48 protein-coding genes, 1 tRNA gene, 1 rRNA gene, 1 other RNA gene and 1 pseudogene (1 of these 52 running past the window's edge) are annotated in these 57671 nt (G+C 39.4%); 32 read left to right on the top strand and 20 right to left on the bottom strand.

Annotated elements, in window-relative coordinates:
* Together CCE82_RS07320 and cntE are read left to right on the top strand one after the other, a co-directional pair.
* Nucleotides 1–707, top strand: the 3' portion of a protein-coding gene (locus CCE82_RS07320; protein WP_086428758.1) for an ABC transporter ATP-binding protein. 34 nt of this gene lie to the left of the window's left edge; the window shows 707 of its 741 coding nt (coding positions 35–741); its start codon lies off the left edge, out of view; the stop codon is at nucleotides 705–707.
* Between the two features lie 11 nt (nucleotides 708–718).
* The gene (cntE, locus tag CCE82_RS07315) at nucleotides 719–1909 is read left to right on the top strand and encodes a staphylopine family metallophore export MFS transporter CntE (RefSeq protein ID WP_086428757.1); all 1191 of its coding nucleotides are present in this window, start codon (nucleotides 719–721) and stop codon (nucleotides 1907–1909) included.
* Nucleotides 1910–2071: 162 nt separating this feature from the next.
* Here cntE and CCE82_RS07310 read toward each other — a convergent pair whose 3' ends face one another.
* Together CCE82_RS07310 and CCE82_RS07305 are read right to left on the bottom strand one after the other, a co-directional pair.
* Nucleotides 2072–2500: an antibiotic biosynthesis monooxygenase family protein gene (locus CCE82_RS07310; RefSeq protein WP_086428756.1), complete on the bottom strand. Its 429-nt coding sequence runs from the start codon at nucleotides 2498–2500 to the stop codon at nucleotides 2072–2074.
* A gap of 243 nt (nucleotides 2501–2743) precedes the next feature.
* Nucleotides 2744–3916, bottom strand: coding sequence for an MFS transporter (locus tag CCE82_RS07305; RefSeq protein ID WP_086428755.1), 1173 nt, complete (start codon nucleotides 3914–3916; stop codon nucleotides 2744–2746).
* Between the two features lie 326 nt (nucleotides 3917–4242).
* Between CCE82_RS07305 and CCE82_RS07300 the strand changes: the two genes are divergently transcribed.
* Nucleotides 4243–4803 (top strand): hypothetical protein, encoded by a 561-nt coding sequence (locus tag CCE82_RS07300; RefSeq protein ID WP_086428754.1) that lies wholly within the window; start codon nucleotides 4243–4245, stop codon nucleotides 4801–4803.
* A 118-nt stretch (nucleotides 4804–4921) separates the two neighbouring features.
* On the opposite strand, the gene CCE82_RS07295 is transcribed toward CCE82_RS07300, so the two are convergent.
* On the bottom strand, nucleotides 4922–5785 hold the full coding sequence (locus CCE82_RS07295) for an oxidoreductase (protein WP_086428753.1): 864 nt from the start codon (nucleotides 5783–5785) through the stop codon (nucleotides 4922–4924).
* A gap of 252 nt (nucleotides 5786–6037) precedes the next feature.
* Between CCE82_RS07295 and panB the strand changes: the two genes are divergently transcribed.
* The 4 genes from panB to CCE82_RS07275 all read left to right on the top strand — a co-directional run bounded on the left by panB (nucleotide 6038) and on the right by CCE82_RS07275 (nucleotide 8537).
* A complete protein-coding gene (panB, locus tag CCE82_RS07290; protein ID WP_086428864.1) occupies nucleotides 6038–6850 on the top strand; it encodes a 3-methyl-2-oxobutanoate hydroxymethyltransferase in 813 nt (270 codons plus the stop codon).
* Nucleotides 6847–7707: a pantoate--beta-alanine ligase gene (gene panC / locus CCE82_RS07285; RefSeq protein WP_086428752.1), complete on the top strand. Its 861-nt coding sequence runs from the start codon at nucleotides 6847–6849 to the stop codon at nucleotides 7705–7707. The genes panB and panC overlap by 4 nt, the downstream gene beginning before the upstream one ends.
* On the top strand, nucleotides 7704–8087 hold the full coding sequence (gene panD, locus CCE82_RS07280) for an aspartate 1-decarboxylase (protein WP_086428751.1): 384 nt from the start codon (nucleotides 7704–7706) through the stop codon (nucleotides 8085–8087). Before panC ends, panD begins: the two co-directional genes overlap by 4 nt.
* Before the next feature lie 267 nt (nucleotides 8088–8354).
* Nucleotides 8355–8537 carry a hypothetical protein gene (locus tag CCE82_RS07275; protein ID WP_086428750.1) on the top strand — a complete coding sequence of 61 codons (183 nt, stop codon included), beginning with the start codon at nucleotides 8355–8357 and terminating at the stop codon, nucleotides 8535–8537.
* 90 nt (nucleotides 8538–8627) lie between these two features.
* Here CCE82_RS07275 and CCE82_RS07270 read toward each other — a convergent pair whose 3' ends face one another.
* From CCE82_RS07270 to CCE82_RS07255, 4 genes are all read right to left on the bottom strand, one after another.
* Nucleotides 8628–8990: a hypothetical protein gene (locus CCE82_RS07270; protein WP_086428749.1), complete on the bottom strand. Its 363-nt coding sequence runs from the start codon at nucleotides 8988–8990 to the stop codon at nucleotides 8628–8630.
* A gap of 108 nt (nucleotides 8991–9098) precedes the next feature.
* Entirely contained in the window at nucleotides 9099–9803 is a 705-nt protein-coding gene (locus tag CCE82_RS07265; protein WP_086428748.1) for an exotoxin beta-grasp domain-containing protein, read from the bottom strand.
* A 199-nt stretch (nucleotides 9804–10002) separates the two neighbouring features.
* Complete coding sequence (locus tag CCE82_RS07260) at nucleotides 10003–11490, bottom strand: coagulase domain-containing protein (protein WP_086428747.1); 1488 nt, start codon at nucleotides 11488–11490, stop codon at nucleotides 10003–10005.
* 415 nt (nucleotides 11491–11905) lie between these two features.
* Complete coding sequence (locus tag CCE82_RS07255; protein WP_086428746.1) at nucleotides 11906–12757, bottom strand: NAD-dependent epimerase/dehydratase family protein; 852 nt, start codon at nucleotides 12755–12757, stop codon at nucleotides 11906–11908.
* 262 nt (nucleotides 12758–13019) lie between these two features.
* On the opposite strand from CCE82_RS07255, the gene ppdK reads away from it, so the two are divergent.
* Both ppdK and CCE82_RS07245 read left to right on the top strand, forming a co-directional pair.
* Nucleotides 13020–15644 carry a pyruvate, phosphate dikinase gene (gene ppdK / locus CCE82_RS07250; RefSeq protein ID WP_086428745.1) on the top strand — a complete coding sequence of 875 codons (2625 nt, stop codon included), beginning with the start codon at nucleotides 13020–13022 and terminating at the stop codon, nucleotides 15642–15644.
* Complete coding sequence (locus CCE82_RS07245; RefSeq protein WP_420822107.1) at nucleotides 15634–16461, top strand: pyruvate, water dikinase regulatory protein; 828 nt, start codon at nucleotides 15634–15636, stop codon at nucleotides 16459–16461. The genes ppdK and CCE82_RS07245 overlap by 11 nt, the downstream gene beginning before the upstream one ends.
* Nucleotides 16462–16711: 250 nt before the next feature.
* Here the strand turns inward: CCE82_RS07245 and CCE82_RS07240 are convergent.
* The 5 genes and pseudogenes from CCE82_RS07240 to CCE82_RS13350 form a co-directional block, all read right to left on the bottom strand.
* A pseudogene (locus tag CCE82_RS07240) lies at nucleotides 16712–16936 on the bottom strand (IS110 family transposase); the annotation flags it as partial.
* Between the two features lie 830 nt (nucleotides 16937–17766).
* Nucleotides 17767–18330, bottom strand: a complete 564-nt coding sequence (kdpC, locus tag CCE82_RS07230; RefSeq protein ID WP_086428742.1) for a potassium-transporting ATPase subunit KdpC — start codon at nucleotides 18328–18330, stop codon at nucleotides 17767–17769.
* 10 nt (nucleotides 18331–18340) lie between these two features.
* The gene (gene kdpB, locus CCE82_RS07225; RefSeq protein WP_086428741.1) at nucleotides 18341–20365 is read right to left on the bottom strand and encodes a potassium-transporting ATPase subunit KdpB; all 2025 of its coding nucleotides are present in this window, start codon (nucleotides 20363–20365) and stop codon (nucleotides 18341–18343) included.
* Nucleotides 20366–20380: 15 nt separating this feature from the next.
* A complete protein-coding gene (kdpA, locus tag CCE82_RS07220) occupies nucleotides 20381–22057 on the bottom strand; it encodes a potassium-transporting ATPase subunit KdpA (protein WP_086428740.1) in 1677 nt (558 codons plus the stop codon).
* Nucleotides 22058–22082: 25 nt separating this feature from the next.
* Nucleotides 22083–22163, bottom strand: coding sequence for a potassium-transporting ATPase subunit F (locus CCE82_RS13350; protein ID WP_086428739.1), 81 nt, complete (start codon nucleotides 22161–22163; stop codon nucleotides 22083–22085).
* A 167-nt stretch (nucleotides 22164–22330) separates the two neighbouring features.
* Between CCE82_RS13350 and CCE82_RS07210 the strand changes: the two genes are divergently transcribed.
* Both CCE82_RS07210 and CCE82_RS07205 read left to right on the top strand, forming a co-directional pair.
* Entirely contained in the window at nucleotides 22331–24949 is a 2619-nt protein-coding gene (locus tag CCE82_RS07210; protein WP_086428738.1) for a sensor histidine kinase, read from the top strand.
* A gap of 17 nt (nucleotides 24950–24966) precedes the next feature.
* Nucleotides 24967–25656, top strand: coding sequence for a response regulator transcription factor (locus CCE82_RS07205; RefSeq protein ID WP_086428737.1), 690 nt, complete (start codon nucleotides 24967–24969; stop codon nucleotides 25654–25656).
* A 635-nt stretch (nucleotides 25657–26291) separates the two neighbouring features.
* Here the strand turns inward: CCE82_RS07205 and CCE82_RS07200 are convergent.
* Nucleotides 26292–26480, bottom strand: coding sequence for a hypothetical protein (locus CCE82_RS07200; protein WP_086428736.1), 189 nt, complete (start codon nucleotides 26478–26480; stop codon nucleotides 26292–26294).
* 183 nt (nucleotides 26481–26663) lie between these two features.
* On the opposite strand from CCE82_RS07200, the gene CCE82_RS07195 reads away from it, so the two are divergent.
* Complete coding sequence (locus tag CCE82_RS07195) at nucleotides 26664–27992, top strand: sodium-dependent transporter (protein WP_086428735.1); 1329 nt, start codon at nucleotides 26664–26666, stop codon at nucleotides 27990–27992.
* 414 nt (nucleotides 27993–28406) lie between these two features.
* On the opposite strand, the gene CCE82_RS07190 is transcribed toward CCE82_RS07195, so the two are convergent.
* Nucleotides 28407–29732 carry a carboxylesterase family protein gene (locus tag CCE82_RS07190; RefSeq protein ID WP_086428734.1) on the bottom strand — a complete coding sequence of 442 codons (1326 nt, stop codon included), beginning with the start codon at nucleotides 29730–29732 and terminating at the stop codon, nucleotides 28407–28409.
* 228 nt (nucleotides 29733–29960) lie between these two features.
* Between CCE82_RS07190 and CCE82_RS07185 the strand changes: the two genes are divergently transcribed.
* From CCE82_RS07185 to CCE82_RS07165, 5 genes are all read left to right on the top strand, one after another.
* Entirely contained in the window at nucleotides 29961–30860 is a 900-nt protein-coding gene (locus CCE82_RS07185) for a PLP-dependent cysteine synthase family protein (protein WP_086428733.1), read from the top strand.
* A complete protein-coding gene (locus CCE82_RS07180) occupies nucleotides 30860–32002 on the top strand; it encodes a bifunctional cystathionine gamma-lyase/homocysteine desulfhydrase (protein WP_086428732.1) in 1143 nt (380 codons plus the stop codon). The genes CCE82_RS07185 and CCE82_RS07180 overlap by 1 nt, the downstream gene beginning before the upstream one ends.
* Nucleotides 32003–32526: 524 nt before the next feature.
* Entirely contained in the window at nucleotides 32527–32802 is a 276-nt protein-coding gene (locus CCE82_RS07175; RefSeq protein ID WP_240507186.1) for a hypothetical protein, read from the top strand.
* A 357-nt stretch (nucleotides 32803–33159) separates the two neighbouring features.
* A complete protein-coding gene (locus CCE82_RS07170) occupies nucleotides 33160–34188 on the top strand; it encodes a LysM peptidoglycan-binding domain-containing protein (RefSeq protein ID WP_086428731.1) in 1029 nt (342 codons plus the stop codon).
* A gap of 270 nt (nucleotides 34189–34458) precedes the next feature.
* Nucleotides 34459–35058, top strand: coding sequence for a TetR/AcrR family transcriptional regulator (locus CCE82_RS07165; RefSeq protein WP_086428730.1), 600 nt, complete (start codon nucleotides 34459–34461; stop codon nucleotides 35056–35058).
* Nucleotides 35059–35144: 86 nt separating this feature from the next.
* Here CCE82_RS07165 and CCE82_RS07160 read toward each other — a convergent pair whose 3' ends face one another.
* Entirely contained in the window at nucleotides 35145–35420 is a 276-nt protein-coding gene (locus CCE82_RS07160) for a hypothetical protein (RefSeq protein WP_086428729.1), read from the bottom strand.
* Between the two features lie 303 nt (nucleotides 35421–35723).
* On the opposite strand from CCE82_RS07160, the gene isaB reads away from it, so the two are divergent.
* Complete coding sequence (gene isaB, locus CCE82_RS07155) at nucleotides 35724–36239, top strand: immunodominant staphylococcal antigen IsaB family protein (RefSeq protein ID WP_086428728.1); 516 nt, start codon at nucleotides 35724–35726, stop codon at nucleotides 36237–36239.
* 95 nt (nucleotides 36240–36334) lie between these two features.
* On the opposite strand, the gene CCE82_RS07150 is transcribed toward isaB, so the two are convergent.
* The 5 genes from CCE82_RS07150 to gltC all read right to left on the bottom strand — a co-directional run bounded on the left by CCE82_RS07150 (nucleotide 36335) and on the right by gltC (nucleotide 41769).
* A complete protein-coding gene (locus CCE82_RS07150; protein ID WP_086428727.1) occupies nucleotides 36335–36595 on the bottom strand; it encodes a type II toxin-antitoxin system Phd/YefM family antitoxin in 261 nt (86 codons plus the stop codon).
* A 93-nt stretch (nucleotides 36596–36688) separates the two neighbouring features.
* Nucleotides 36689–38950, bottom strand: a complete 2262-nt coding sequence (locus tag CCE82_RS07145) for an ATP-binding cassette domain-containing protein (protein ID WP_086428726.1) — start codon at nucleotides 38948–38950, stop codon at nucleotides 36689–36691.
* 48 nt (nucleotides 38951–38998) lie between these two features.
* Nucleotides 38999–39772 carry a YibE/F family protein gene (locus CCE82_RS07140; RefSeq protein WP_086428725.1) on the bottom strand — a complete coding sequence of 258 codons (774 nt, stop codon included), beginning with the start codon at nucleotides 39770–39772 and terminating at the stop codon, nucleotides 38999–39001.
* Nucleotides 39769–40878: a YibE/F family protein gene (locus CCE82_RS07135; RefSeq protein ID WP_086428724.1), complete on the bottom strand. Its 1110-nt coding sequence runs from the start codon at nucleotides 40876–40878 to the stop codon at nucleotides 39769–39771. Before CCE82_RS07135 ends, CCE82_RS07140 begins: the two co-directional genes overlap by 4 nt.
* A gap of 12 nt (nucleotides 40879–40890) precedes the next feature.
* Complete coding sequence (gltC, locus tag CCE82_RS07130; protein ID WP_086428723.1) at nucleotides 40891–41769, bottom strand: glutamate biosynthesis transcriptional regulator GltC; 879 nt, start codon at nucleotides 41767–41769, stop codon at nucleotides 40891–40893.
* A 122-nt stretch (nucleotides 41770–41891) separates the two neighbouring features.
* Here gltC and gltB point away from each other — a divergent pair, with 122 nt between their 5' ends.
* From gltB to CCE82_RS07060, 14 genes are all read left to right on the top strand, one after another.
* Nucleotides 41892–46397, top strand: coding sequence for a glutamate synthase large subunit (gene gltB, locus CCE82_RS07125; protein WP_086428722.1), 4506 nt, complete (start codon nucleotides 41892–41894; stop codon nucleotides 46395–46397).
* A gap of 12 nt (nucleotides 46398–46409) precedes the next feature.
* Nucleotides 46410–47867, top strand: a complete 1458-nt coding sequence (locus CCE82_RS07120; RefSeq protein WP_086428721.1) for a glutamate synthase subunit beta — start codon at nucleotides 46410–46412, stop codon at nucleotides 47865–47867.
* 66 nt (nucleotides 47868–47933) lie between these two features.
* Nucleotides 47934–48026 (top strand) — tRNA-Ser (locus tag CCE82_RS07115).
* Nucleotides 48027–48359: 333 nt separating this feature from the next.
* Nucleotides 48360–48587 (top strand): type II toxin-antitoxin system RelB family antitoxin, encoded by a 228-nt coding sequence (gene relB / locus CCE82_RS07110; RefSeq protein WP_086428720.1) that lies wholly within the window; start codon nucleotides 48360–48362, stop codon nucleotides 48585–48587.
* A complete protein-coding gene (locus tag CCE82_RS07105; RefSeq protein ID WP_086428719.1) occupies nucleotides 48584–48856 on the top strand; it encodes a type II toxin-antitoxin system RelE family toxin in 273 nt (90 codons plus the stop codon). The genes relB and CCE82_RS07105 overlap by 4 nt, the downstream gene beginning before the upstream one ends.
* A gap of 300 nt (nucleotides 48857–49156) precedes the next feature.
* A complete protein-coding gene (treP, locus tag CCE82_RS07100) occupies nucleotides 49157–50593 on the top strand; it encodes a PTS system trehalose-specific EIIBC component (RefSeq protein ID WP_086428718.1) in 1437 nt (478 codons plus the stop codon).
* A 47-nt stretch (nucleotides 50594–50640) separates the two neighbouring features.
* Complete coding sequence (gene treC, locus CCE82_RS07095) at nucleotides 50641–52272, top strand: alpha,alpha-phosphotrehalase (RefSeq protein ID WP_086428717.1); 1632 nt, start codon at nucleotides 50641–50643, stop codon at nucleotides 52270–52272.
* Between the two features lie 22 nt (nucleotides 52273–52294).
* Complete coding sequence (gene treR, locus CCE82_RS07090) at nucleotides 52295–53029, top strand: trehalose operon repressor (protein ID WP_086428716.1); 735 nt, start codon at nucleotides 52295–52297, stop codon at nucleotides 53027–53029.
* Between the two features lie 85 nt (nucleotides 53030–53114).
* An RNA gene (gene ffs, locus CCE82_RS07085) (signal recognition particle sRNA large type) lies at nucleotides 53115–53384 on the top strand.
* Nucleotides 53385–53483: 99 nt separating this feature from the next.
* Complete coding sequence (locus CCE82_RS07080; protein ID WP_086428715.1) at nucleotides 53484–54017, top strand: GNAT family N-acetyltransferase; 534 nt, start codon at nucleotides 53484–53486, stop codon at nucleotides 54015–54017.
* Nucleotides 54018–54083: 66 nt separating this feature from the next.
* Nucleotides 54084–55784 carry a DNA polymerase III subunit gamma/tau gene (dnaX, locus tag CCE82_RS07075; protein WP_086428714.1) on the top strand — a complete coding sequence of 567 codons (1701 nt, stop codon included), beginning with the start codon at nucleotides 54084–54086 and terminating at the stop codon, nucleotides 55782–55784.
* Nucleotides 55785–55879: 95 nt separating this feature from the next.
* Nucleotides 55880–56200 carry a YbaB/EbfC family nucleoid-associated protein gene (locus tag CCE82_RS07070; protein ID WP_019166099.1) on the top strand — a complete coding sequence of 107 codons (321 nt, stop codon included), beginning with the start codon at nucleotides 55880–55882 and terminating at the stop codon, nucleotides 56198–56200.
* 1 nt (nucleotide 56201) lies between these two features.
* A complete protein-coding gene (recR, locus tag CCE82_RS07065) occupies nucleotides 56202–56798 on the top strand; it encodes a recombination mediator RecR (RefSeq protein WP_086428713.1) in 597 nt (198 codons plus the stop codon).
* 670 nt (nucleotides 56799–57468) lie between these two features.
* A 16S ribosomal RNA gene (locus CCE82_RS07060) occupies nucleotides 57469–57671 on the top strand; the annotation flags it as partial.

Raw genomic sequence — 57671 nt, 5'->3', positions numbered from 1 at the left:
GAAGTGGTGTGAGAAGGCAAAAACGACAAATTGTGAAACAGGTCAGTTTTCAATGCCAAAAAGGACAAAGTATTGCGATAATAGGAGAAAGCGGAAGTGGTAAGTCCACATTGGCGCGTATGATATTAGGCATCGAAAAGCCAGAAACAGGTACAGTGCTGTTGGATGGTCAACCTGTCTATCAACGTCACGTCCGTCTCGGCAAAATGAGCGTCGTATTTCAAGATTACAAGTCTTCATTGCATCCGTATTTTAATGTGCGACAAATTTTGAATGAAGCGCTCAGTCAATGCGATACACCAATTGACGATAAAGAGGCACACATGACGGCGTTGCTCGAACGTGTCGGTTTAAGTGCAGCCTTTTTAAACAAATACCCTCAAATGATGTCAGGGGGAGAAGCGCAACGTGTCGCCATTGCGAGAGCTGTCATCACGAATCCAGACTATATTGTATTAGATGAAGCGATTAGTGCGCTCGACATGTCGATTCAATCGCAAATTCTTGATTTATTAATTTCACTGAGAGACAAATACCAGCTCAGTTTGATTTTCATTACACATGATATTCAAGCAGCGGTCTATTTATGTGAAGATTTGATTATTTTTAATGACGGTCAAATTCAAGAACGCTTAAATAGACATCAGCTGAAAGACCTTCAAAATGACTATACGCGTGAACTTTTTGAAAAACAATTTATGAATTAGGAGGCTATGATATGAAAGGTGCACTCGCTTGGCCTTTTTTAAGATTGTACATCCTCGCACTTTTTTTCTTTAGTGCCAATGCTATTTTGAACGTCATGATTCCGTTACGCGGACATGATTTAGGTGCAACCAATGCGACAATCGGTATCGTCATGGGGGCATACATGTTGACTGCCATGCTTTTTCGTCCATGGGCAGGACAAGTGATCGCAAAAGTCGGTCCGATTAAAATATTAAGATGGATTTTAATCATTAACGGCTTTGCGCTCATTTTATATGGTTTTACAGGTTTAGAAGGTTATTTTGTAGCACGTGTGATGCAAGGGGTATGTACAGCCTTTTTCTCCATGTCGTTACAAATTGGCATTATAGATGCGTTACCTGAAGAAGATCGCTCACAAGGGATTTCCTTATACTCACTCTTTTCATACATACCGGGTATTATCGGTCCCATGATTGCAGTGGGCATATGGCAATTGGATAATTTGAGCTACTTCGCGTTGACGATGATCATTATTGCGATCACAACAGGTGTCGTTGGTTTTAGTGCAACACTTCACGGCCAAGATGATGCTGACACGGCGCCTGCTCAACCAGAAAAGATGCCATATGGTCCAATGACAGTGTTTTTACAACTGTTTAAAAATCCATTTTTATTGAAAGCAGGAACGATCATGCTCGTGGCTTCAATCGGATTTGGAGCAGTGGCGACATTTATCGTGCTGTACGTGAATACCTATCAAGTCGGTCATGCGAGTCTATTTCTAGCCGTACAAGCCGTTACAGTGGTGTTTGCACGTTTCTTTTTACGTCAATACATTCCTTCAGATGGACGATGGCACGTTCGATTTATGTTAGGTGTTCTCGGATTATTAACGGTCGCACTTTTCTTCATTGCAGTAGGGCCTTATGTTGGTGCGTGGATACTTTATATTAGCGCAGTCATGATTGGCCTAACACAAGCGATGGTTTATCCGACATTAACGTCATTTTTAAGCTTTAAATTACCGAAAGTTGGACGGAATATGTTACTCGGTCTCTTTATCGCAACGGCTGACTTAGGTGTCTCACTTGGGGCTGCATTAATGGGGCCTATAGCAGATATGGTGGGCTATGCGAATATGTATCTCATTTGTGCGATTTTGATGGCATTGATTACAGTCATGAGTATTGATAGAAGACCGCAGTTTATAGAAAAATAATGTAGAAATGATAAGTATCAAAAGTTTTTAGCCACATCAATTGATGCGCATTGATTATAGGAGAGGCTTGGGAAGCTTAATTTGTCCCTAGCCTCTTTTTTGATCACAGCATCGTTAAACAAGGGACGTGTTGTGGAAAAGCATCGGGTCTTTGGATGGGGATTATTGTGTATCGAATTTAATATTATAAGATAAAGCAGAATCCACGATATCTTTATCCAGTGCACCGTTCCATTGATTATGATAATTCAATGGTTGTTCAGAAGCTTGCCACACTTCAAAGCTTTGACGGTCATCCCACAATGAAATGACGACATAATGATTTTGCGGATCCAGGGGCCTCAAAACACGTAGCGATACGAAGCCATGTACATCATTCAAATAGGCTGTGCGACTGAGAAAACGTTCCTCAAATGTTTCACTTTGCGTAAGATCAACTTTAATGTAATTTAAGACACAAAAATGATGCGGTGTGAGGTCGCCCGTTGCTTCTATGGCAGTATATGTTTTAGCATCATTATTTTTATAAATGGTCACTGTCGTCCCATCTTCCTCAATTTGGTAAAGAAGATCTTTATGAGAGAGTATCATGCTTTATACCTCCTTATACTTATAAATAAATACCCGTTATTTCACATTTTAATTGCAGAAATTAAATTTATCGCAAATTATATATTACAATTTCTAAATTCAATGTAAAATTTTAAAACTGAATATTAAATTAAAACCGCCACATGTATGAATGTAGCGGTAAATAGGAATAAGATGAAAAAGTATGAAGCGATGACATGATATCGAAAAATTTTTGAATGTCATTGTGTTAAGGTTTAAATGTTAATTTAAATGAGGATTTGTTTGTTCTTTTCGTTCTACCGCAATACTCCACAATAGAAAGACAAGTCCCATTAATGTTAATAAAGGTGCAATTAAACTTAAACTTGCGATAGGGAGTGAGCTGACAACGAGACCGCCAATAAAAGCACCTAATGCGTTACCAATGTTAAAGGCGGATTGATTGAGCGTACTCGAAAGTGTCGGTGCGTCTTGGGAAATGAGCGTACTTTTGTATTGTAGTGATGGACTCATACTAAAGCCGATAAAACCGAAAAGAAAGACGCCGATGACCATTAAAATCGCATGGAATTGAATGAAGTATAGCAGTCCAAAATAAATTGCGAATATGATGAAAATGCGCATTAAAGCTTTATTTAAATTCCAGTCTGCAAGTTTGCCACCGACAATATTACCGATTGTGACCCCGATACCAAATACAATTAAGATAGATGAAATGAACTGTTCAGGAATATGAGTCACGTCGATGAGCACTGATGAAATATAAGTGAAGTAGGCGAATACACTACTAAAACCGAACAATGTCACACCGAGTGTTAACCAAAGTCTTTTTTCTTTTAAAATACGTAATTCATCTTTAATGGAAGCGGTACGTGTTTCTTTTTGCATCGGTACAAAGATCATAATGCCGATGAGCGCAATGACGCCAATCACAGCAATAATTAAAAAGGTCATATGCCAACCGAGTCTTTGCCCGATTAATGTACCGAATGGCACGCCGAGAATATTGCTCAGGCTGAGACCCATAAACATTAATGCCATCGCACTCGCACGATACTGGCTTGCGACCATACTTGCAGCTAAAATAGAGCCGATACCGAAAAATGAGCCATGCGCGAGCGATGTGACGATACGACTGAGCATGAGTGTCGTGTAATTTGGACTAAGACCGCCGAGAATGTTACCCAAAATAAAAATGCCCATCAGTAACATCAACAAGGCTTTACGGTTAAGACGGAAAGTAAGCATAACGACGATAGGGCCTCCGATTGCGACACCTAAAGCATAGCCTGTAATGAGTTGCCCCGCTTGGCTGACAGAAACGTGTAAATCTTTGGCGACGTTAGGAAGTAAGCCCATGATGACGAATTCAGTCATTCCAATCGCAAATGCCCCAATCGCTAACATCCAAATCGCAATAGGATATTTCTTCATAATGGATCCCTCCCGTTTTCATTTATTTTCATAACGGTGATTATACACACGCCACTTTTTCAATACAACCTTTTTGCAAGAAGTCTTAATATTAATACAAAATTCGGTGAGAAAAGAAATATGACAATGAGACAAACTAGGGAAGATGCATTTGAGGAAGCATGTATAAAAAAACTGTGAAAATAGCCAATATTGATAGTCCTTATAGGAGAAAGTGAAAAACTGTATCGATCTTTCAATACGAGGCACGGTACCGCGTTTAAGGACGTGAAATAAGTGGAAAAGAGCAAAGGTTACAACGATGAGGAAAAGAAAGGAGTATTGAGATGATCAATATCATTTCTGCAATCGGTTCAATTGGGACGTTTATTATGGCGTTATTCTATTTTATTTCCGTATCCGTGCAGTTATATCAGATGAAAATGAGCTTTTTGCCGGCGCTCGGCTTTAACCAAATTTTAATGACACGTGATGGAGAAAAGTTGAAAATTAGAAATACAGCATCATATGAGCAAGAAAATAATCGATGGGGTGACGATTATTTAAAATTATTTAACCTCGGTGCAGGCGCGGCTAAACAAATCAAGATAGAGGTGTACTTGGATGAGAAGGATGTGTTACAGCGCAAGTATGTAAGCATTTTACCGAGCAAAGAAAGCTATCTACTCCCTATTAACAAAGACGTCTTTAATGAGTTGGATCGCACCATTGAAAATAACGGCTATGAATCGAATCTTCAAATTAAAATTCAATACAAACATAACGTGAGCCGGAAACTACAGACGTTACATTTAAAGGGTAATATTGACAGCTTCAATCGTTATGACGAAAGTTCCGTTTATGAATTGCAATTTATTCAACCAGAAAATCTCAATACAAAAGAATAGTGTTACAAGGAAAGGACTGGGATGTTGTGTTTTTCCAGTCCTTCATTCAGTTTTAGATGGATGAGTCAAATTAAAATAATTAACAGAAACGACACAAAAACTTTTAACCTTGTATATTTTACGACAGCCTACTTTGATTTTGATAGGCGAGCAAGGTGTAAATGGTATCCAAATGCGGGGTATCTAATTGATGTGCTTTGGCGCGTCGATAAATATAACCTTGTATTGCTTCCACTTCTAAAGGCTGTTGATTCATCGTATCGTAATACATACTTGTCCCCATTTCGTCAGGATAACCTGAATAAATATCCATAATTGATGTAACGAAATCCTTCTCAAAATCTATGCCTTCTGCACGTGCCACTTTTTCACCTTCTATTAACAATTGTCGGCAAAGATCAGCCATACGCGCATCTTTAAGCACACGAGCAGTATCGCGACCGAGTGCAGTGACTGTGTTGATGCCAAGATTGACAATTAATTTATACCAAATCGCTTGTTGGATATGAGGTTCCAACACAAGCTCTAATGTTGTTGATGAAAATGCTTGTGCGAGTTGTTTTGTGACAGCATCAGATTGGAGATGTAATCGATAATCTCTGAAGTGCGTGACATGGTTATCTTTTTTCTGACCGCTCACATAAACGACGGCTTGATAGGCGCGATAATCTTGTAATTGCTCAAGCATACCATAGCCATTTTGTGCAAGAATGAGGGTGGTTTTGTCGTGTGTGAGTTCGGGTAGTTTGGAAATAACGCTTGCCAATTGATGTGTCTTCACGGCGATAAAAATTAAATCAAAGCGTTGTGTCGCCTCTTGGAGTGCATCTACGGTGAGTGTGCGCGTTGTCTGGTCAGCATAATCTTCAAATGTTAAAGTTTGATGACGACGTCCCAGTAGTGTGACTTCGTATTGATTGGATAAGGCAACCGCGATAGAAGTTCCCACTGCACCAGGGCCGATAACAGCAATTCGAGTCATTGGATATCACCTTTCTTCTATTTAATTTGTGCATTTTTGTTCCATATGTGAATATGCTTTAATTTATTATGTTTTAGAAAAGTTGTAAAGTATATAATGTGGAATGAATTAGAATTACAAATGATTCAGTGAAGTTTTGTTCAAAGACTATTCATAATCATGAGGACCATTCTATAAAAATCAAAAAAATCAATGGAAAATTAAGGTGACTTGATTTACTATTGATGTAATAAAAATTAAAGGGTGAAAGAATTGAAAACAATAAATAATATTCAACAGATGAAGCGTGATGGTGAAAAAATTTCCATGGTGACCGCTTATGATTACCCAAGTGCGAAACAAGTGGAAGAAGCAAATATCGATATGATTTTAGTGGGTGACTCACTAGGCATGACGGTATTAGGATATGAAAGCACAGTCGATGTGACACTTGAAGATATGTTGCATCATAGCCGTGCTGTCCGTCGTGGTGCCCCAAACACATTTGTTGTTGTCGATATGCCATTCGGTTCTGTGGGTGTTGATGCAAAGACAGATATTCAAAATGCGATTCGCCTTTATAGAGAAAGCCGCGGCAATGCGCTAAAGGTTGAAGGTGCACATTTAACAGACTTTATGACGCAAGCAACACAAATGGGGATACCGATTGTCGCACACCTCGGTTTGACACCTCAAAGTGTAGGCGTATTAGGATATAAAATGCAAGCGACAACGAAAGAAGCAGCACAACAACTGATTCAAGATGCACAAGCCGTTGAAAATGCAGGAGCTGTCGCATTAGTGCTTGAAGCGATTCCGAGTGATTTAGCAAAAGTGATTTCCGAAAAATTAACGATTCCAGTTATTGGTATCGGGGCAGGTAATGGTACAGATGGCCAAGTATTGGTTTATCACGACATGTTAAATTATGGTGTGGATCGTCATGCTAAATTTGTGAAACAGTACTGTGACCTATCGATTGGTATCGCAGCATTAGAAAAATATAATGAAGAAGTTAAAACAGGTGCTTTTCCATCAGAAGAGTACACATATAAAAAGCAAATTATGGATGAGGTAGACGCATGACACAACGTATAACATCGATTCAAGAAATGCAACAATTGATGCAACAATTTCATCGAGACGGCAAGACGATTGGTTTTGTGCCGACGATGGGGGCATTGCATGACGGTCATTTAACAATGATGCGTCAATCTATTCAAGAAAACGACATCACAGTCATTAGTGTTTTTGTCAATCCATTACAATTCGGTCCAAATGAAGATTTTGACGCTTACCCTCGTCAAATCGATGAAGATGAAGCTATGGTACAACAAATCGGTGTGGATTACGTATTTCATCCCTCAGTAGAAGAAATGTATCCAGGAGAAATCGGTATCCACGTGACAGTTGGACGTTTAGCGGAAGTATTGGAAGGTGCGCAACGTCCAGGCCATTTTGATGGTGTGGTGACTGTCGTGAACAAGTTATTTAACATTGTTCAACCCGATGTCGCATACTTTGGTAAAAAAGACGCGCAACAACTCGCAATAGTAGAACAAATGGTCCGTGATTTTAACCACCTCGTTAAAATTGTCGGTGTCGATATTGTGCGCGAATCAGATGGACTGGCAAAAAGCTCAAGAAATGTTTATCTAACACCTGAAGAGCGACAAGAAGCGGTGCATTTACGTAAAAGTTTAGAACTCGCGCAGTCGTTATATGATGCAGGTGAGCGTCAAAGTAGCGTCATTATTGATAAAGTGACACAATATTTAGAGGCCCATACGAGTGGTCAAGTTAAAGAAGTAGCAGTATATAGTTACCCTGAATTAAGAGAGCAAGTTCAAATAGAAGGACGTATTTTTATATCATTAGCAGTGAAGTTTACTCAAGCACGGTTAATCGATAATATTATTATTGGAGATGAAAAAGAGAAATGATGAGAACTATGATGAACGCTAAAATTCATCGCGCACGTGTAACAGAAGCAAATTTGAATTATGTTGGTAGTATTACGATTGATCAAGATATTTTAGATGCAGTCGATATTTTGCCGAATGAAAAAGTCGCGATTGTGAACAATAATAACGGTGCACGTTTAGAAACATATGTCATTGCTGGTGAACGTGGCAGTGGTAAAATTTGTTTAAACGGTGCAGCAGCGCGTCTTGTACAAGTCGGCGATGTGGTCATTATTATGACATATGCGCAATTGGATGAAACTGAGCTAAAATCTCATTCCCCTAAAGTAGCAGTCATGAATGAGCATAATGAAATTGTAGAAATGATTCATGAGAAAGAAGATACGGTAATTCTTTAATTTTTAACACATGCCGTACACTTTCACATGCGTATATATCAATATTGAATTTGTCGCATTGGTTCACACTGTTAAAGTATAGTTGACACTTTGGGAGTCGTGTGACCCATCGGCAAATCATAAATAAAAGCGTCTCCATATAAAAAGGAGGCGTTTTTTTGTAAAGATAGCCAAAGTCAACAGGTCGGTAGTGGCCGTTGTGAGTTATTAAAAATGTAATGGCTTGATACATAGTTAGAAATATCACTTAAAGTAAGAGGTGTGAGGATGTTCGTACATTTAAATAGCATTTTACTTGGAATCAGTTGTTTGATTGCGGTGTTGTTAAGTTCATTCATCATTAAAAGGGTGCATGTTCACATCGCAATCAAAGTGGTCATCGTTTCAGTTATGACTTTAATTCTATTCATCGCAATTTATGGTATTTTCTATTTATTGCTACTGAGATAACATCGGCTCATGAGAAGAACGCTTAACGCAATTTGTCAAAGCAGGACCATTGATAGGTTGCGTTTAGCCGTCAATGGCACATATGATGAGTTAGCGATTTTTTGATGAGCAACCCCACATGAAGAAATAACTGAGAGCAACCACAATAAAACTGATGATGCCTAACAATATGGAGTAAAAATCTGCTGTAAAAGGTTTGAAATAGCTAGCGGAATGATATGTGTTAATGAAAAGGTGAACGCATAAAAATGAAATAAGCATACCGATAGCTCTACTGATGACCAGCATATAACTATTTTTCAAGCTATGTTTAAAAATAGGGTAGCTGATCAGTATAGAAATAATGATGTAGGGGATGTAACCGAGCCATGAATGTAAGTGATAGTCTATGTAAAGCGCTATAAATTCTACAGGAGCGAGTGAAATCAATGCATATAAAATTTTAGATTTCATGAAGTATGCACCTCTAATTTGTTTATATAATTTAATTTATATCTTATTTTGACATAAAAAAGAGGCAACCGCATCTGATTACCTCTTTATATATATTTAATAGAACTTTTATAGATCTATAGTAATTTTTTGAATGTTTTTCACATCCACCGTGTCGCTCATACGGTGCTCTTGTAATTTTTTATCTAACTCTAAAGTCATGATGTCTTTTTCTTCGTTGCCTATTTTGATGACAATTTTGCCGCCTTTTGAGTCGTTTTGGTATAATCCATAATTTTTGATAAGCAATTTACGAAGTTTAAAGTCTAATTCTTTTAAAGAAACCTCTTCTTTGTTAATAGAAAGTTCATTTGTGTGAATACTTGAAGTTACCCAATCATTTTTTCTATTAATTACGATATCAGGATTTTTCACATTGTCGTAGTATGAACCTGTATTCGTTTTAGTGATGCCACCAATTGATTTCGTTTCGGCACTTTTATCTGTTCCCTCCGGCACTACAAAAAGATCTAAATTAAGATAATCTTTATTTTTATCATTATATGTAGATGCGTCTTTTCCTAATAATGAAATGAGTACAGAGTTACCTTGATTTGTTATTACCCTAAGTTTTTTATCTCCCTCTACATAACCAGAAACGTTGTGATACTCAAAAGGGGTTTGAGAGTAATAACTTTTTAATTCACTAGCTTTAGGATTGATGATTTGTATGCCATCTGTATTAGCGAATGCTGCCGCCTGACTTTGTAGACCCACGCCTGTTGTTAAAATCCCTACTGCCAAACTAACTTTTAGAATTGTTGATTGCTTCATGATGTTTCTTCTCCTTAATATGATGTCATCTAAAGTGTGTCGTATAAGACTTTTTAATTATATAGAGATACTAGGAATTTTAATATTAACTATGTTTTAAATGATTATTAACTTATGCTTTGAAAATTTAATAAGTAAAACCCTCATTTTAGTTTTGACACTTAAAATAAGGGTTTACTTGATCATTTGATATTATATTTTATTGACCATTGTAGGCTTTATTGATCATTTTGTTAAAGCGTTTTTGGTGGGCGTCACTTAATGTGTTCACTTTTTGTTGAGCCGCAATGCGGTCTTGGTAACGATGCGTATCAACATATTGGTTCACTAATGACTCAGCTTCTCTAACATGGTTACGTCGAATGGCACGTTTTTCTCTTTCTGTGTAACCAGATGTGTCACTTTGACTGAAACCATACAAATATCCTGATTTTTCGAAAGTTGTCGATTCATCAATATCAATGACATGGCTTTCTGTGATCGTTTCAGTTTCAACAGATGCTTGCTGAGGTGCCTCTGATGGTTGATCTTGTTGTAAAGCAGGTGTCGCGACTTGTTCAGATGTTTTTGACGTGTTTTCTGCTGGTGCTGTTACTGTTTCAGGTGCTTGTTCGCTATTAACAGTTGCTGAAGGTTGAGCGTTACGACCTTGAGGTACTTCAAATGTTGTTTCTTCCGTCATTTGAGGTGCAGTCGTCATTGGTGTATGTACTGTTGTTTCAGTATAAACCGGTTGTTGTGGTTTTACAGTTTGTGGTTCTTCAATTTCTAAACTATTGACTGATGGTTGCGCAACTTCTTGATGACTAGATTGAGATTGTGCCTCAGTAGCTTTTTGTTTTTGAGCTCTCGGATGTCTTAAATTCTCGTTTTCTTTAGCCTTTTTAGCATCATCTCTAAGTTGATTTTTTACTGAATCGTCTTTCTCATTTTCTGCGCTTAATACAGGAATTTCGATAGGGCGAGCTAAATCAATTTCTTCAAAGAATTCATCAATAATCGTTTCTAAGTCTTCCACTTTTCTGTCTAACATACGTTGATTAACTGCCTGTTTTTCTTTACGTTCTTTTTTTGTATATCCGATACTCATATCGAGTTTGTTGTATAAATTGTTTCTAGCATCAACATTGTCAGTAAATGTTTGTCCTAACATTAAAATTTGGTTTTCTAAGTCATTTAATTGTTGCTCTGCACGGTCTTGATCTCGATGATTAAATGTTTTTAAATCAGGGTGTTTCTTATTCAGTTCAGCAATTTCTTTTTCGAAATCTTCTTTATTTTTTACTAATTCGTTATAAACTGCTATATATCTTTGATACGTTAAACCTAGCGCCTTATTTGAAATAGGTTGCTTCTTTTGTTCTTTTGTTTTTTCCTCTTGTAAAAATTGATTCATGGCGTCCATTTCAGCCATAAAACGTTGCTTATATTTCTTTACTGTTTTGGCATATTCAGGCTCATCATATTTTTCATAACCACCAATTGTTAAGTAATATATTAAATCTTCTAAGTTATCTTTATATTGTTTTGTTGTAATTGATGGTGTATTATTTTCCTCCATAATCGATAAAGCTTTAGACTTATAAGGATTTTCTTCTCCAGTAACTATGGCAGATGCTTCTCCTCCGACTAAAAAGTGTGAAGCGAGAACGGCACTCGCAGATAAAACAAGCAATTTCTTTTTCATTAATTAATCTCCCTTAATATGAATATATTTATAGTCACAAATTATTTTTTAATCTCCCAATTAATTAATTTGCGAGCTTTGATAATATAACAGTTTGAAAATAAGAGAAATTAAATCGGAATTAATTAATCTTAAACCATTCTTAAGACATTTAATAATTGATTAAGAAATAATGTGCAAAACTTTATATTGCATAATCTAATGCTTGTATTGATTCGCTTTAATTCTTAACTAAATGTTTCGCTATTCAATTTAATGAGATGTCAAAGTTGTGGCTAACCGACTAAAATGTTGTCATATTTTGTTTTAAATTTCGCATCTATCAAAAGTGTCATGTTCAAAAAGTCGAAATCTTAACCAAAATAAACAAAAAAACGGAAAGCCCAACTTTATGTGAGCTTTCCACTGTTTTTATTTATTCATTTACTTTCATACCGTCGCGCCAAGTGGCATATAACAATTTGCCGCCTTGTGCCTTGTATTTTTGATTGTCTGCACCGCGTTCGTATGGTTGTGCTTCGAAAAATTCAATGTGAGGGGAAACGTTCAGTTGTTCGGCATACCAAGCCGCCCATGTTTCGCCGTCAATCGGTTCGTCGTCTGTCACGTTGTAAATGCCTGGCTCAAAATCGAGTGCCTTAATCGCTGCTTCTACAGTGTCATCGATATGCACGTAAGAAGTGATACCTTTTGATAATTGCACGTTGCCATCTTTAAATTGGTTATAAATCATGCCGTCTTTACCGTACCAAGTGCCCGGTCCATACATCATACCGTAACGTAAAATGACGGCGTGTTCTAAACGTTGGCTTTCGCTTTCTACACCGATGACACCATCGACTGTAATTTTACGATCGCCTGATGAGTTTGTATCGAGTGGTGTTGTTTCAGTCGCTAACGTATTACCTGGTTCGTACATAAACGCTAAGCTTTGTGAAATGATATTTCGAACGCCGTATTTGAGCGCGATGTCTGCAAGGTGACGTGTCCCTTCAACGCGCACTTTTGTATTCGCGGTCATATCCACATTTTTTAAATCTGTAATTTGATGCATAATTACTTCTGGTTGAAATGCTTTAATCGCAGCTTCAATCGTATCAGGCTCTAAAATGTTACCGATAAATGCTTGAGCGCCGATTTTTTCTAAACGTGCTTTCCCATTTTCTGAAGTGGTAAAGCCCGCGACGTTATGTCCTTCTTTAATTAATCTTTCTGTTAAGCGCATCCCGATTAAGCCTGTTGCACCTGTTACAAATATTTTTGTCATTTTTATATACTCCTTTTAGGTATTTCCTATCAATTGTGTCATACCCAATGATTCCCATCAAAACATATGTTCTTATGTATAACCGTTTTTTATTCATTTTAAACGTACCTTGAGATGTTTCATCTTACCTTTTTTATGACAAATTATTGACAAAATATAAAAAATTTAACTGATTCTTCTGTTTTTGATTGTCAATTTCTCATTAATGTGACATACTCTTATTTATTAGTATGACATATTAAATAGAGAGAGGTGGCTCAGTATGACAAAATACGTTTATGCATTTGATGAAGGCCAAAAAGATATGAAGGATTTACTTGGCGGGAAAGGGGCCAATTTATCAGAAATGAAGCGTTTAGGTTTACCGGTTCCTGATGGCTTCACGATAACGACAGCGGCATGTATTGAATATTTAGAGCGTGGTGAACAATTGTCGGACGAGGTTAAAACACAATTACAAACGCAATTGGAGGCTTTTTCAGCGCGTACAAACAAAGCGTTTTCTTCGGACGAAAATCTGTTACTTGTCTCAGTGCGTAGTGGGGCCAAAATTTCGATGCCAGGAATGATGGATACAATTTTAAATTTAGGATTGAATGATGAAAACGTTGAAAAACTCGCACGTAAGACAAATGATGCGCGTTTTGCTTATGATTGTTACCGTCGTCTATTACAAATGTTTGGTGAAGTGGTTTATGGTATTCCGATGGCCGCATTTGATACATATTTCGATACTTACAAAGAGAAAAACGGTTATCAAAATGATGCGGATATTCCGGCTGAAGGGTTACAAGAAATTTGTGAACACTATAAAACGGTTTATATTGAAGAAGTGTACAAACCATTTCCACAAAATCCACTCGATCAGTTATTAGAAGCAATAGAAGCTGTATTTAAATCGTGGGATAATGACCGCGCACGTGTGTATCGTGATTTGAATGACATTCCGCACAATATCGGTACAGCTGTCAACGTTCAAGAAATGGTGTTCGGAAATAGTGGGCCTCAAAGTGGGACAGGTGTGGCATTTACACGTAATCCTGTTACAGGTGAAGCAAAGTTATTTGGAGAATACTTGTTGAACGCACAAGGTGAAGATGTCGTGGCAGGAATTCGTACGCCTCAAGATATTGCGACATTACACGAGCAAATGCCACATGTTCATGAACAATTTGTCGCTGTGGCCGAACAACTCGAACAGCATTATCAAGATATGCAAGATATTGAATTTACGATTGAAAATGAAAAGCTCTATATTCTCCAAACGCGTAACGGTAAACGTACAGCGAAAGCCGCGATGCAAATTGCTGTTGATTTAGTCGAAGAGGGTGTCATTTCGAAAAAAGATGCGATGACCAAAGTCGACGTGAAATCGATCGACACGCTCCTCCATCCAACGTTTGAAGCACAAGCGTTAGAAGCGGCGACTGTGATTTCAAAAGCGGGCTTACCTGCGAGTCCAGGTGCTGCAACGGGTAAAATTGTGTTTTCAGCAGAAGAAGCGAAACGTCAAGCTGAAGCAGGCGAAAAGGTCATCTTAATGCGACCAGAAACGTCACCAGAAGATATTGAAGGCATGATTGCGAGTGAAGCGATCGTAACGACACATGGTGGAATGACATCGCATGCTGCCGTGGTTGCGCGTGGTATGGGTAAATGCTGTGTGACAGGCTGTGCAGACCTTGAAATTAACACACGTGAGAAAACAGTGACGTATGCCAATGGTCAGTTGTTTGAAGGCGATGAAATTTCTGTTGACGGGGGACAAGGCGATATTTATGCAGGTATCGTGGAGACGACAAGTGCTGAACATAGTGAGGCATTCGAACAATTTATGGCATGGACGGAAGAAATTGCACGTTTAGACGTTCGTATGAATGCGGAAACGACGCCAGACATTGAAGCGGGTTATCAGTTTAATGCGCAAGGTATTGGTCTCGTACGTACAGAGCATATGTTTTTCGGTGCAGAACGATTAGTAGAAATGCGTCGTTTTATCTTATCTTCAGACGATGAGACAAGAACACAAGCTTTAAATCACATTCGCACATATCAAACAGAAGACTTTGAACAAATTTTCCGTTTATCAGGCGAGCGTCCAACGATTGTGCGTTTACTTGATCCACCATTGCATGAGTTTTTACCAAAATCTGATGAAGAAATAGAGAGTGTTGCGCAACAATTAAACATTTCTACGGCACAGCTCAACCAACGTATGGCAGAATTGCATGAAACGAATCCAATGTTAGGGCATCGTGGTTGTCGTCTCGCGATCACATATCCAGAATTGTATGTCATGCAAGTCGAAGCAATGATGAAGAGTGTCGCGCAATTGAAAAATGAAGGTATCGCATGTCATCCAGAAATTATGGTGCCGCTTGTCTCTACTGTCGAAGAATTTAAAGTGTTAAAAGCACAAATTCTTGAAGCGATTCAGCAAATTGAGACTGACACGAATCAATCACTGCATTACTTAATTGGAACGATGATTGAAACACCGCGCGCTTGTGTGATTGCAGGTGACCTTGCGAAAGTATGTGATTTCTTCAGCTTTGGTACGAATGATTTAACACAATTGACTTACGGCTTTTCACGTGATGATGCCGGAAAATTTATTAATGACTATGTGAACCAACATATTTTAGAGGTCGATCCATTCCAAACTTTAGATGTTGACGGTGTGGGCGCACTCGTACGAAATGCTTCAGAACAAGCGAAAGCGGCGAATGCGAATATTAAAATTGGTGTCTGTGGTGAGCTCGGTGGTGATCCAAAATCAATCCATCATTTCCATCGCATGCCTATTGATTATGTGTCATGTTCGCCATTCCGTGTACCGGGTGCTAAGTTAGCAGCTGCGCAAAGTGTCGTTGAAAGTGAGGGATAATATGCCAACCGCACCGCAATTGACCATTTTTATCATTTCAGACTCTTTAGGTGAAACCGCACAACGTATGGTGCACGCGGTCATGAGTCAATTTCCAAAGCTGACACAGATTGAAATGAAGAAATTTTCATTGATTGAAAGTGAGGAAGCGCTTCTTAACGTGTTAAAACTTGCTAAAGAACGTCAGGCGATTGTCGTAACCACTTTAGTGACAGATCACTTTAATGCGTTGGGACAAGCGTATGCAGCAGAACATCAAATCCCTTACATTGATTATATGTCGCCACTCATGCAACACGTTCAAGCTGCAACAGGGCACGTGCCTGTCAAAGAGAAAGGGAAAATTCGTGAGTTAGATGAAGACTATTTCAAACGTATCGATGCGATAGAATATGCAGTCAAATATGATGATGGCAAACATTTCACAGATATTGAAGAAGCGGACGTCCTTATCGTAGGTGTATCCAGAACGTCTAAAACACCATTAAGTATGTATTTAGCAAACAAAGGGTATAGAGTCGCCAATATTCCGTTAGTGCCTGAAATCGGTATCCCTTATGACATCGTGAAGGACAAAAAATTGAAAGTCATCGGTCTCACAGCAAGTCCCGAATACATTATGAGCATTCGTACAGAGCGTGTGAAAGTGCTCGGCATGAAAGGGAAACAGGCGTATTACAATGATTTACAGCGCATCAAAGCAGAACTCGCATATGCTGAAGAAGTGTTTAGACAGCTTAATGCGACGGTGATTAATACAGAATACCGCTCGATTGAAGAATCTGCGTTTTATATCGAAAAGATTTTACAAAAATAAAGATTTGATGATGTGGACGAGGACAAATTTTCGACATCAAGTCAAACAAGCACATCGAAATTTTACGTCTAATTCATTCTTATTTTTCGATGATGCTATCATAAGTCTATATATAAGATAGGTGCTAGGAAAAATTGTCCATCCCCTTTCCTACGATTTGGCAAGGGTTCAATAATTAAAATTGACATTACTGAACTAGACCGTCCAATTTTTACTTTTTTGAATAAGGTGTTATGATTATATGGTTTCGTTAGTGTGGTGCTTTCTGATAGTCATATAATTTATCATTGACTATCAAGTAGTGAATGGTCTTTAATAAGCGATTAATACTCGCTATTACGGCAGTCTTGTGGGCTTTCCCATGAGGCTGCTCTCTTAATTTATAATAATAATCCACAATGTGACTTTGATAATGTTTTCTTCCCCTAAGAATGTTCATAATGATCAAATACAATAAACGCCTTGCTTTTTTAGATATGATTTTCTTTTATTAAGCGGATATAGGTATGATGAAGGTACGCAAATTATTTTTGAAGGAGTGGCTTATGAACTTAACCAAAATGCTATTTAGTCTTGTGTACATTATGACACCATTAACTTACATAATTGTGTATAGCGTATTGACTTTAATCAGAGGAAACGATGTATTCACAGCAATCCATCAAATGTTACCTATGATTGCGATTTATTATTTTATCGCTAGTATTATTATAGCAATACTATTCAAAAAAATAATGAGAGAGATTGAAAGAATAAAGGCAAAGGAACAATAAAAGGGTAGTTAATCGATTTCAATTCGTAGCCCGCCAATCGTTTAATAAGGGTGAACATGACCTTTTTTAAGCCATTTATTCATAAACAACACGCTTAAAAAGGGGGGGACATAAAAAATTTTGATGATATTGATGCAATATATTGTTTAACTTGCCCTTTCGTGATGAAGTGTGTTTTTGATTGCCCTCATGGCTTCGCGTTTCTTAGGGGCTGGTCTTTCAACTAACTAACGCTTGATTAAACTGTTACATTTGTTGAAGCGTTAGTGGATTTTCCGGACCAGCTAATCCCTCAAGAGTCTCAGCCTTCTGGCAATCATACTCCAAATACTGGAACAGAGGGCAAGTTTCTGATATAAAGACAATCCATATCATCCACTTTTTATGTCCAATTCTTCCTTGTTTTCGTCGTTATTATCATCAACTGTAGATATAGCTCCACGATAAATAGGACTGGGAAAACTTAATGCCCCAGTCCCTTTCCTATATGAACACACGATATGTCATTTTTATTAACACATGGGTCTTAAAGCTAACGACCTGACATTTGATCTAATGCAAGATTTAGCTCTAACACATTCACATAGTCATCATACATCGTGCCTTGATGGGCTTGTTTGGAAATGAGTTGATTGAGTTGTTCGGATGACAAGTTTCGTTGTTGTGCAATGCGCGCGACTTGTTGTTTTGCGTTACCTACAGTAATATCCGGGTCTAAACCTGAACCGGATTCTGTAACGGCATCAATCGGCGTAGGGTGACCGTTATGTTGTTTTAAATCTGCCGCTCTCTTTTTAAGTTCAGGGTGCCCATTGGAATAGTTATGACTACCCGAAGCGACACCATTTTCTTTTAACATGGTTGGATCCATATTATATTTTACAGCACTCACACGACCGTGAAAGTATTGCGGTTCATCCCACTGTTGTCCAATGAGCTTAGAACCCACGACTTGATCCTTTTGTGTGACAAGGCTTCCGTTCGCTTGCTCATGAAACACCGTCTGTCCTATTGCTGTGACAGCTAATGGAAAGATGATACCACACAAAATCATTGTCATCACAACGAGGCCTATACTACTTCTTATCGCTTTCATATTCATCCTCCTATATCCACCATTGAATGATGAGATCAATGAGTTTAATACCGATAAATGGTACAATCATGCCGCCGAGTCCATACACCAACATATTTTTCATCAATATTGTCTCAGTCGAAGCTCCTTTAATGCGAACCCCTTTCATCGCAATAGGAATTAACAATGCGATAATGAGGGCATTAAAGATTAACGCTGATACAATTGCAGATTCAGGGGAGTGCAAATGCATAATATTAAGCTGACTCATTTGGGGGACAGTGACCATCATCATTGCCGGTAAAATCGCAAAATATTTGGCAATATCATTCGCAATACTAAATGTTGTCAATGCACCTCGCGTCATCAGCAATTGTTTACCGATTTTGACAACTTCCATTAATTTGGTTGGGTTGGAATCCAAATCAATTAAGTTGGCGGCTTCTTTTGCGCTTAAAGTCCCTGAGTTCATCGCAAGTCCAACATTTGCTTGAGCTAATGCAGGCGCGTCATTTGTACCATCACCTGTCATCGCAACAATGTGACCTTTTTCTTGTTCTTCTTTAATGACTTTGATTTTATCTTCCGGTTTACATTCTGCGATAAAACGGTCGACACTCGCTTCTTTTGCGATGGTAGCGGCAGTTAATTCATTGTCACCTGTACACATCACTGTTTCGATGCCCATTTGACGCAATTCTTGAAAGCGTTCAACGAGCCCTTCTTTAATGACATCTTTTAAATAAATGACACCTAAAATTGTTTGGTCTTCTACAACGATTAAGGGTGTACCGCCTTTACTCGATACTTCTGTCACGAGTGTTTCAACATTTTCGGGCACGATACCGCCGCGTTGCTTTACATATTTCATCATACTATTAGGTGCACCTTTAAAGACGGCACGATCTCCTATGATGATACCGCTCATACGTGTTTCTGCTTTAAAGGGTCGATAGTCACCTTTGACCTCGTCTGGCAACTGAACAGATGAACGTTTTGCTAAAGTGACAATACTTTTGCCTTCAGGTGTATCATCATAAACTGAAGTTTCATATGCTGCGATGAGTAATCTGTCGTACCACTCTTCTCGAACCGGTAGCAGTGATTCAGCTAAACGGTTACCGTAAGTAATGGTACCTGTTTTATCTAAAATTAATACATCCACATCGCCACATGTTTCGATAGCACGTCCACTTTTAGCTAAAATATTAAATTGTGTAACGCGGTCCATCCCAGCAATACCAATGGCAGAAAGTAGTCCACCAATCGTTGTCGGTATTAAGCATACAGTCAATGCAATTAATGTCGCAATGGGCACATTCAGCTTTAAATATTGTGCAATCGGATAAAACGTTAAAATCACAACTAAAAAGATAATCGTTAATGTAATGAGTAATGTGAAAAGTGCGATTTCGTTAGGTGTTTTTTTGCGTTGTGCCCCTTCGACGAGCGCAATCATTTTATCTAAAAATGTAGACCCTTCTTCACTGTCTACTTCAATAATAAGCCAATCTGATGTCACAGTTGTTCCCCCAATGACGCCTGAGAAGTCACCACCTGATTCTTTAATGACAGGTGCAGACTCTCCGGTAATGGCAGATTCATCTACCGTTGCAATGCCTTCAATTATCGTGCCGTCTGATGGGATTGTTTCTCCGGCTTTAACGAGAATGCGTTGACCGCGTTTTAATGCGGAGGCGTCAATCGTTTCATATTGTTCATCGCCTACAATACGGCGGGCAATCATATTAGATTTTGTTTTTCGAAGACTGTTTGCCTGTGCTTTACCGCGTCCTTCTGCGATAGCTTCTGAAAAATTAGAGAACAGAATCGTCAATAATAAAACGATAAAAATCGTGAATAAATACGGTCGTGACATACCATAATCTGTAAAAATCTGTGGGACGATCGTCATGATTAAAGTTAAAAACATCCCTACCTCTACGACAAACATGATTGGATTTTTGATGAGATATGCAGGGTTTAATTTAATAAAACTCTCTTTAATGGCTTGTTTGACTATCGCACCATTCAACACATGAGATGACTGATTCATACAACATATCCTCCTTTATTTTAATGATAAAAATTCGCCAATAGGTCCTAGCAATAATACGGGTAAAAATGTTAACCCACTTAATAAGATGATAAAAAGGGTAAGTGAAACGCCAAAGAAAGGTTTGTCGATCGCAATCGTCTGATCCTCTTGTTGATATGCTTTTTTATTCACTAAACTTGAAGCAATCATGATTTGTAAAATGATTGGGATATAACGCGCAATCAACATCACGATACCTGTTGAAATATTCCAAAACGTTATACCATCTGCTAGACCTTCAAATCCAGAACCATTATTTGCAGAAGCGGATGTCATTTCATAAAGTGCTTGTGAGATACCATGAAACGAAGGATTTGTAATCGCATCACTCGCACCAGGCACAATAAAAGCGAGTGCAGTTGCGACTAAAATCAATATCGGATGAATTAAGAACGTTAACGCAATCAGTTTCATTTCCCGTCCTTCAATTTTCATACCTAAATAGTTAGGTGTTTTTCCTACCATTAAACTACAAATAAATACGGTTAATAAGACGAAAATCAGCATATTCATGAGTCCGACACCTTCACCCCCGAAAATGGCGTTAAGCATCATTAATACTAAAGGTACAAAACCACCAAAAGGCGTGAGTGTGTCATGCATGTTATTGACTGTACCTGTTGTAAATGCTGTCGTAATTGTCGTGAAAAGTGCTGAAAGTCCAGGACCCAATCTGACTTCTTTACCTTCCATATTCGGACCGACAATGCCTAAATGAGACAGAACAACATTGCCTCTATACTCTGAAATCACGGCAATCGCAAAGAAAACTAAGAAAAATAACAACATTGTCCCGAAGATGACATAAGCATGTGCATGAATTTGCTTTCCGCTTTTAGTCAACATTCTCCCAAATAGAAAAACCAGTGCACCTGGAATCAACATCATACTTAACATTTCAATATAATTGGACCATACAGTTGGGTTCTCGAACGGTGTGGCAGAGTTGGCACCTAAAAAACCACCACCGTTTGTCCCTAAATGTTTAATCGACTCTAAGGAAGCAATAGGGCCATATGCGATGTGTTGTATTTTTCCTGTTATCGTCTGAATGGTTAAGTTGCCTTTTAATGTTTGAGGTGTCCCCTGACTCATTAAAAGTATGCTCACAATCAATGACAATGGCATTAACACACGGATAATAAAACGGACCACATCTTGATAAAAATTGCCGATCACGTCTGTCATGCCTGTTAATCGACGCAACATCGCAATACAAACTGCGTAACCTGAAGCACTAGACGTAAACATCAAGTAGGTGATGACAATCATTTGAGTCAAATACGTGAGACCTGATTCACCTGCATAGTGCTGTAAGTTCGTATTGGTTAAAAATGAAGTCACCGTGTTAAATGCCAACGAAATAGATTGATTTAAATTGTGATTAGGATTTAAAAAGAGCCATTGTTGAATGAGTAATAAGACGAACGTCAACATGCCCATGAGCCCATTAAATAATAGAAAATGTTTAAGGTAAGTCTTACCCGACATGTGTTCTAATTGAGTTCCTAAAGCTTTATAAATCACTTTTTCAACACCTGAAAATACTTTGTCTGCAGGTGTCGGGGTTAATAATGCAACACTATATAAGTAGCGACTTAATAAAAGTGCACATATTAAAAAGATGATTAAAAAGATAACGATTTCCATGTTTTCCCTCCATCAATAACTGTATTTAAAACTTTTCACTGTAAATTAAGGCATATGCTAAATAGCCAATTAATGCGATGACAATAAAACCTAATACGCCAATCATCTCTTGACCTCCTTCTTATTGCAGAAATCATTATATAAAAACTTATATAAGGAGATTATTAATATTTGCGTAGTTTTATTAAGAAGTTATTAAGATAAAGAAAAACGTATTTTTTTATAGAAAATGTAAGATTTGAAGTTTATGATGAATGAGAAGAGGTGAAGCATATGGAGCGTAATCCAACGATAAAAAGAGGGTCATTAACGATATACCTTGGTTATTCTCCGGGTGTTGGTAAAACGTATGAAATGTTATCCAATGCGATAGACGCTTATCGTGAAGGCGCTGATATTAAAATTGGTTACATAGAGCCACATCAACGTAAAGAAACCCAAGCTCTAGCTGAACAATTGCCAGTCATTCAAACAAAATCTAAAAAGCATGGCAGCCATACATTTCAATACTTAGACGTGGATCAAATTATTGAATCAGCTCCGGCCATTGTCCTGATAGATGAATTGGCGCATACGAACATTTCAAAAGAACGTCATGAAAAAAGGTATATGGATATTGAAGAAATTCTTTCGCACGGAATTGATGTGCATACGACGTTAAATATTCAACACATTGAAAGTTTGAGCGAACAAGTGGCATTAATGACAGGGGTCAAAATTAAAGAGCGGGTGCCAGATCAATTGATTATGTCGAGTGACGCGATTGAGGTCATTGACATTTCACCTAAACAACTCATCAATCGACTTAAAGCAGGAAAGGTCTATAAAAAGGAACGACTCGATACAGCATTCAGCCACTTTTTTACGTATGAGAACCTTTCGGAATTACGAGAATTAACACTCCGAACAGCCGCAGACATGATGAGTCAAAAGGAACATCTATACAAGAAAAACACTGATATTACCCCACATGTCGCTGTCGCCATCAGTGGGAGTATCAGTAACGAAACGGTCATTCGAGAGGCACGGCGTATCGCCAATCGTGAACATGCACAATTTACCGCAGTTTATATTGACGTATTTGAGCATGAAGGTAAGCACGATTCTAATGAAAGTCAGGTCCACCAAAATTTAATGTTAGCCCAGTCGTTAGGGGCATCGGTAAAAGTGATATACGATAATCAAATCGCGTCTGGTATCGATGATTGGTGCAAATCCCAGAAAGTGACCAAACTCGTGATGGGTCAACATATGAACGACAAATGGAATACATGGTTTAAGCGCCCTCTAATTGATCAGCTACTAGACTTAAAACATCATTATAAAATTGAAATTGTACCGATTAAGCATATCCAAACGAAAACGAAGCACGACCGCCAAAACCAAAATATACAACAAAAGCGTTGGACAGTGGATATTTTTAAGATGATTACAATACAAGCGATTTGTGTACTTTTAGGTTTATGGGTATATAGCACAGGCAGAGGTGAGCAAGACACGATTATTTTGCTCTTGTTTTTATTAGGAATCATTGTGTTAAGCATGTGGACCCAATCGTATCTCATCGGCTTTTTTGCGGCTATTTTAAACGTGTTTGTCTTTAATTTCTTTTTTACTGTGCCAAGGTTTACTTTTGAAGTGTATCGCTTTGATTATCCTATCACCTTCACCATCAGCATTATCGTTAGCATTGTGACGAGTGGATTATTAAAACAAATTAAGCATCAGTACATCGTCACGAAACATCAATTGTATCGGACAGATTTACTGTTACAATTTAATGATTCGATCAAACAAACCTATACGATTCCTGATTTATTAGTTAATGCAAGACATCAAATCCAACACCTTTTAAATCAGGAAGTAACGATTTACTTAGTTGAGGATGAAAAAATTTCAAGAACGATTCCAGTTCAAGGGCCCCATACAGATGATTCCAGACATCAACAAGCGTTGAGTTGGATTATTAAAAATCAAAAGCGTGCGGGAGCAACAACGGACACTTTTCCAGGCATCCAATACTTATTGATACCGATAGGAACAAAGCCGGTCAAAGCGATTGTTTCAATACATTTTTCTGAAGCACAAATTATCGATTCCTATGATAATTCTATTTTAGAGTCCATGCTGAATGAAATGTCGCTTGCAGTAGAAAACTTGAGCTTACTGCGTCAAACGCGTGAATCGATGCTACGGGCTGAACGAGAAATGACACGCTCTAATTTTTTACGTTCGATTTCGCATGGTATACGTACACCGTTAACGTCTATTATCGGCAACTTGGACGTATTACTACTGGATGGCAAAGGAATGCCTTGCGAAGAACAGCATCAGTTGATTTCGCGTTCATTTGACGAAGCGCAATATTTACACATGCTCGTTTCCAATATTTTATCTCTCACTAGACTTGAACATTCGAATATGAAGTTGAATCGCCAACTGTATCTTATAGAAGAATTAGTAGAAGAAATCGAATCAGTGGTCGAGCGGAGACGATTAAACGATCAAGTTAAAGTAACAGCATTTCATGAGATTTGCTTTGTCAATATTGATAGCAAGCTCATATTACAAGCGATTTTTAATTTGATAGAAAATGCTTTAAAACATACACCGCCTAAAACACCGATTACTTTAATGATCAGTAAAAAAGAACAGCATATTTTATTTGAGGTCATTGATGAAGGTCCGGGATTATCTGATGAAGAACAACATACGATTTTCCAACCTTTTCATAAACATCAGCTCTTCAAAGATAATAAGAAAGACAGTATGGGGCTTGGGCTTTATCTTGTTCAGTCTATTTTAGAAAAGCATGGCAGCCAGTTAAAATATCGACAAAATGAACCACATGGGAGTCTATTTTATTTCAACCTACCTTATGAAAATGAATAAATTGAGGAGGCAATGCAGTGAATATTAAAATATTAGTTGTAGAAGATGATGAAGCGATAACGCACTTACTTGATGTTTCACTCACCCTTGATTATTATGAAGTGATCACCGCCAAAAATGGTAAGGACGCTCATTTTCAAATTCGTTCAAAAGCGCCAGATATTATTTTGTTAGATTTAGGACTACCTGATATCGATGGGTTAGATTTAATTAAAATGATACGTCAAACTTTCGATATACCGATTATTGTCATCAGTGCGCGATTGGATGAACAAACCATCGTTGAAGCATTAGATAATGGGGCGAATGATTACATGACAAAGCCTTTTAACGTGGATGAATTACGAGCTCGAATTAGAGTTGTGCAAAGGTTAAAAAATATGCAAAACAACAAAGATATCGTGTTTGAAAATGGCCCTTTAGTCGTTTCTTATCATTCGAAAACGGCCTGTATTCATGATCAGACGCTCAATTTGACACCGAATGAATTTGCTTTATTAGAATTATTATGTCGTCATGTCGGTAAAGTACTCACGTATGATACGATACTTAAAGCAATTTATGGTTATGTAAATAAATCAGAAATGCCGAGTTTACGCGTTCATATGACGTCGCTACGTAACAAATTGAACCAAGCGTATCCGTCATCCAAACAACTCATTATTACCCGACCGCGTATCGGCTATCAAATGCAATATTGGCATTAATACGGTTGAAACATGTCATTTGAAAAAATCAAACGGGGTGGGACATAATCATTTTTGATGCTATGGATGCAGTATTGAGTTTAGCTAACCCTTCCTATGATTTGTGGTATTAGATTGCCCTCATGGCTTCGCGTTCCCAGGGGACTTGTCTCAACTAGCCAACGCTTGATTGAACGATGACACTCAGGTGGCGTTGGTGGATTTTGGGGGCAGTACAGAAATCTCATTAAAACAAAGATTTCGTCGTACTGCCCCCGCAAGGCTGACTCGACTTCTCAAAAGCACACGCATTGAGAAGTCAGACAGCTACTGCGATAAACAGCAGCCACTATCAGAGTAAAGAAGTGACTGCTAGCAATATTCACTAATTCCCTCGGGAGTCTCAGCCTTCTGGGCAATCTTACATCAAATGCAGTCACTTAGGGCAAGTTGTTGAAATAGAGACCCCTATAACATTCTATGATGACATCCCATACATCCTCATTTTTGGCTGTTTTATCATCATTAATCGATATATGTCCATAAAAAGGAAATAACATTGGACGGTCTAGTTCAGTAATGTCAATATTAATTATTGAACCCTTGACAAATCGTAGGATAGGACTCGGAAAACTCAATGTTCTAGCTTTGATTTTTTACCGTATTTTACGATTTTGTTGTTTATTAGGAACGACAAAATACAAGACCGCAAAAACAACTATTGAAATAAACGTCACTGCTGCTGTAATGGTCGGACTTAAACCAAACAGAACAGACGACAAGACACATAACGTACTGATGATAATCGCAATCAAATAAATCCGTTCTTTTAATTTTTGTGACATAACGTCTCACTTCTTTTACAACTTAATCATATCAAAATACAACATCGTTTCAATACTAACATTTGATGAAATACTATAAAAAAATGGTCTTTCATTGTCGACAACCTATGAATGTGTTATATTGCAAGATGACTTGAACGATTCAACGTATTAAAGTAGAGAAATGAGAGAGGATGAACGGTTTTGTCGCAACGGTCACAATGGAAATCGTCAACCGGCTTTATTTTAGCGAGTGCTGGTTCTGCGATTGGTTTAGGCGCACTATGGAAATTCCCTTACATGGCAGGGATGTTCGGTGGCGGCGCATTTTTACTCATGTTTTTAATTTTCACCATTTTAGTCGGTCTGCCATTACTCATTATGGAATTTGCGGTCGGTCAGCTCGGGCGCACGTACACAACAGAAATATTTGGCAAGTTAACAGGGCGTCGGTGGTTAAATGGTATCGCTTGGATTGGTAACTTAGCGGTATTTATCCTTTTCAGCTTTTACAGTGTGATTGGAGGTTGGATTATCGTTTATCTCGGTTTTGTCCTTGCGCAATTGTTCCACATTGTGCCGACACAACTCCATGATTTACAATTTCAATCGATCATTAGTGAGCCGCTCTATGTCGTCACGGGACAGGTGATTTTTATCGGTTTAACATGCGCTATTGTTATGCGTGGTGTCCAACAAGGGTTAGAAAAAGCATCAAAAATAATGATGCCGTTGTTGTTAGTCTTTTTGATCATCATCGTAGTGAAAACATTATCGCTTGATGGGGCGATGGAAGGGGTTCGTTTCTTATTCCAACCGCGTGTCTCTGAAATCAATATGGAGTCTATGTTATTCGCACTCGGCCAGTCCTTTTTCGCGCTATCACTAGGGACAACGGGCATGATGACTTATGCAAGTTACGCTTCCAAAGATATGCCAGTTAAATCGTCAGCCGTTACGATTTTAGTGATGAATATTGCGATTGCCATTTTAGCAGGACTCGCGATTTTTCCAGCATTAGAAACGTTTGGCTATCATGCAAAAGAAGGTCCAGGCTTATTATTTATCATTTTGCCACTCGTATTTGAAAAAATGCAGTTTGGCACATTGTTCTATGCGATTTTCTTAGTGCTCTTTTTATTTGCGGCACTCACGTCGTCTATTTCATTATTGGAGCTGAACGTTTCGAACTTCACACGTAACGATAATCGCAAACGTCCAACAATGGCATTTATCGTAAGTTTAGGCGTCCTCATTGTCGGCGTACCGGCTACACTATCATTTGGACCACTCAGTCATATTCGATTTGGTGCAGGTTCCATTTTTGATAATATGGATTTTATATTTTCGAATATTTTGTTACCGGTCGGCGCGTTAACATCAACATTAGCGGTCGGCTATGCGATGAAAAAGGTGCAATTGAAAGATGCTTTTAGTAAAGATCCTCTGAAATTATTTGCGATATGGTACATTTTTATTCGATATGTGTTACCAGTTGTCATTTTATTAGTGTTTATATTGCAATTAGTGTAGAAATCGTAGGAAAACAGGACTGGGATAGTAAGTTTCCCAGTCTCAATCTTTTTATGGACATATATAGATTAATGATGATAAAAATGTCAAAAAATGAGAATGAATTGAACGAAAAAATTAGATTCTATGGGTTGACTCCATTTCATAAACTTGCCCTAAGTGACTGCATCTGATGTAAGATTGCCCAGAAGGCTGAGACTCCCGAGGGATCAGACGCAGTCGAAAATCCGCCAACGCCACTTGCATGTCATAGTTCAATCAAGCGTTGGCTAGTTGAGACAAGTCCCCTGGGAACGCGAAGCCATAAGGGCAATCAAATACTGCAAATCATTAGGCGAGGTAGTAAAACAAAATACTGCATCAATAGTAGCAAATATTATTATGTCCATCCTCTGTTTATTTGGGACGGTTATATTATTCATAAATGCGGTTGCCATCTAATGCGCTATGTTTGGAGAAATGGCACAAATCACGGATCATACTTTCGCGTAGTTCGGTCTCCCGCTCTGTTAATTCAAGGCCGTGTACTTCTAAAATGTCGAGCCGCCCCATCCAAAAAATCATGTCTAAAATGTGATAGGCAGACGAATAGTCCGGATGATCGCTACGAGACCAATTGAACGTCGCTTGCCATGTTGGTGTGACTTGTGACAACGCTTGATGCAGTTGTTGGAAGGGGGCTTTAAAATGCCAATTCGTAATAATGTCGCGCTGTTGTTGTGCAGTCGCAATGTCTTCAAGCGGAGGTATGGGACCACCTAAACGTTTAAGCACACGTTGAAATTGACGGGGTGCTAATTTTTTTTGTTCATTTTTAATATAAATGTCACCTTCAGCGGTTGTGCGCCCTAATAGTACAGGGACATTGACGTTCTGATAATCTGGTTCGATATCGTCTGAGTCAATCGGTTGATACAACAATTCCAAACCTTTCGACGGGCCATATTGTGCTTGATGTCTCGCCATTAATGTTAATACCGCTTCTGCATCGAGTTCGTTCCAAGGTGTCGTTGGATAATGTTGTGCATTTAAAGTTGCAAAGGCGTGTGCTTTATCTTGTGCGACTTGCGGAGATTCCAAATGTAAAATACCGCTTAGCATGACCGCATTTTTAATCCAAGGGCGGACTTTTGGCATACGCAACAATGCGGCAACACTCATCGCGCCGGCAGATTGCCCCATCAATGTAATATGGTCAGGGTCTCCACCAAACTGTGCAATATTTTCACGCACCCATTGTAATGCGCAAATTTGATCGGACAAACCATTATTCGCATCCCATTCCGAATTGATTGCGGACCAATTCAAGAAACCGAAAGCACCTAAACGATAATTCAATGTGACGACGATGACAGGTTCACGTTTAACGATTTCGTGAGGATGATACAATTCTTGTGCGCTATGGCCGTTGACGAAACTGCCTCCATAAATAAACACGATAACAGGCAGTGGCTGCACGGATGGCTTTGTAGGGCGCCAAATATTTAGAGTCAGACAGTCTTCACTCTGCGGGAAGTGTTGATCTTGTGTCGCGAAAAAAGACTCTAATGAATTCGGTGGTTGTATCGGGACGGGACCAAATGAAGTTGCGTAAAAATTTTCTGGCCAAGCCGGCATGAGTTGTGCATGCTTAAAACGTAATGCACCGATAGGCGGTTGGGCATAAGGAATGCCTTTAAATACTTCATAATCATGATGCTGTTCACCATGAATTGTGCCAATAGAAGTGTGTCGTTGCATCGATATCTCTCCTTTATGTCGCGTCATTAGTTTCATTATAACGTAAAAAAGATGTGTCGTTGATGAGAACAGGCGTGACCCGTTATGACAACATTCTTGAAAGTTACAATAATTGTTTTTTAAAAGAATTGATATTTTTCTGGCTCTTAGCATTGAAACCGACACACATTTAACTTATAATTCATATGTATTAACTAAGAATTAAACGGTTGAAATGAGGGGACAGTGTTGAGAAATTTTGACTTAATTGGGCAGACACCGCTTGTACAACTCGAGCATTATAGTACGGAGCGCGTCCAAATCTTCGCCAAACTGGAGATGCACAATCCAGGGGGAAGCGTGAAAGATCGGTTGGCCAAGTATTTAATCGAGCATGCGATTCAAGAAGGTAAGCTTCGACCTGGGGATCAAATTGTGGAAGCAACGGCAGGGAATACGGGAATTGGTTTAGCCATCGTTGCCAACCATTATGACCTCACGTGTGTCATCTTTGCCCCACAAGGATTTTCAGAAGAGAAGATTGCCATTATGCGGGCACTCGGCGCTGACATTCATCGTACATCACAAGCAGAAGGGATGCTCGGGGCACGACAATGGGCCGAAGCGTATGCTGAGGAGACGGGCGCTTATTATACGAACCAGTTTGAAACGCTTGATAATCCTGCTGCGTATCGAGATACATTAGCAGTCGAACTGATTGAGGCACTGCCGGATTTAGACTATTTTGTCGCCGGTGCAGGTTCTGGCGGGACATTTGCAGGTGTGGCAGAAGCGCTTCAGTCACATGATGTGAAGTCGATTGTCGTCGAGCCACCTGGTTCTATCTTAAGTGGTCAAGAAAAGGGGCGTCATGATACAGAGGGCATTGGCGTAGAAGTGTGGCCACAGTTTTTAAAGAGAGAATGGATTGAAGCGGTAGAAGTCGTGCCGGATGAGACCGCCTTTCAACACGTTAAAGATTTGGCACGTTATGAAGGCATATTAGCGGGGAGTTCTTCAGGTGCTGCATTAGAAGGGGCCATTCGAGCAGCAGAGCGATTAGATCAAGGGAAAGTGGTGGCAATCTTTCCTGATGGCAGTGATCGTTATATGTCGAAAAAGATATTTCAATACGGAGGAGATTTATAATGAATAAAAAAACATTACTCATTCATTGCGGAAATACAACAGATGATTATACAGGTGCAGTCACAACGCCAATTTATCAAACGAGTACATATGAACAAGATGCGATTGGGGAGTTAAGACAAGGCTTTGAATATTCACGTACAGCTAACCCCACACGTTCATCACTTGAGTCTGTCATTGCTGATTTAGAACATGGGAACTACGGTTTCGCATTTGGTTCAGGAATGGCAGCGATTAGTGCGGTCATCATGTTGTTAGACCAAGGCGATCACATTATTGTCGGTTCAGACGTGTATGGTGGCTCATACCGTGCTATGACGCGCGTCTTCACACGTTTCGGTATTGAATTTGACTTTGTAAATACGACAGATGTGAGCAATATTGAAGCAAAAATCAAAGACAATACGAAAATGTTATTTATCGAAACACCATCAAACCCATTGTTACGTATTACAGATATTCAAGCTGTGAGCGAAATCGGCAAGCAACATCAACTGATTACAGTCGTGGATAACACATTCATGACACCTTACTATCAAACACCTTTATCACTGGGCGCAGATATCGTTGTCCACTCAGCGACGAAATATTTAGGGGGTCATAGTGACGTTGTAGCTGGACTTGTCGCAGTTAAAGATGAGTCACTCGCAGAACGTATCGCATTTGTCCAAAACTCTACAGGCGGTGTATTGGGACCACAAGACAGTTATTTACTCATTCGTGGGATGAAAACATTAGCTTTACGTATGGAACAAATCGAACGCAACGCCTTAGCTGTCGTCGAAATGTTGAATCAACACGACAAAGTGACAAAAGTGTATCATCCAAGCCAACCATCACACTTGAATTATGATGTCCACCAAGCGCAGGCAGACGGTACAACAGGCATTATCTCATTTGAAGTAGCCGATGTTGAAAAGGCCAAATTCCTTGTGAGACAAACGAAATATTTCACATTAGCAGAAAGTTTAGGAGCAGTTGAAAGTTTAATTTCTGTACCAAGCTTAATGACACATGCATCCATTCCGGCTGACATTCGCGCAAAAGAAGGCATTGCGGACGGTTTAGTACGATTATCATTAGGTATTGAAGATACAGATGATCTTGTAGAAGATTTAAAACAAGCACTCGACCAATTATAAGTCACGTTGGATTGAGGGAGTAGTATATCTATTTTAATTGCTGTAAATGTTGTATTTTTACGGTTAGCTTCATGGATTCATGCTCCAGAGGCTGAATTGGATGTCCTAGTCCTTCTTTCCAAAATAACCATCAATCTCGTTTATAAAATCAATCACATTCGACTGAGTCATACCATGTTTCAATTCAAACATGGTATGGCTTTTTTAATAAAAGATTAAAACATACTAAGACATTAAATTTTTTATCGGCTTCCTTCTAATAGTGTTATTACGCACTTACAATGATAGAACAGTTGAAAATGAGGATGAATTTGACGCATAAATCGTAGGAAGAGGGCAAGTTAAACAAAATACTGCATCAATAGCATCAAAAACTTTTTGTGCTTCACCACCTTTAATTCATTTTTATAAGCGTGAAACCAATCTATTAAATAAAAATCATATGAAAATGTTATAATTTTAATAAGTTGGACAATTGTTGAACAAGTTGATATTGATGGTTTCAAATAGGAGGTGTAATGACTATGGTCAGAGTCATACATATCGTTAATGTTTTAAATTATTTATTTTTAATTGTAGGTGGACTCATTTGTGTGATGTTGACGATAGCCCTTGGTGATTTGTTGACATATTTCGAAGCAACGTCACTCGCTGTTGGCATATTTTCAGCTTGGCATTTGAACTCAGACGATGCCAAGTTAAGAAAAGTAGGATTAATTTGGTTTATCGTCGACATACTGAATATAGTCGTCCTCATTCCTTTAATTATTTTTGTATTATTTTTCGGAATAGGATTTTAACGATTGAAATGCATGGTTTTTACGATGGCGAAATATGGATACGTTTAATAGATAGCTTCACGTTTTATCATCATGAATAAATTTCTTTCTATAAAAATATTAAGCGTTCATATGTCGCACGAGCATGAAAGTTAGTTTAGAAAAATATATGAGAAAAGCGACTTTTGGGATAAAATCATCGCAATTTAACCGATTTTCAAACGAATTGGAGTAAATATATAGCCCTTATAAACGCCGGCATGTCGGTTTTTTTGTAATCATAATGTTATATAACAGACATATTTCTACATACATAAACAGTGTATAATATAAAACTGTATAAGAATAATATCTTCTATTTTATAAGGAGGGAAACGAATGCATAAAAAGTTCATGGCAGCGTTACTAGGAACAACAGCTGCTGCTACAGCATTAACTGCACATGCAGATGCCTCAACAACATATCGTGTTCAAGCTGGTGATTCACTTTGGTCTATTGCAACAAGATATAACATCACCATCGCGCAACTTAAACAATATAATGGATTAACGTCTAACTTAATCTTTCCAAATCAAGTGTTGAAGGTATCTGGCGGAAGCAGTACAACACGCTCAACGACACAAAGTTCAAGTCATAGCAGTGCATCATCTACAGTATATACTGTACGTTACGGGGACACTTTGTCAGGCATTGCAGCAAGATATGGAACAACATATCAAAACATTATGAAATGGAACGGCTTGGATAGCTTCTTAATTTTACCGGGTCAAAAGTTAAATGTAAGTGGTCCGGCAACAACATCAAGCCGCAAAACAAGTAGTACAACAACGAAGAGAACAACGAACACTTCTTCAAGAAATGCAACTTACTACACAGTACAACCTGGGGATTCATTGTCGTTGATCGCATCTAAATACGGCACGACATATCGACACATCATGGATTTGAACGGCTTAACATCGTTTTTAATTTTCCCAGGACAACAATTAAAAGTGAGTGGTAGTGCAGCTACGAAGTCATCAACAACGACTTCACGTCCGTCAACAACGCCAAGCTATAACTCACCTACATTTAATCATCAAAACTTATACGATTGGGGACAATGTACATGGTATGTCTTCAATAAACGTAAAGAAATCGGTCTGCCAATTAGCACGTATTGGTGGAATGCGAATGCATGGGATGATAATGCGGCGCGTGATGGTTACTACATCGACCATCGACCAACAGTAGGGTCAATTTTACAATCTGATTTAGGTTACTATGGTCACGTTTCTTATGTAGAGCGTCTTAATGCAGACGGTAGTATTTTAGTATCAGAGATGAACTTTACTGCAGCACCTGGCGTTTTAACATATCGTACAGTGCCAGCTTATCTTGTAAGTTCATTCAAATATATTCATTAATCAACAAAAGCGTGAGTATGCATAGTATGTATTGCTCACGTTTTTTATTGATATCGCGGCTTGTAGCATTGAAAAAATTTAGTCCTTTTTCGTTAAAATCTCAAAAGTTTGAATTTCATGTCATATACCATTAACAAATTGGTAATAAACAGTTGCTTACATACTTTTCAAATCTAGGATGATGGTGTTGATAGTAAACATTAAAGGGTATGATAAGATAAGAACGATGATACAAACAGAAGCGGTAGTGAGATGCAAAGGGGGAATTAGGTGGATCGACGAATTCGTAAAACGACAAATGCGATTAAAGAAGCGCTCATTCAACTATTAAAAACCGAAGCATTGGATAAAATTACGATACAACAAATTGCAGATACGGCTGATGTCCATCGCGCGACATTTTATCAACATTATTATGATAAATATGATTTGTTGGATCAAATTGAGTATGAAGTTTTAGAAAAGATGCGCTTGAACTTTAAGGAAAAAGCCAAACAGCTCAAAACGTTGAATAGTTTTGAAGAGGCAACGATCGTGTTCAAGGAAATTCCGAAAGCGATGTTAAACATGATTTCAGAGGATATTGAACGTTATCAAGTGCTTCTAAGTAGTGGGCGCAACCATGAAATTGAACAAAAAATTGGCGAGATGATTGCATTGAATCTCAAAAGTTTATTGGCGAATCCGAATGAAGTTGAAGGTATCCCTTTCCGTTATTTTCATGCTTTTGTGTTAGGAAGCATGTGGTCGTTAATGCGGACTTGGGTGATGGATGATGCGCGTTTGCCTATTGATGCGCAAGTGGAGAATATTTATAAACTGATGTATGAAGGTCCGTGGAGGATGATTTACCGTGAACATCGTACATAAAAAGGCGTAGAACAGAAATCACAATGTGACGTTGGATTTCATGTTCACGCCTTTATTTGTTGCGCAAAAAATAGACGTCGTTTGTCTTAACCACGTGCACGAATGGCTTGGATTTTTTGGATGCCACTCCATACTTGACGACTTGCTGAGAAGAATGACCATGCTTTTGTGAATTTACTTTTAGCGCCAAGTGATAAATAGAAGCTTAATACGACATCCACTAAGCCAAGTCCAACTGAAATGTAACTCAATTTACGGCTTTTTGAACGATAAATATAAGAGTTATAAAAGTCTACAACTAATGTTGCACCTGTTAAAGCAGTTGAAAGCACGCTTAATGATTTTTTAGATTTTTTAGCCATAATACTTCCCCCATTGAATTAGTATACTGTCACTCATTATAACATTAGTGGTAGGTTAAAACTCAACATATACACCTTCATTAAAATATTGCAGCCACTCCTTTTAGGTACAGAGTTGTAGAAAAATTTCCGTCCAATGACCGAAACACTTTCGGATGAAAATGTTACCTTAATTTGTTATCATTCGAGTAAGGAACAATTTGATATATAAGTTATTAAAATGTGGAAATTTTACTCTATAACTACAAATAACATAAATTCCTAATTTTTATATTAGTACTGAGAAAAAGAGGAGTGGTACAAATGAATCAAGTGACAAAAGTCGCAGTGGCGGCAACTTTATCATTAGGCACATTGTTAGGGGCAACAGCTGGTACAGGCGCACTCAATACAGAGGCGAATGCAGCAACTGAACAGCAAACACCTTATTACACATATAAAGGCTTATTTAATTTCAAGTCTAATAATGCATTAGAAGATAAAAACTTTTACCGTGCTTTACAACATGACAACTTTAAATACGATGGTTTAAAAGTCGGTCAATCTACATTTGATGACGTTAAAAAAGCAGTAGGGAATGACGTGAAAAAATATTATCAAGAAAAAGGTGTCACATATTACGAGAAAAATGACGTCATTTTTGGTATTGATAGCCAAGGCAAATTAGTGAACTTGACTTTATTAATTGATAAAGTGAGTCATAGTGACCAGTCTGTTCGCGACCATGTGAAACAAGGCGAAATTTACGATACAAAAACAACACAAGTCGCATTTTACTCTGGCAACTCTATTGTGATTAAAGCAAAAGAGAGCCGTTAAAACTAAGGGCGCGATGCGATGAGTAAAAGAAAACTCCGAGCTTTTTGTCAATGGATGACCAAAGCCTCGGAGTTTTTGTGTTGATAATGCTGTAGTTAATCATGTTTTGAGTTGTTCAATTTTACCTCGATCGTGCGACCCTGCTCAGCTTCCTCGATAGACTTAGCGAGACGTTGCGCGTTAGCAGGGGATTGTAATAAATAAAGTGTTTCCGTGAGCGAATGATAGTGCGCTTCACTCATTAACACAGCGTTCCGGTCATTTGTTGTGATCGTTACGACATCGTCATCAAGGTTGACTTGATCAATCAGTTTTCTAAGCTGTTGACGTGCGTTTGAATGCGTCAGTGTCGTCATCAATGATTCCCCCTTTATAGTGATGATATGATTGTATACTTTTAAGCTAAAACCCATATGTTTATCATGGGCACTACGCTTTTTATCACTCACTTATTCCGACAAGCTGCCAAAGAGATGGGGTGCAGTGCGTGATTCGGCAACGTCTTTCAGTCCTGCAGGTGGACCACTATAAAGGACGCGTCCCCCTTGGTTCCCAGCGCCAGGTCCGACATCAATCAGCCAATCTGCTTGCGTCATCATCGTGATATTATGCTCGATTAAGATAACGGTATGGCCTTCTTCAATGAGTTGATCAAAACGGGCCTGTAATATCGGAATATCATCTTCATGTAAGCCTGTGGTCGGTTCATCGAAAATGAAGATTTTTTCTGACACCGGTTCAATCATGTAGCGTGTCAGTTTTAAACGTTGGATTTCCCCACCGGATAAGGTGTCGAGTGACTGACCAAGTGTCATATAACCGAGACCGGTCGATTGTAGCGCTTTTAACGTTTGCGCGATGGCTTCGTGTGTATGAAAGAGTGATAAGCCTTCTTCCACTGTGAGTGCTAACACGTCCGCGATAGAATAACCGTCAACTTTCGCGTCCAACACTTCCGGACGATAACGGGTACCGCCACACACTTCGCATACTTGTGAAAAATCTGGCATAAAGGCGAGTTCAGTTTTGAGTACGCCTTTCCCATTACAGTTTGGACAAGCCCCATCTGAGTTATAGCTGAACATACTTTTTTTCAGACCGGTTGCTTTACTGAAAAATTCACGAACATCATCGAAAATACCGGTATACGTTAATAAATTCGAACGATTGGAAGCATGGACGCCTTTTTGATCAATGAGTATCGCATCTTCATGTTTCGCAAATCCGCCTTTAATTAAGGAACTTTTCCCTGAACCAGCGACACCTGTCACGACGGTTTGTGCATTTTTCGGAATCGCAACAGAGACGTCTTGTAAGTTGTTATGTTGCAGATGTTCTAGATGTAGCCATGATTGGTCGTCACGAATTGCCGATTGTTTCAAGTGATGTTGACGGGTGAGTGCGCGAGCGGTATCCGTATTGGACTGTTTGAGCGCTTCATAACTGCCTTCAAATGTAATCTCGCCCCCATGTTTACCAGCACCTGGACCGATGTCTATAATGTGATCGGCAATTTTAATGACGTCCGGATCGTGTTCGACGATGATAACAGTGTTGCCTTTGTCACGAATATTAAGCATAATTTCGTTAATTTTTTCAATATCTGCTGGATGCAAGCCGACACTCGGTTCGTCGATAATGTACACGAGGTCGGTTAACGGACTGTTCAAATGACGGATGAGCTTAATCCGTTGTGACTCACCACCCGAAAGTGTTGTTGTTTCACGCGCGAGTGTTAAATAATTCAGACCAATGTCATTCAAAGCTTGGAGTTGCGCTTTCAAGGGTTCGATAATATACGTCGCTTTGTCGCTGTCGATTTCTTCTAAAAAAGGCAATGCTTCTTCAATCGTCAACGCGGTAAAATCCGCAATATTCAAGTCATGAATTTTACAACTGAGCACTTTTTGATTGAGTCGTTGCCCGTGACAGACAGGACAAGTTTGCTTGGTGACTACGCGTTCGACGTCTTTTAAAAAACGCTTCTTCTCGAAGTTATCGTTAATTAAAAATGAACGACGGAAGCGGTGAATCAACCCTTCAAATTTAGCGGTTTTTGGCCATTCTGCGGGTGGATTTTTCAATCGTGTCGGCTCGGTATAAAGAAACGTATCGAGCTCTTCTGTCGTATAGTCTTTGAGCTTTTTATCATTATCAAACAAGCCTGAATAACGATAACGTTTGCCACGCCAGCTATCCGGTTTGAATGAAGGAAAACGAATGGCACCTTCATTGAGTGACTTGTCGAAATCAATCAGTTCATTTAAGTCGATATCTTCTACATAGCCAAGACCTTGACAACGTTCACACATACCGTTCGGGTTGTTGAATGAAAAGACATCTGAATATCCGACGAAAGGTGTCCCGATCCGCGACCACAACAGTCGGACAGATGCATAAATATCAGAAATAGTGCCGACTGTTGAGCGTGAGTTGCCACCGAGCCTTTTTTGATTGATGACCATCGCTACAGGTAAGTTTTCAATATGGTCAACGTCAGGCTTTTCATATTGGGTCAGTTGGTGCTGAATGTAGCTTGAATAGGTTTCATTTAAAAGACGTTCGGATTCTGCGGCAATCGTATTAAAGACGAGGGAAGACTTGCCGGATCCTGATCGCCCAGTGACGACCGTCAGTTGATGTTTCGGAATGGAGACATCAATATTTTTTAAATTGTTTTGACGTGCGCCATGAATATGAATCGCTGTCATAAAAATTCACCTCGTTCACATTGTACCCGCTTTACCTCAATTTGAAGCTTAGTCAAGGTGGAAAGGCAGTTGATGACGGTGTTTCACAAGCCATGCCGTCACCATCGCGCTAATCGGAATACAGATAGCAATGGCGATGCCGCCTAAAGCAATCGTAATGATTTCTTGAGCGAATAATTTAGCGTTGAGCATATGGCCGAAACTGTAGTGTAAGTTGAAAAACCAAAAAACAATCGTCATCGAGCCACCGATAAGCGCTAAATAAATCGTATTCGCGGACGTCGCTAAAATTTCTCGGCCAACACGCATGCCCGATTGAAACAGTTCGCGTTCGGTTAATGAAGGGTTCGTTTCGTGTAATTCGAATACCGGCGAACTGATCGTAATGGCGAGATCAATCACTGCTGCAATCACGGCGAGCAGTACAGTGAAAATCATAAACTGTTCCATATCAATACCGATATTTAACGAAAAGATATAGGTTTCGTCTTGTTCTTCTTGGGTGAAACCTTGTAGATGACCCCAATGAACCGACAGATATACGGCGACAATCATTAATAATGTCGTCACGATACTTGCGATAAATGCAGCTAATGTTTTTGTATTAAAACGATTCAGTAAAAACAAGTTGATCATCGCTACAATAATACAAAAAATGAAGGTGACGACATAGATAGGTGCGCCAAAAACGATGGCAAGCACGGTAATAAATAGAATCACAAAGTTTAAAAATAACGTTAAAAATGAAATGAGTCCGGTTTTACCCCCAAAAATAAGCATCAGTATGAAAAGGATGAGACCAAGTATGACAATGGCATTCATCGCACTTCACCTCCTCGAACACTCAACCATAAACGCATGAGGAAGATCGTTAGTGGAATGGTTAACACGATACCAATCCCGCCCGTAATTGCCCGGGAAATTTCTAGTGACCAGTTCATGCTGATACTGTAAGTGAGTGTATTGCCATTTTTTAAATAAAGCAAAAGCATCGGTAAACTGCCTGCGAGATACGAGAATAATAAAATGTTGGTCATCGTTCCCATAATGTCACGGCCGATATTACGACCCGCAAGCACCCAACGTTGCATGGATATATCTGGCGTACGCTGTAATACTTCATACATGCCACTTGAAATCGTAATAGCAACGTCCATCACTGCGCCAAGTGTTCCGACCATGACTGAAGTGAGAAAGACGGTTTTAGGCTGAATTGTGAGAAAACTCATCGTTTCATATTTGATGCCTTGGCCACTCGTCAGACCAATGACACTCCATGCAATCAATATACATATGAACGTGCCGAGTAACGTACTGACGATAGTGACAATCGTACGCATTGACCAGCCAATCACGAGCCACAATGTTAAAGCGGTCGCAATAATGACAGCAATACTCATTAATAAAAATAAATTCAGTTTTGGCTGTGCATGATACAAACTAATGGCTAACAATATGGCTGCAGCATTGATGATGAGTGACAAAATAGACTGTAAGCCAATGCGTTTTCCGACAATGAGCAATGCGACAAGAAAAATACTGATCACAGTGACGATGACGGTATCACGTTTCTTTTCAATAATATATGTATCTTTTTGGCTTTCTCCTATATGTAACAGCACTTTGTCACCGAGTTGATACGCTTGTTCCTCGGTTTTCGAAGCATTATAACGATGTTCGACGTGAATCGTATCGCCTCGTTGCTTCGTATTTAATAATTTCACTTGTAATACATCTTCATATTTCACATCTTGATTGTGTTGCTCATCCACTGATTTTTCTTGGTGATGCCTTTCAATCTTCGTCACTTCACCTAGTGGCATATGATAAAACGAACTATTAAAGCGTGTGAATACAATCGCGCCAATCGCAATAATGATACTCACGACAATGATGATAGCATTTGTTTTTTGTGTAAGTTGCTTCATAAATGATTCTCCTTAATGGTAAATCGATCGTTGTTGTATGTGGGTCATAATAATATTGATGACCTCTTGACGTAATGGTTTTTGTAAATCTCGTCGATAAATGAGGCGCAACGTTTTTTTGAAATCTGTATGTGACAATGAAATTTTTTTCCATTGTTGATTTTGACTATATAAGTTGATGAAAGCTGGTGCAAGTACGAAGCCTTTTTGATTGCGTAAAATAAAGCGCGCAAATTGGGCATCATTCAATACACGTACCGGTTTGTCAGCATGCGTCATTAAATGCGTTTTGAAATCTGCAGGTATCGGTTCTAACAAATATAAAGGTTGCTTCAATAAATGAGACAACGGTGGATTTGGAACATTCATAAAAGGTGCATGCATGTCCCCATATAGGACGTACGTTTCTTCAAATAAAGGGACCGTTTCAAAAGTAGGGTCAGACGTTGTTGCAGTCGTCAAAGCGAAATCTATCTCTTGTGCTTGTAATGCTTGTAACGTCTCATTGTCATCAAGCAATGTAGGAATGAGTGACAATGACAGTTCATTTTCAATTGTTTGTAACACTTGCGGTAAAATTTGACCGATTGAACCGTTGACATAACCAATAGTGAATACACTTTGTTGTTGTTGGACTTGCGTTTGAAATTGAGACAAAGTGTGATCCACCTGTTCAAGAATTTGTTGCGCATACGCGAGCAATTGTTTGCCTTCCGCAGTTAAAAAGACATTGCGGCCGCGTCGGTAAAATAATGAAGTTTCAAGTTCATTTTCTAAGTTATGGATATGACGGCTCACTGCAGATTGTGCGACGTTCAGTTCGAGTGCTGCTTCAGATATATGTTCGCGTTTAGCGACTTCGACAAAATATTTGAGTTGTTTCAGTTCCATACCATTCCACCTCTTTGAATTCATATTATCTCAAAATTAGATAAATTTCATCTCAAGTATATATTGATGTGATAAATCGATTTGCTATATAGTTTAAATATTACTAAAGAGAGGTGTCAGAAATGTCTAACAATTATTTATATTCCAAAATCGGACTTTATGACAGTCGCGAGGAACATGATGCATGTGGAATTGGTTTTTACGCCAATATGAATAATGAACGTTCTCATGAGATTGTTGAAAAGTCTTTAGAAATGTTACGCCGTCTCGATCACCGTGGAGGTATCGGTGCGGATGGTATTACGGGTGATGGTGCAGGCATTATGACAGAAGTGCCTTATCAATATTTCTCGGAGGTCACTGATTTTGATTTGCCAGCTGAAGGTGACTATGCGGTAGGAATGTTGTTTGCGAACATCATGATTTCTGACACGCAACACGAAAAAGCAATTGCATCATTATTTGAAGGAGAAGGTTTACGCGTGGTGGGGTATCGTCAAGTGCCTGTCGACGTGACATGTTTAGCGCCACATGTGGCAGAAACAATGCCGGTTATCCAGCAAATGTTCGTCGTGAATGACAGTGCTGTAGACTTCAAACGTGCATTGTATCTTGCGCGTAAACAAATTGAAAAATATGGTGACAGTGCGAAATTAGATTTATATTTTACAAGTTTATCAACACGGACGATTGTCTATAAAGGCTGGTTACGTTCAGATCAGATTAAATCTTTATATGTCGATTTACAACATCCTTCATACGTATCGAAATTTGGCTCGGTACACTCACGATTTAGTACGAATACATTTCCAAGTTGGGAACGTGCACATCCAAACCGCTTGCTTATGCATAACGGTGAGATTAATACGATTCAAGGTAATGTCAACTGGATGCGTGCCCGTCAACGTTGCTTGATTGAAACGATTTTTGGCGACGAGCAATATAAAGTCCATCAAATATTGGATGAATCGGGAAGTGACTCAGCGATTGTCGACAATGCGTTGGAATTTTTAAGTTTAGCGATGTCACCAGAACAAGCGGCGATGTTACTCATTCCAGAGCCATGGTTGTACAACGAAAGTAACGATCCGAAAGTTCGTGCATTTTATGAATTTTACAGCTATTTAATGGAACCGTGGGATGGACCGACGATGATTTCATTCTGTGACGGTGATAAGTTGGGTGCTTTAACAGACCGAAATGGCTTACGACCTGGCCGTTATACAATTACGAAACAAAATGAAATCGTCTTTTCATCAGAAGTCGGTGTTGTGGATGTCGATGAAGCGGATGTTGTATTTAAAGGACAACTCAATCCAGGTAAGCTCTTGCTCGTCGATTTCAACCAACATAAAGTCATCGAAAATCACGAGTTGAAAACAGCGATTGCAGAGCAGCAACCTTACCTTGAATGGTTGGAAACATATCAACGGAAGCTCGATTTAGAGAAGATCCCTTATGAAGGTGGACCTGTCGCTACAGATTATGTACTGAAAATGCAACAACGTTTCGGCTATACGAAAGAAGAGTTAGACAAGTATTTAACAGAACTTGTCGCAGGGGGCAAAGATCCTATTGGGGCAATGGGTTACGATGCACCACTCGCCGTACTCAGTGAGCGACCTGAATCGTTATTTAATTATTTCAAGCAACTTTTTGCGCAAGTCACGAACCCACCCATTGATGCATATCGTGAAAAAATTGTAACGAGTGAATTGAGCTATTTAGGTAGAGAAGGGAATTTACTCGCACCTGGGCCAGATGTACTTAATCGGGTTCAGCTTAAACATCCCGTGTTGACACCTACACAATTAGACGCTATCAGACAAGAAGGCTTTACAATAGCTACATTTTCGACAGGTTACACAGGTGAATTAAAAGAGGCGCTAGACAACTTAGGGGAGGCAGTCATCGAAGCGGTACGTCAAGGGGCAGAGATTATCGTGTTGAACGATAGTGACGTGACCGAAGCAAATCAGTATGCAATGCCGATGTTATTAGCAGTGAGTCATATTCATCAATTATTAATTCGTGAAAATTTACGAATGCAAACGAGTATCGTCGCAAGTTCTGGTGAAACACGAGAAGTGCACCATCTTGCTTGTTTAGTCGGTTATGGTGCGAACGCAGTCATCCCATACCTTGCACAACAAACGATTGCACAATTAACAGAGCGCGGAAGATTAGACAGTGTAGTGGCCGATAATGTCGCGCGTTACAATGCCATTTTATCAGAGGGACTGATTAAAGTGATGGCGAAAATGGGTATCTCTACAGTTCAAAGTTATCAAGGGGCACAAATCTTTGAAGTGGTAGGATTATCAGAAACAGTCATTGACGACTATTTTACGGGCACAACTTCAAAATTATCGGGCATCTCCATTGAAACATTAGACATCGAAAACAAGGCACGTCAGACCATCAAAGGTGACACGTTAGATCCAGGAAGTACGTTCCAATGGCGTCAACAAGGTCAACATCATACATTCAACCCAACAACGATTCGGTTACTCCAACATGCGTGTCGCGATAATGATTATGCACAATTTAAAGCATTTTCTAAAGTAGCGAACGAACAAACAAGCAGCCATATTCGAGATTTATTTGCTTTCAAATCACAAAAGTCGATTGATATTGCACAAGTCGAACCAGTTGAGAAAATTGTGAAACGCTTTAAAACAGGGGCGATGAGTTACGGTTCAATTTCACAAGAAGCGCATCAAACGTTAGCAGAAGCAATGAACCAACTCGGTGGTAAAAGTAATAGTGGTGAAGGCGGAGAAGCTTTGTCACGCTATGAACCACAAGAAGATGGGCGTGACTTTAAAAGTGCGATTAAACAAGTCGCTTCAGGCCGTTTTGGTGTGACAAGCCATTATTTACAACATGCGAAAGAAATTCAAATCAAGGTTGCACAAGGCGCTAAACCGGGGGAAGGCGGTCAGTTGCCAGGCAGTAAAGTGTATCCGTGGATTGCAGAAGTCCGTGGCTCTACACCAGGTATCGGTTTGATTTCGCCGCCACCACATCACGACATTTACTCTATTGAAGACTTAGCACAATTGATTCATGACTTGAAAAATGTGAATCGTGACGCAGATATTACCGTGAAACTCGTATCTAAATCAGGTGTCGGTACGATTGCGGCAGGGGTCGCGAAAGCATTTGCGGATAAAATCGTCATTAGTGGTTATGATGGCGGAACAGGTGCTTCACCGAAAACGAGTATTCAGCATGCGGGATTACCGTGGGAGCTCGGCCTTGCAGAAACGCATCAAACGCTCATGATGAACGACTTGCGCTCACGTGTACGTTTGGAAACAGACGGTAAATTGCTGACAGGTAAAGATGTTGCCTATGCATGTATGTTAGGCGCGGAAGAGTTCGGCTTTGCGACAGCACCGTTAGTCGTCTTAGGTTGTATTATGATGCGTGTTTGTCATAAAGATACATGTCCAGTCGGTATCGCTACACAAAACGGCGACTTGCGTAAACTTTATACAGGTAAAGCGCAACATGTAGTCAATTATATGCATTTTGTAGCTGAGGAATTGCGTGAAATCATGGCAGAACTCGGTATTCGTACAGTCGATGAACTTGTCGGACGTACAGACTTACTACAACGTTCTGCTGTGGCGTATCATCATCCGAAAGCACGTGAGATGAAACTCGAAAACTTACTGTATCAACATGATGGACCGCGTACAAAAGAAGTCGAACAGCAACATGGTTTAGAACATGGCTTTGACCTGACAACGCTATTACCAGCGACGCAAGAAAGCATTCAAGCCGGGCGTCACTTTAAAGGTCAGTTCGAAGTCGGCAATGAACAGCGTAACGTCGGTGTCATTACAGGGAGTGAGATCACACGTGCACACGGTTTGAATGGTTTACCAACAGATACGATTGTCGCTGAAACATACGGTCATGCCGGTCAAAGTTTAGGTGCATGGATACCGCAAGGATTGACGCTCCAGCATACTGGTGATGCGAATGACTATGTTGGCAAAGGTTTATCAGGCGGTAAAATTGTCGTTAATGCACCGAATGTCGCACGTGAGGATGAGATTATTGTCGGTAACGTTTGTTTCTACGGCGCAACAAAGGGTGAAGCCTATATTAACGGTCGTGCGGGCGAACGTTTCTGTATCCGTAATAGCGGTGTACACGTTGTCGTTGAAGGTGTAGGCGACCACGGCCTTGAATATATGACAGGCGGTCGTGTGGTCATATTAGGTGATGTCGGCAAAAACTTTGGCCAAGGTATGAGTGGGGGTGTATGTTACGCGTTCCCTTCAGATGTCGAACAGTTTAAAGCGCATCATCAACTTGCAACATTAGACTTTGATGTCGTGGAGGACGAAGCGGAAAAGGCAATGTTAAAAGGCATGTTGGAACGTCATCTCGCATACACAGAAAGCCAAAAAGCGGCGGTGATTTTAGCCGATTTTGAGGCGAAGTTGCAACAGTGCGTCAAAGTCATTCCGAAAGATTATAAGCAAATGGTTCAAAAGATTCATTATCATCAGCAACAACGCACATCACAAGACGAAGCGTTATTAGCCGCATTTAATGATAATCAAAATATAGATGATGTTGTACAGGCGGAACCAATTGCTGTGTACTAAAGGAGGCTCACTATGGGTGAATTTAAAGGTTTTATGAAATATGATAAGCAAAAGCTCGCAGAAATGCCTCTAGAGACACGTATTAACCATTATGAGGCATATCAGTCACGTTTTTCACAAGAAGATGCACAACAACAAGGGGCGCGATGCATGGATTGTGGGACACCATTTTGCCAAGTGGGTGAAATGGTTGAGCGTGAAACAGTGGGTTGTCCGCTCGGTAACTATATTCCTGAATGGAATGATTTAGTATATCGTGGTGACTTTAAAGCAGCTTATGAACGTTTGGCAGAGACGAATAATTTTCCGGACTTTACGGGATATGTGTGTCCTGCACCGTGTGAAGCATCATGTGTGATGAAAATTAATCGTGAATCCGTAGCCATTAAGGGGATTGAAAGAACAATTATTGATGAGGCGTTTGAACAAGGATGGGTGAAACCAAGAGTAGCAGCTACACAACGTGACGAAAAAGTAGCCATTATCGGTAGTGGCCCTGCAGGATTAGCGGCAGCAGAAGAATTGAATGTACTGGGGTATCAAGTGGTCGTATACGAGAAAAATGCACAACCAGGCGGCTTGCTCACATACGGTATTCCAAATATGAAACTCGATAAAGAAGTCGTATTTCGTCGCATTCGTTTATTAGAGGATGCAGGGATTACTTTTCATTGTAATGTAGAGATTGGTAAGGATATCAGTAAAAGTGAACTGGATGAGACGTATGATGCTGTTGTCGTTTGTACAGGTGCAGAAAAGCCGCGAGATCTCCCGTTAGAAGGTCGTATGGGGCAAGGTATTCACTTTGCGATGGACTATTTGACGGAGCAAACGCAATTATTACTAGGAGAAACAGAGTCGCAAACCATTTCAGCTCAAGGCAAAAAAGTTGTCGTGATTGGTGATGGTGATACAGGGGCTGACTGTGTCGCAACGGCCTTACGTGATGGTTGTGAGTCTATTATTCAGTTCAACCGTAAAGCACGTAAACCAGAAAGTTTTGAATTTAACTATAGCTGGCCACTCGCACAACCAGTATTGAAAAAAGATTATGCACATCAAGAATATGAAGCCAAATATGGTCAAGAACCTCGTGCTTATGGTATCCAAACGATGCGCTTTGATGTCGATGATTTAGGTGATATTAGAGGGATCTATGCGCAAGTGCAACGCGATGAAGCGGATGGTAGCATTGTTGGGGATGATCGAGAAATTTTCATTCCTGCTGACCTCGTCTTGTTAGCGATTGGTTTTGAAGGGGTGACGCCGCCACTTACGCATGCTTTACAGTTAAAAGTAGAGCGTCAAAAAATCGTTGCAGATACGAAAGATTATCGCACGAACCAGCCTAAATATTTTGCGGCAGGCGATGCGAGACGTGGTCAAAGTCTCGTTGTTTGGGCTATTAAAGAAGGGCGTGAAGTCGCGGAATCTGTACACCGCTACTTAGCCGGAAAAGTTTTTATATAAATTTTGTAAAATTCTTGTTGACAATGTGAACGAGCTGTAATAATATATGTTATGTGCTCGTCACACGGAGGAATACCCAAGTCTGGCTGAAGGGATCGGTCTTGAAAACCGACAGGGGCTTAACGGCTCGCGGGGGTTCGAATCCCTCTTCCTCCGCCATTATAAGTAAAATCCAAGACTAATAGATATAAAAGCCAAACATTCAAGCGGTTGAATGCTTGGCTTTTTTTATGCGCTTTTTTAACTTAATTCAATCAGAAGTTGTCCACCCTCTATGCGTGGGTGCTCATTGTCACGGTAAAATACACTTTCCAATACATCCTTATAATTGTCACCTCGTATAACAGGGATTAGAAAGTGTAACACAGTTGTCCTACAATTATAAATGTAGTGATGAGAGCGTATTTTATTGTTTAGTGCAAATGGTTTTATTGTCATTGTTTAATCTAGCAATGCTAACGGTATATTAAAAATAAATGAGGTGAAACAATTATGGCTACAATTACAATTAGAGTCAGTGATGATGAGAAAGTTTTTTTAAAGTATATGGCAGATTTTTTAGGGTTGAGTTTGAGTGAAGTACTGAAACAATATACTTTTGAAGATTTAGAAGATATCTATGATGCTAAGGTAGGAGATAAAGCGTTAAAAGAATATCGTGAAACAGATCAAAACACTTTGGATATTGAAGATGTAATGAAGCAATGGGATGTAAAATGAAATATTCATTGAAAATAAGTGAAAAAACCAACAAAAAACTAAGCAAAATGGATAAACCAACAAGAAACTTTTTGCTGAAATGGTTATATCACCATGTTCATCATTCTGAAAAGCCTAGATTGCATGGTAAAGCCTTACAAGGAGAATTATCTCATCTTTGGAGATATAGAATCGGTAAGTATAAGGCTATAGTAGAAATTCAAGATGACGAACTGGTGGTCCTTACTATTGACATAGGCTTGAGAGCGAGTATCTATAAAAGAAAATAAGATGATGGTACCGAAGAATAGCTTATTGGAATCCGCAAAATGTAACTAAAAAGCATAATAATATAGGGGTTTCAACGATAAGGCTGGGAATGGATGCCCGGTCTTTTTATTTTTTTGGAATAGGTAAAACGTATTTCTTCTTGTCTTAGCTATGTTTGGGGGCGAAAGTGTAAAGGTTGTCCTTAACATGCTCTATATAAAATGCGATGGAAAAGGCGGCTGAAAATGTAAGCCTTTACAAAACTTGTATGTACAAGTTATAATTTGTCTATACAAGTTTCTAAAATAGGAGTGACAGCGATGGCAGTGAAAAAGAAAGATGTTCGTGACATTATCGAAGCAATTGGTGGAGAGGAAAATCTTCAGTCCGCAACGCATTGTGTGACACGTTTACGATTAGTGTTAAAAGATGACAGCCAAGTAGACAAAGACAAACTGAGCGAGAACCCGTTAGTCAAAGGGCAATTTAAAGCGGATCAACAATATCAAATTGTGATTGGTCCGGGAACGGTTGATGAAGCATATAAGGTATTTATGGAGGAAACGAATACGCAAGCTGTATCGAAAGAGGAAGCGAAAGCTCAAGCAGCGAAAAAGGGGAATCCGTTACAACGCTTGATTAAGTTGCTCGGCGACATCTTTATTCCGATTTTACCTGCCATCGTAACGGCTGGTTTGTTATTGGGGATTAACAACGTGTTGACGATGAAAGGGTTAGGTAACGCGCCGTCCATCATTGAAAGATTTCCACAAATTGCTGATTTCGCCAATATTATTAATGTCATTGCAACGACTGCATTTATTTTCTTACCGGCATTAGTTGGATGGAGTGCAATGCGTGTATTTGGTGGTAATCCAGTATTAGGGATTGTGCTCGGGCTCGTATTGATGCATCCACAATTATTATCGCAATATGATATTGGTAAAGTAGACGAAATTCCAGCTTGGCACATTTTTGGTTTGACAATCGAACAATTGAACTATCAAGGACAAGTGCTTCCTGTCCTCCTTGCCGCGTATGTATTAGCACAAATTGAAAAAGGATTAAACAAGGTCGTCCATGACTCGATTAAATTGCTTGTTGTCGGTCCTGTGGCATTGTTAGTGACAGGATTTTTAGCCTTTTTATTCATCGGGCCTATCGCGTTATGGATTGGTACAGGCATTACTTCAGCGGTTCAATTTTTATTTGGTAACGCTGGCTGGTTTGGCGGTGCAGTGTATGGCTTATTCTATGCACCACTCGTGATTACAGGTTTACATCACATGTTTTTAGCGGTCGACTTCCAACTCATGGGAAGTGAACTCGGTGGTACGTACTTATGGCCGATTTTAGCATTGTCTAACATTGCGCAAGGTTCAGCCGCATTTGGCGCATGGTTCGTTTATAAACGTCGTAAAATGAATAAAGAACAAGGTTTGGCGATGACGTCTGGTATTTCAGGCTTTTTAGGTGTGACAGAACCCGCAATGTTTGGTGTCAATTTGCCATTGAAATACCCATTCTTCGCTGCTATTTTAACAACGATGGTCACTGGTGCGATTGTAGGTGGCTCAGGCGTATTAGGTTCAGTCGGTGTCGGTGGTTTACCTGCGATCATCTCTATTAAGCCGCAATTCTGGGGTGTTTTCGGTATTGCGACGTTCATTTCGGCGGTCGTACCGGCAGTGTTAACGATTATTTTCTCGAAATTAAGTCGTGAAAAAACGAAAAAAATGGTCAATGATGAACAGTAAGTATTCACATGTCACACAAGTATAAAGAAAAATAAGGTGGGTTTCACATGGTAAAGCAGGATTGGAAGAAATCAGTGGTGTATCAGATTTATCCGAAGTCCTTTAACGATACAACTGGTAATGGGGAAGGTGATTTGAAAGGAATTATCGAAAAGCTAGATTATTTACAATTTTTAGGTGTCGATTATTTATGGCTCACGCCGATTTATGATTCGCCTATGAATGATAATGGATATGATATTCGTGACTATTTAAAGGTCAATGCGCAATTTGGTGAGTTAGAGGATTTACGCACGTTGATTGACGAAGCACATGCACGAGGGTTGAAAATCATGCTCGATATCGTCATCAACCACACATCAACGGAGCATGAATGGTTTCAACAAGCGCGACAGTCAAAAGAAAATCCATACCGAGATTATTATTTCTTTAGACGCTCGGAGGATGGACCGCCGACGAATTGGCTGTCGAAATTTGGTGGCAATGCGTGGCAGTACGATGCAGCGACGGACGAATATTATTTGCATTTATTTGATGTGACTCAAGCGGATTTGAATTGGGATAATCCTGAAGTGCGTCGAGCATTGTATGATGTGATTAATCATTGGATTGATTTCGGTGTCGATGGCTTTCGTTTTGATGTGATTAACTTGATTTCTAAAGGTGCGTTTGAAGATTCGGATGCGATCGGTAAAGAGTATTATACGGACGGCCCACGTGTGCATGATTATATCCACGAAATGAACCGTCATACATTTGGTTATCGTGACATGATGACGGTTGGGGAAATGTCGTCTACGTCCATTGAGCATTGTATTCAATATACAAACCCAGCGCGCCAAGAGTTGAGCAGTGTGTTTAACTTCCACCATTTAAAAGTCGATTATCTTGATGGTCAAAAGTGGACGAACCAAAAGTTTGATCTACTGGAATTAAAAAGGATATTGATGGATTGGCAAACGAAAATGTATGAAGGTGGCGGTTGGAATGCGATTTTTTGGTGTAATCATGACCAGCCGCGTGTCGTATCAAGATTTGGAAGTGATGCGACCGAAGCGCTACGTCAACAAAGTGCGAAAACGTTAGCGATCGTCCTTCATTTACTACAAGGGACACCGTACATTTATCAAGGTGAAGAAATAGGTATGACAGATCCACATTTTCAGTCGATTCAACAATATCGTGATGTGGAGTCGTTGAATGCGTATCGCGAAATGCATGAAGCGGGTTATGCTGAAGAGGAAATTTTAACGATACTCGGTCAAAAATCACGCGATAATTCACGTACGCCGATGCAATGGAATGGTGAAGCGCATGCTGGTTTTACAACGGGAACGCCGTGGATAGGGGTTGCGGATAATTATGAGACAGTGAACGTTGAAGCGGCGATGGCAGACCCGTCATCTATTTTGTATACGTACAAAAAGTTAATTCAGTTGCGTCATGAACATGATATCGTAACGTATGGAGCAGTTGTTCCGCGTTATCTTGACCATCCACAACTCTTTATTTATGAACGCCGTTACCAAGATGACACTTGGATCATTATTGCGAATATGTCAGCTGAAAAAGTGGCATTGCCGGAAGATTTAGATCGCTCTGGTTCGGTCATCCTTCAAAATGGTATAATAGAAGGAAATGAACTCGAAGCATATGCAGCAATTGTTGTAGCGAGATAATTAAAAGTGAGAGGCAAGAGGGATGAAAAACCAAAATAAATTTCAATATATTTATGAACGTTTACGTATAGCGATTCTTGATGGTGAATATGAATATGGTGAACAGTTGCCTTCTGAGCATCAGTTGGTGAAAAAATACAACGTGTCACGTGAAACAGTGCGTAAAAGTTTGAACATGCTTCTACTCGATGGTATGATTCAAAAAATTCGTGGTAAAGGTTCAGTCGTGATTTATCAAGGTGTGACTGAATTTCCGTTTGCTGATTTGAAAAGTTTTAAAGAAGTACAAACACAACTGGGGCTTCATTATGAAACGGTGGTCGTGTGTTTTGAAAAGATGAAAGCAGCAGATGTCCCACAAGTGAAAAAAGCGTTGGAACTGACAGCTGATCAAGAGTTGTGGCATTTCATTCGCTATCGTCAAATTGAAGGTGTGACGAAAATTGTTGATGAAGATTACGTGCGTGTGAATCTGTTTCCAGAGTTGTCTGCAGAAGTCGTCCAAAACTCTTTATACGATTATATTGAAAAAGTAAAAGGCTATGAGATTAGTTTTTCGAGCAAATCCATTACGTTTGAACCGTTTGGAGAATTAGAACGAGAAGCATTTGGGAATGTGACCCCTCAATATTCGGCGACAGTACGAGGCATCGTCCATTTGAAAGATACGACAAAATTTCAGTATAATGTATCTAAACATATTGCCACTGAATTTAAGTTTATTGATTTTTCTAGACGACATTCACATTTATCATGATGAGTGAAACATTACATTATTTTCATTGCTTACAATCTTGATTATGCTTGCAATTTTAATCTGAGGTATAGTATTATTAGATGTACCGTGCTAAGCGGGGAGGTAGCGGTTCCCTTAACTCGAAATCCGCTTTACGCGAGGCTGAATTCCTTTGTGAAGGGTGTGTATTTGTGAAGTCTGCCCAGAGCACGAGGTGTTTGAAGATTTCGGTCCTATGCAATATGAACCCATGAACCATGTCAGGTCCTGACGGAAGCAGCATTAAGTGGATCCTCGTATGTGCCGTAGGGTAGCCGAGATTTAGCTGTCGACTCTGGTAACGTTTGTGATGCACATTCGACACAGAGGTGCGCGGTTTTTAATTTTAAAATGTAATGTATGTGACATAGATGTGAGAGTGGCTGTTGAGAGTCGCTCTTTTTTTATTTTATTTTAATACAAAGGGGTTGAAGAAATGTCTATATTTTTAAGTACACCGACAGAAAATGATTATGAGGCGACATATGAGATGGTGGAGAATGCTTTTGAAGATGTCCCAGAGTCTGATCATCAAGAACATCATCTCGTTAAACGTCTACGCTTGTCCCCGAATTATCGTTATGAATTAGAAGTGGTGGCTAAAACAGATGAAGGCGACATTATCGGTCATGGCATGTGCTCTGAAGTCACAATCCAAAATGAGGAGACGACTTATACTGCACTCGCGTTAGCCCCATTAGCTGTCGTGGCGTCATATCGCAATAAGGGGATTGGTCGAGCACTCGTTCAAGCTTTAGAGGAGCGTGCGTTTGCTGAAAACTATACAACGATCGTCGTGTTAGGCCATGCAGCATATTATGAAAAATTAGGCTATGAGGAAGCAGCAACGCATGACATTATCGCGCCATTTGATGTACCGTCTGCAAACTATCGTGTTAAATTTTTGTGGGATACACTTGAGGACCCGCCTAACGGTAAGGTCATCTATCCAGAACCATTTTTTGAATAGGGTGCTGCCATACAAATCAATCGTAACGTGCTATAATGAAACCATTGTTAATTCGGAGGTGCCAAATTGGATTACCAAGCATTATATCGTATGTTTCGCCCTCAAAGTTTTGAAGATGTAGTAGGACAGGAACATGTGACCAAAACACTTAAAAATGCTATTGCTAAAGGTAAACAGTCGCATGCTTATATTTTTAGTGGGCCACGTGGTACTGGAAAAACGAGTATCGCTAAAATATTTGCTAAAGCGATTAACTGTGAAGTACGTGATGACGGTGAACCGTGTAATGAATGTGCCATTTGTAAAGGAATCACACAAGGATACAACTCTGATGTGATTGAAATTGACGCAGCGAGTAACAATGGTGTCGATGAAATTCGTAATATCCGCGATAAGGTGAAATATGCACCGAGCGAATCAAAATATAAAGTTTATATTATTGACGAGGTTCATATGTTGACGACAGGGGCATTTAACGCATTGCTGAAAACGTTAGAAGAGCCGCCTGCACATGCGATTTTTATTCTTGCAACGACCGAACCACACAAAATACCACCGACGATTATTTCGCGTGCACAGCGCTTTGACTTCAAGGCGATTAATGCCAATCGAATCGTGGACCGCTTGAGTTATGTCGCGCACCAACAACAGATTGAATTTGATGAAGCGGCTTTGACGTTTATCGCTAAAGTGTCTGAAGGTGGGATGCGTGATGCGCTCAGTATTATGGACCAAGCGATTGCATTTGGTGACGAACGTTTAACTTTAAAAGATGCTTTAGATGTGACAGGCAGTTTGGATGAGTCGGACCTCAATGCATTATTCCAAGATGTTGTTCAAGGACATGTGCACGAAGCCTTTGATCGCTATCATCAGTTTGTGAGTGAAGGTAAAGAAGTGAATCGTCTCATTAATGATATGATTTATTTTGTAAGAGATACGATTATGGCCAAAACGACGCAATTAGAAACAGAATATGATGCGTTAATGTCATTTGATTTAGAGGTTTTATATAAAATGATAGATGTTATTAACGATACGCTCGTCTCTATCCGATTTAGTGTGAACCAAAACGTACATTTAGAAGTATTGCTCGTGAAGTTGTCTGAAATGGTGAAAGAAGTGAGCCGTACTGGAGAAGTGGTCGTCAACCATGCGCCGACTGAACAACATGACGCGATGTTAAGACGAATGGAAGCATTGGAGTCTGAGTTGCAAATATTAAAATCTCAAGGCGTGTCAACATCTCCCGCACCTCCAAAACCGCAAGCACCAGCAAAACGCCGAGGAAGCGGTTCGACGTATTCTGTTGAACAAATTGCGAAAGTATTGGATAAAGCAAATAAAGATGATATTGCCTTAATTAAAGAACGATGGGCAGATGTCATTCAATATGCTAAAGATCGTAATCAAAAAGCGCTCGTCAGTCTACTTCAAAATTCAGAGCCTGTCGCAGCAAGTGAAGATAAAGTGTTGATTAAGTTTGATGAAGAAATTCATTGTGAAATATTGAAAAAAGATGAAGAGAAAAAGCGCAGTATTGAAAATGTGGTCAAAGATATCATTAACAAACCTGTAGAGGTTGTAGGTGTGCCGTCTGATAAATGGATGCAAGTGCGCAGTGACTACATTTCAAATCGTAAGCGTGGCAGTCATCAGACATCATCAGAAGAACAAAAGCCAGCTGAACAACAGCATCATGTCGTCCAAACTGCGAAAGATTTATTCGGTGAAGAGATGGTGCATGTCATAGATGAAGAAACATGACAAGACATTGAAAGGTATGTATAATTGAAAACGAATCTAAGAGAGTTACGCTCTTATCATCAATAACAGAGTGAGAAATTAAGGAGGATTTATTTATGCGCGGTGGCGGAAATATGCAACAAATGATGAAACAAATGCAAAAAATGCAAAAGAAAATGGCAGAAGAGCAAGAAAAATTAAAAGAAGAACACGTTGAAGGAACTGCTGGGGGCGGCATGGTGAAAGTCGTTGTTTCTGGACATAAAGAAGTAGTCGATGTCATCATCAATGAAGAAGTAGTTGATCCAGAAGATGTAGAAATGTTACAAGACCTTGTATTAGCAGCAACAAACGAAGCGATGAACAAAGCAGACGAATTGACTGCAGAACGTTTAGGTAAACATACAAAAGGTCTTAACATCCCAGGAATGATGTAAGATGCATTATCCTCAACCAATATCGAAACTGATTGATAGTTTCATGAAATTGCCAGGCATTGGTCCAAAGACGGCTCAACGTCTGGCATTTCACGTACTAGATATGAAGGAAGATGACGTCGTACAATTTGCCAAAGCACTCGTGGATGTGAAACGAGAATTAACCTATTGTAGTGTATGTGGACATATTACCGAACAGGATCCTTGTTATATTTGTGAAGACAAACATCGAGATCGTTCAATGATTTGTGTCGTTGAAGATGATAAAGATGTGATTGCGATGGAGAAAATGAAAGAATATAAAGGGCTGTATCATGTGCTACATGGGACGATTTCCCCTATGGACGGCATTGGACCTGAAGATATTAATATTCCAAGTTTAGTAGAACGTCTGAAAGATGAAGGCGTTCAAGAGCTTATTTTAGCAATGAATCCTAATTTAGAAGGTGAATCTACAGCAATGTACATTTCACGCCTTGTTAAACCGTTAGGCATTCGTGTGACGAGACTCGCACAAGGCTTGTCAGTAGGTGGCGATTTGGAGTATGCAGACGAAGTGACACTTTCGAGAGCCATTTCTGGACGTACGGAAATGTAGCATGTTTGACCTTATATGAAGAAAAGCGACATTGGTTTTTGAAAATCAGTGTTGCTTTTTTCGTTTTGAGCACTTCTTCGTGATTTTATGAAGGGACGACGATAGTATTGCTTTGGTTAACATTGATAGAACGACTTGGTCAACTTGCATCAACAGTAATGAAGTAATAAGAATGCGCTTTTGAATTTAAGAGACGTTATCATAAAATCAATAGTATAAAATTCTTGCAGTAAATTAAGATAAATACGTTGAGTCAATTGGATTTGTCTGTGATGATGAGGATAAAGTTTAGGAGAAATATGAATGTTCAACCTCGTCTTTTCAATTAATCCAAAAATAAAAAACATAAATGTGCGCTATAAATAACAAAGTGATTGAAATGGTGTAATTTTTATTATTGTTAAAGTGATTAAAAGGCTGTATAGTTATATCTTGTTGAGCGACACAATAAGTTGCAACAACGAAGACGAAAAATTAATTAAAAAAAGTTGTTGACTTTATGAAATGACTTGTGTATAATTAATTCTTGTCGAGTCAAAAAAGAAATGACATGAACATTGAAAACTGAATGACAATATGTCAACGTTAATTCCGATAATTTGAGTACTTCAAAAGTACTTTCAAGAGTGATTGACTTAAACAATCAACGAGCTATATCAAGCTTACTTCTTTTATGGAGAGTTTGATCCTGGCTCAGGATGAACGCTGGCGGCGTGCCTAATACATGCAAGTCGAGCGAACAGATAAGGAGCTTGCTCCTTTGACGTTAGCGGCGGACGGGTGAGTAACACGTGGGTAACCTACCTATAAGACTGGAATAACTCCGGGAAACCGGGGCTAATGCCGGATAACATGTTGAACCGCATGGTTCTA

The organism is Staphylococcus cornubiensis, assembly GCF_900183575.1.
Classification (GTDB): Bacteria; Bacillota; Bacilli; order Staphylococcales; family Staphylococcaceae; genus Staphylococcus; species Staphylococcus cornubiensis.
This window is presented reverse-complemented; position numbering and strand designations above follow the sequence as displayed.

Bases quoted from the DNA above. Each gene is read 5' to 3' on its own strand.
- cntE (WP_086428757.1), top strand. From the start codon at position 719: ATGAAAGGTGCACTCGCTTGGCCTTTTTTAAGATTGTACATCCTCGCA.
- CCE82_RS07310 (WP_086428756.1), bottom strand. From the start codon at position 2,500: ATGATACTCTCTCATAAAGATCTTCTTTACCAAATTGAGGAAGATGGG.
- CCE82_RS07305 (WP_086428755.1), bottom strand. From the start codon at position 3,916: ATGAAGAAATATCCTATTGCGATTTGGATGTTAGCGATTGGGGCATTT.
- CCE82_RS07300 (WP_086428754.1), top strand. From the start codon at position 4,243: ATGATCAATATCATTTCTGCAATCGGTTCAATTGGGACGTTTATTATG.
- CCE82_RS07295 (WP_086428753.1), bottom strand. From the start codon at position 5,785: ATGACTCGAATTGCTGTTATCGGCCCTGGTGCAGTGGGAACTTCTATC.
- panC (WP_086428752.1), top strand. From the start codon at position 6,847: ATGACACAACGTATAACATCGATTCAAGAAATGCAACAATTGATGCAA.
- panD (WP_086428751.1), top strand. From the start codon at position 7,704: ATGATGAGAACTATGATGAACGCTAAAATTCATCGCGCACGTGTAACA.
- CCE82_RS07275 (WP_086428750.1), top strand. From the start codon at position 8,355: ATGTTCGTACATTTAAATAGCATTTTACTTGGAATCAGTTGTTTGATT.
- CCE82_RS07270 (WP_086428749.1), bottom strand. From the start codon at position 8,990: ATGAAATCTAAAATTTTATATGCATTGATTTCACTCGCTCCTGTAGAA.
- CCE82_RS07265 (WP_086428748.1), bottom strand. From the start codon at position 9,803: ATGAAGCAATCAACAATTCTAAAAGTTAGTTTGGCAGTAGGGATTTTA.
- CCE82_RS07260 (WP_086428747.1), bottom strand. From the start codon at position 11,490: ATGAAAAAGAAATTGCTTGTTTTATCTGCGAGTGCCGTTCTCGCTTCA.
- CCE82_RS07255 (WP_086428746.1), bottom strand. From the start codon at position 12,757: ATGACAAAAATATTTGTAACAGGTGCAACAGGCTTAATCGGGATGCGC.
- ppdK (WP_086428745.1), top strand. From the start codon at position 13,020: ATGACAAAATACGTTTATGCATTTGATGAAGGCCAAAAAGATATGAAG.
- kdpC (WP_086428742.1), bottom strand. From the start codon at position 18,330: ATGAAAGCGATAAGAAGTAGTATAGGCCTCGTTGTGATGACAATGATT.
- kdpB (WP_086428741.1), bottom strand. From the start codon at position 20,365: ATGAATCAGTCATCTCATGTGTTGAATGGTGCGATAGTCAAACAAGCC.
- kdpA (WP_086428740.1), bottom strand. From the start codon at position 22,057: ATGGAAATCGTTATCTTTTTAATCATCTTTTTAATATGTGCACTTTTA.
- CCE82_RS13350 (WP_086428739.1), bottom strand. From the start codon at position 22,163: ATGATTGGCGTATTAGGTTTTATTGTCATCGCATTAATTGGCTATTTA.
- CCE82_RS07210 (WP_086428738.1), top strand. From the start codon at position 22,331: ATGGAGCGTAATCCAACGATAAAAAGAGGGTCATTAACGATATACCTT.
- CCE82_RS07200 (WP_086428736.1), bottom strand. From the start codon at position 26,480: ATGTCACAAAAATTAAAAGAACGGATTTATTTGATTGCGATTATCATC.
- CCE82_RS07190 (WP_086428734.1), bottom strand. From the start codon at position 29,732: ATGCAACGACACACTTCTATTGGCACAATTCATGGTGAACAGCATCAT.
- CCE82_RS07180 (WP_086428732.1), top strand. From the start codon at position 30,860: ATGAATAAAAAAACATTACTCATTCATTGCGGAAATACAACAGATGAT.
- CCE82_RS07175 (WP_240507186.1), top strand. From the start codon at position 32,527: ATGGTCAGAGTCATACATATCGTTAATGTTTTAAATTATTTATTTTTA.
- CCE82_RS07170 (WP_086428731.1), top strand. From the start codon at position 33,160: ATGCATAAAAAGTTCATGGCAGCGTTACTAGGAACAACAGCTGCTGCT.
- CCE82_RS07160 (WP_086428729.1), bottom strand. From the start codon at position 35,420: ATGGCTAAAAAATCTAAAAAATCATTAAGCGTGCTTTCAACTGCTTTA.
- isaB (WP_086428728.1), top strand. From the start codon at position 35,724: ATGAATCAAGTGACAAAAGTCGCAGTGGCGGCAACTTTATCATTAGGC.
- CCE82_RS07150 (WP_086428727.1), bottom strand. From the start codon at position 36,595: ATGACGACACTGACGCATTCAAACGCACGTCAACAGCTTAGAAAACTG.
- CCE82_RS07145 (WP_086428726.1), bottom strand. From the start codon at position 38,950: ATGACAGCGATTCATATTCATGGCGCACGTCAAAACAATTTAAAAAAT.
- CCE82_RS07140 (WP_086428725.1), bottom strand. From the start codon at position 39,772: ATGAATGCCATTGTCATACTTGGTCTCATCCTTTTCATACTGATGCTT.
- CCE82_RS07135 (WP_086428724.1), bottom strand. From the start codon at position 40,878: ATGAAGCAACTTACACAAAAAACAAATGCTATCATCATTGTCGTGAGT.
- gltC (WP_086428723.1), bottom strand. From the start codon at position 41,769: ATGGAACTGAAACAACTCAAATATTTTGTCGAAGTCGCTAAACGCGAA.
- gltB (WP_086428722.1), top strand. From the start codon at position 41,892: ATGTCTAACAATTATTTATATTCCAAAATCGGACTTTATGACAGTCGC.
- CCE82_RS07120 (WP_086428721.1), top strand. From the start codon at position 46,410: ATGGGTGAATTTAAAGGTTTTATGAAATATGATAAGCAAAAGCTCGCA.
- relB (WP_086428720.1), top strand. From the start codon at position 48,360: ATGGCTACAATTACAATTAGAGTCAGTGATGATGAGAAAGTTTTTTTA.
- CCE82_RS07105 (WP_086428719.1), top strand. From the start codon at position 48,584: ATGAAATATTCATTGAAAATAAGTGAAAAAACCAACAAAAAACTAAGC.
- treP (WP_086428718.1), top strand. From the start codon at position 49,157: ATGGCAGTGAAAAAGAAAGATGTTCGTGACATTATCGAAGCAATTGGT.
- treC (WP_086428717.1), top strand. From the start codon at position 50,641: ATGGTAAAGCAGGATTGGAAGAAATCAGTGGTGTATCAGATTTATCCG.
- treR (WP_086428716.1), top strand. From the start codon at position 52,295: ATGAAAAACCAAAATAAATTTCAATATATTTATGAACGTTTACGTATA.
- CCE82_RS07080 (WP_086428715.1), top strand. From the start codon at position 53,484: ATGTCTATATTTTTAAGTACACCGACAGAAAATGATTATGAGGCGACA.
- CCE82_RS07070 (WP_019166099.1), top strand. From the start codon at position 55,880: ATGCGCGGTGGCGGAAATATGCAACAAATGATGAAACAAATGCAAAAA.
- recR (WP_086428713.1), top strand. From the start codon at position 56,202: ATGCATTATCCTCAACCAATATCGAAACTGATTGATAGTTTCATGAAA.